Here is a 56378-nt window from a genome sequence, read left to right on the forward strand (position 1 = left end):
CGCATGCCGTCGATCGATCCGATGTTGATGACCTTTGCCGGCTGTGCGGGCGTGCCCGCCGCCTTCAGCAGATTGTGCAGCGCCTGGGTCAGGAAGAAGGGCGATTTGACGTTGATGTCCATCACCTTGTCCCAGCCGGCTTCGGGGAAATTCTCGAAGGGTTCGCCCCAGGCGGCGCCCGCATTGTTGACGAGGATGTCGAGCTTTTCCTCGCGTGCTTCGAGTTCCTTGGCGAGCGCGCGGCAGCCTTCGACGGTCGAAAGATCGACGGGCAGGCCGATGACCTTGCCCGGATAGCGCGTTTCGAAATCGGCGACGGCTTCCTCGATCTGCGCGGTCTTGCGCGCCGAGATATAAACGCGCGCGCAGCCGGCGGCGAGATAGCCTTCGACGATCATCTTGCCGATGCCGCGCGAACCGCCGGTGACGAGCGCGATGCGGCCGTTGAGGCCGAACATATCATTGAGGTTCATGGTTTTTCTCCGATCATCCCCCTCCCGCAAGCGGGAGGGGCTAGGGGTGGGCCAGCGACGGTGCGGTTACCCACCCCGCTGCGACTAGCGAGCAGGCTCGCAAGTCTCGCTGCCCCTCCCGCGCGCGGGAGGGGGTTTGGGTCGTCTCAGTATCCGTTCATCCGGGCGACCTGGTCGATATGGTAATGCACATCGCCCATGAATTCGGCGAGCGCGCGGTCGCGTTTCATATAGAGGCCGATGTCATATTCGTCGGTCATGCCGATGCCGCCGTGCATCTGGACGCCTTCGCGCACCGCGAGGTTGGCGGCGCGGCCCGCCTTGGCCTTGGCGACCGAAACCATCAGCTTCGCGCCCTCGCTGCCTTCGTCCAAAAGCTGCTGCGCCTTCATCACCGTGGCGCGCGCGACTTCCATCTCGCCATAGAGGTGCGCGGCGCGGTGCTGGAGCGCCTGAAACTCGCCGATCAGCTTGCCGAACTGCTTGCGTTCCTTGAGGTAATTGACGGTCATATCCATTGCGCCCTGCCCGACGCCGACCATCTCGGCGGCTGCGCCGGTGCGGGTGGCGGCCAGCAGCGCGTCGAGGATGTCGCCGCCGGCATCGACTTCGCCGATCACTGCGTCGGCATCGACCTCGACGCCGTCGAGGGTGACATGGCTTGCAAGCGAGGAGTCGACGAGGCGGCGCGGATCAGCGGTCAGCCCCTTTGCATCCTTCGGCACCGCGAACAGGGTGATACCGCCGTCGGTTTTCGCCGCGACGATGCTCATGTCGGCGACATGGCCGTGGAGGACGAAGCTTTTCTTGCCGTCCAATCGAAAGCCGTTTCCGGCGCGTGTCGCGGTGGTGGCGATGCGGTCGGGGCGGTGCTTGGCACCCTCGTCGATCGCGAGTGCGACGATCGCCTCGCCGCTGGCGATGGCGGGGAGCCAGCGGCCCGCCTGCGTGCCGCCCGCCTTCGCCAGCGCGGCGACCGCGCCGACGCTGGTCGCGAGGAAGGGCGACGGGGTCAGGTTGCGGCCGATTTCCTCGAGCACGATGCCCGCTTCCATATGCCCCATGCCGAGCCCGCCATGCGCCTCCGGCACCAGCATGCCGGGCAGGCCCATTTCGGTGAACTGCGCCCACAGGTCGCGCGAGAAGCCGGTGGCGTCGGCCTCGTCGCGCAGCTTGCGGAGGTGCGAGACGGGGGCCTGTTCGGCCACGAAGGGCGCGACGCTGTCCTTGAGCATCGCCTGATCGTCATTGTGATAGAGCGGCATGTCTTTTCTCTCCAATTCCCCTCCCGCTTGCGGGAGGGGTTAGGGGTGGGCCAGCGACGTCGCATCTGCCCACCCCGCTGCGGCTAGCGAACAAGTTCGCAAGCCTCGCTGCCCCTCCCGCGAGCGGGAGGGGAGAGGTGTTACGCCCCCGGCAAATCGAGGATACGCTTGGCGATGACGTTGAGCATCACTTCGCTCGTGCCGCCTTCGATCGAATTGGCCTTGGTGCGCAGCCACGCGCGCGGGCGGGCGCCGCCCTTCGTTTCGGGGCTGTCCCATTCGAGCGCTTCGCTGCCACCGCCCGACATGACGAGTTCGTGGCGGCGCTTGTTGAGCTCGGTCCCGACATATTTCATCATATTCGACGAGGCGGGGTGCGCGCGGCCGGTCTTCCACATGTCCATGAAGCGTTCGCCCATCGCGCGATAGGCAAAGACATCGACGTCGAACGCCGCCATTTCGGCGCGCAGGATCGGATCGTCGAGTTCGCCATGGTCGTTCTTGCCGATCGCCTTGGCAAAGGCGCCGCCGATGCTGACCATGTCGCCGCCGGCACCGCCGCCCGAGATCATCTCGCGTTCGTGGCCGAGGAGATATTTGGCGACGTCCCAGCCGCGGTTGATCTCGCCGACGAACTGCGTCTTGGGCACTTCGACATCGTCGAAGAAGGTTTCGCAGAAGGGCGAATTGCCCGAAATCAGCAGGATCGGCTTGGTCGTGACGCCCTTGCTTTCCATGTCGAAGAGCATGAAGGTGATGCCCTGATATTTGTTCGCCTTGTCGGTGCGGACGAGGCAGAAGATCCAGTCGGCCTTGTCGGCATAGCTGGTCCAGATCTTCGATCCGTTGACGACCCAGTGATCGCCCTTGTCCTCGCCGAAGGTCTGCAAGGAGACGAGGTCGCTGCCCGAGCCGGGTTCCGAATAGCCCTGACACCAGCGGATTTCACCGCGCGCGATCTGGTTCAGATAATGGACCTTCTGCTCTTCGGTCCCGAATTTGAGCAGCGCGGGGCCGAGCATCCAGATACCGAAGCTGTCGAGCGGCGAGCGCGCGTTGATGCGCTTCATTTCCTGTTTCAGGATCTTGGTCTGTTCGGGGGTCAGCCCGGCGCCGCCATATTCCTTCGGCCAGTCGGGAACGGTGTAGCCCTTTGCGGCGCAGGCTTCGAGCCACTGTTTCTGGGCGTCATTCTTGAAGACCCATTTGCGCCCGCCCCAGCATACATCGCCTTCGTCGCGGACGGGTTCGCGCATTTCGGGGGGACAATTGGCTTCCAGCCAGGCGCGCACTTCGGCGCGAAAAGCGTCCTGATCGCTCATCTTTCGGGCTCCTCTTCTGGCGCGCAAACTAAGGGGAGTCGCCCGGTTTACGCAAGCGTCAACTTGGCTGCGCCGCGCTGCCGTTACGGCGCCGTAGCGTCCGATTGCGGGCCGTTGACGCGCCCTCCCACGCGCCTAAGCTAAGTGGCAAAAGAAAACGGGAGAGCAGGAAATGCGATTCGCAGGCAAGGTCGCCGTCGTCACCGGCGCAGCATCGGGCATCGGCAAGGCGGCCGTTCTGAAACTCGCGGGCGAAGGCGCCCATGTTTTCGCCGCCGACATCGACGAGGCGGGCGGTCAGGCGCTTGCCGCGGCGTCGAACGGCCGGATCGAATTCATCCGGTGCGACGTCACCGTCGCGTCGGACATCGAAGCGCTGATGGACGAAGCTGCGAAGCGCGGCGGCGGCATCGACATCGTGTTCAACAATGCCGCCGCAGGCGGCGACCGCGCCCCGATCGACGAAATCACGCCCGACGGATGGGACTGGACGATGAACCTCGTCCTCAAATCGGTCGCGATGGGCATCCGCTATGCCGCGCCTCATATGAAGGGCCGCAAAGGCGCAGCGATCGTCAACACTGCGAGCGTCGCGGCGCTCGGCGCCGGCTATTCGCCGACCGCCTATGCCGTCGCCAAGGCGGGCGTGCTGCATCTGACCAAGGTCGCGGCGACCGATCTTGCCCAATATGGCATCCGCGTGAACGCGATCTGCCCCGGCTTCATCAACACCAATATCTTCACCACCTCGCTCGAGGTGCCCGACGAAAGCAAGGATGCGGCCAAGGCGGTGATCGCCGAAATGAGCGCGCATGCGCAGCCGGTCGCGCGCGGCGGCCAGCCCGAAGATATCGCGAACGCCGTCGCCTATCTGGCGAGCGAGGAGGCGAGCTTCATGACCGGCACGCATATGCTGGTCGATGGCGGCCTGACGATCGGCCAGCGCCACGCCTGGGACCCCGAAGCGCCCGGCCTGTTCGACGCCCTGATAGCCATGGAGGATGCGGCCAAGGCCGGAGCCGCCGCGTGACCGCCGAGACCCCGGCGCAGGCGCGCCTGCCGCTCGGGCTCAAATTATTCCACGGCCTCGGCAGCGTTGCCTATGGGGTCAAGGACAACGGCTTTTCGACCTTCCTGCTGATCTTCTACAGCCAGGTGGTCGGGCTCGATGCGAGCCTTGTTTCGCTGGCGCTGATGTTCGCGCTGCTCGCCGATGCCTTCGTCGATCCGCTCATCGGCTATTTTTCGGACCGCACCTACACGCGCTGGGGCCGCCGCCATCCGTGGCTCTATCTCGCGCCGCTGCCGCTCGGGCTCGCATGGATGCTGCTGTGGTCGCCGCCCGACGATCATACGCATATCTTTGCCTATCTGGTGGTCGTCGCGGTACTGGTGCGCACGCTGGTATCGTGCTGCGAAGTGCCGTCGCAATCGCTCGTCGCCGAACTGACAAGCGATTATGACGAGCGCACCGCGCTGGTTCGCTTCCGCTTCCTCTTCGCCTGGGGCGGCGGGCTGCTCGTCTTCTTCCTCGCCAACACCGTCTTCCTGCGCCCCGACGCGACGCACAAGTTCGGGCAGCTCAATCCTGCGGGCTACTGGCTATACGGCCTGTGCGGGGCGATCATCATGGCGGTGACGGTTTTGATCTCCGCGCTCGGCCAGCATCGGCGCATAGCGCATCTGCCAGCGACGAAGCCCGAACCCGGAACGCCCCGGCGCGCCTTTGCCGAGATTTGGGAATCGCTGCGCCACCCGGCGGCGCTGATCCTGCTCGGCGCCTCGCTGATCGCGATTTCGAGCACGCAGATGACCTTCACCATCTCGAACTTCCTTTATCTCTATGTCTGGCGCTTTTCCGATGGCGCCTTCGCGGCGCTGCCGTGGTTGCTGATGGTCAGCGTCCTGCTGTCCTTCGTGTTTGTGCAGCCGCTCCACCACCGGTTCGGCAAGAAGCGCGTCGCGGTGGTCTGCGGGATCATCAGCACGATGTTCTGGGTGGCGCCGTTCGGCCTGTTCCTTTCGGGCCATTGGCCGGGAACCGGCTCCGCCTTCTCCAGCAATCTGCTGATGGGCTTCATCCTCGTTTCCAACGTCAATGCGGTGATGGTGATGATCTCAGCGCAGTCGATGCTCGCCGACGTCGTCGAGGCATCGCAGGTCGAAACCGGACGCCGCACCGAAGGCGTGTTCGCCGCCGGCTGGATGTTCGTCCAGAAATGCGCCACCGCCGTAGGGATCGGCCTCACCGGCCTGCTGATCAGCCTGTCGGGCCTGCCGGCGAAAGCCGTTCCCGGCGAGGTTGCGCCGCAAGTGGTCGACCGGCTGGTCGTCAGCTACAGCCTGATCGTGATCGTCGCGACGATCCTGTCGACGTGGATATTCGCGCGCTTCCCGATCAACCGCGCCGACCATGAAGCCCGCGTCGCCGCGCTCTCCGCATCCGAAACGATCGCGCTGCAATGAGCGCCAATATTCTCCCCGGCGCGCTGCCGACGCGGATCAAGGTGGCGCATGGCGTGGGTGCCGTAACACTCGGAATCAAGGAGTCGGGGCTCACCACCTTCTTCATGATCTATTACAATCAGGTGCTCGGTTTCGATCCGCGCGTCGTGTCGCTCGTGTTGATCGGCGCGATGCTTGTCGATGCGATCGTCGATCCGATGATCGGCCGGCTGTCGGATGCGACGCGAACCCGGCTTGGGCGGAGGCTGCCCTGGCTTTACGGCGCCGCTCTGCCGATGGCGATCGTGTGGACGCTGCTGTGGGTGTCGCCCGATATCGCAAAACATTCGACGTTGGGCCTGTTCCTCAATGTCGTGGCCGTGCGCATATTGGTGTCGGCGTGCGAAATTCCCTCGATCTCGCTCGTCGCCGAACTGACCCGCGATTATGACGAGCGCACCGCGCTGATGCGCTATCGCTTTCTGTTCGGCTGGCTGGGCGGCCTGCTTGCCGTCGCGCTTGCCTATAATGTCTTTCTGGTCTCCGACGATCCCGCGCGCAGCGGCTTGCTCGAGACATCCGGCTATACCGCCTACGGTCTGTTCGGCGCCGCCATGATCTTGCTGACGACGCTGGCGTCGGCATTCGGTCAGCAACGCCGCATCCTGTCGCTGCCGCCTCCGCCGCGCAGGCCGCACGGCCATTCGATGCTCGCCGACATCCTGCTTGCCTTTCGCAACCCGGCGTTTCTTGCGCTGGCGTCCGGCGCGCTGTTCGTCACGGGCGCCTATGCGACGACGATCGCGTCGACCAATTATATGATGCTCTATGTCTGGCAACTCAGCGACGCACAGCTGCGTTTCTATCCTGTCGGGCTCGCCATCGCGGTCTTCGGCGCTTTCGCGGCGGTCGGCCATGCGCACCGCCGCTTTGGCAAGCGCGACAGCGCGATCGGTGCCGCGCTCGCGAGTGGCGCAATCGCCTTCCTGCCCTATGCCGCGCGCAATCTGGGCTGGTGGCCCGATCTTGGCGGATGGTCTTCCATGATGCTTCTGCTGTCGTTGCAGACCCTGTCGCTGTTCGGGTTGGTGGTGGCAACCATTTCCACCTCGTCGATGGTTGCGGAAATCGTCGAAGCGCATGAGGTCGATCATGGCACGCGGATCGAGGGTGTCTTCTTCGCCGGCTATCTGATGGTCCAGAAATTCGGGCAGGCGCTCGGCATCTTTCTCGTCGGCCAGCTTGTCGCCTTTGCAGGGTTGAGTGATCAAGTGCGGCCCGAGGACTGGCCAGCCAGCACTGCCGCGGCAATGGCGTGGATTTTCGCCGGATTGATGATTTTGATTTCGGTCATGGCGACCATTGGCCTGCGGCGGTATCCGATCGACCGGGCCAGCCACGAGGCACGGCTCGCCGCCCTCGCCTCGACGGGCGGCGCAGCGGCCGATAGCCAAGGGCCGCGGCCGTAACGGAAGATTGCGCGGGCAGCGATGCCGGGGCAATTTTCTGCGCCGCGGGTCTTGGCAAAGGGGGGCGAATCGGTCCAAAGGCTTACGTGAACGTAAAGGGAAAGGATGCAGCGATGGATTTCGACTTCACCGACCGGCAGGTGCACTGGCGCGACCGGGTGCGCGAGTTCATCGACCGCAAGATCCGCCCCGCCGTTGCGACCTACAAACAGCAGGATGCGAGCGGCGACCGCTGGAAAGTCATCCAGGTGGTCGAGGATCTGAAGGCCGAGGCGAAGGCCGCTGGCATCTGGAACCTGTTCATGCCGCCGCGCAGCAGTGCGCACCACCATGTCGACGAGACGTTCGAATTCGAAGGCCCGGGGCTCACCAACCTCGAATATGCGCTGTGCGCCGAGGAAATGGGCCGCGTCGGCTTCGCGAGCGAGGTATTCAACTGCTCGGCGCCCGACACGGGCAATATGGAAGTCTTCCACCGCTATGGCACCCGCGCGCAGAAGGACAGATGGCTCGCCCCACTGATGAATGGCGAGATTCGGTCGGCCTTCCTGATGACCGAACCCGCGGTCGCCTCGTCCGATGCGACGAACATCGAAACGCGGATCGAACGCGACGGCGACGACTATGTCATCAACGGCGTCAAATGGTGGTCGTCGGGCGCGGGCGATCCGCGCTGCAAGGTCGCGATCGTCATGGGCAAGACCGACTTCGGCGCCAAGCGCCACGCGCAGCAGTCGATGCTGGCGGTCCCGATGGACGCGCCGGGCATCAACATCCTGCGCCACCTGCCCGTCTTCGGCTATGACGATGCGCCGCACGGTCATATGGAAATCGAGCTCAAGGACGTTCGCGTCAAGGCCGAGGATGCGATGCTGCTCGGCGAAGGCCGCGGCTTCGAGATTGCGCAGGGCCGCCTCGGGCCCGGGCGTATCCACCATTGCATGCGCACGATCGGCGTCGCCGAAGAAGCGCTCGAACGGATGTGCAAGCGGCTCCAGTCGCGCGTCGCCTTCGGCAAGACCGTGGCCGAGCACAGCATCTGGGAACAGCGCATCGCGCGGGCGCGCATCGACATCGAAATGACGCGCCTCCTGTGCCTGAAGGCCGCCGACATGATGGACAAGGTCGGCAACAAGTCGGCCGCGGCCGAGATCGCGATGATCAAGGTGCAGGCGCCGAACATGGCGCTGCAGATCATCGACGATGCGATCCAGGCGCATGGCGGCGGCGGCGTCAGCGAAGATTTCGGCCTCGCCAAAATGTACGCCGGCCAGCGCACGCTGCGCATCGCCGACGGTCCCGACGAAGTCCACGCCCGCGCCATCGCGCGCATCGAACTGGCGAAACATTCGCCCGCCGCGCAGGATGATCGTTTCTCGTCGGGCGACATCGGCGTTACGCGTTAAACCGTCCTACGTCCGTTCGTGTCGCGCGAAGTCGAGACACGAACGGCCACAACCGGTTCTCGAGGTCGCTCGAACCGAACGGAGAAGATACATTGACCAAAGCCGCCGTCCTGATCGAACCCGGCAAGCCCCTCGTCATCGAGGAGGTTGTCGTCGACAAGCCCGGCCCGCACGAGGTGCGCATCCGCACCGCCGCCTGCGGGCTTTGTCATTCGGACCTGCATTTCATCGACGGCGCCTATCCGCACCCCCTGCCCGCCATCCCCGGCCATGAAGCCGCCGGGATCGTCGAGGCGGTGGGCAGCGAAGTCCGCACGGTGAAGCCGGGCGACGCGGTCGTCACCTGCCTCAGCGCCTTTTGCGGCCATTGCGAGTTCTGCGTTACCGGCCGCATGTCGCTGTGCCTTGGCGGCGAGACGCGCCGGCCGGTCGGATCGGCGCCGCGCATCACGCGCCCCGACGGATCGCCGGTGAACCAGATGCTCAACCTCAGCGCCTTTTCGGAGGTGATGCTGGTCCACGAACATGCGTGCGTCGCGATCGATCCCGAAATGCCGCTCGACCGCGCGGCGGTGATCGGCTGCGCGGTCACGACCGGCGCCGGCACCATCTTCAACGCGTGCAAGGTGACGCCGGGCGAAACGGTCGCGGTCGTCGGTTGCGGCGGCGTCGGGCTCGCGACGATCAACGCCGCCAAGATCGCAGGCGCCGGACGCATCATCGCCGCCGACCCGGTTCCGGAAAAGCGCGAACTGGCGATGAAGCTGGGCGCGACCGATGTCGTCGATGCGCTCGCCGACGATGCCGCCAAACAGATCGTCGAAATGACCAAGGGCGGCGTCGACCATGCGGTCGAAGCGGTCGGGCGCCCCGCCTCCGCCAGCCTCGCGGTTGCGTCGCTGCGCCGCGGCGGCACCGCGACGATCCTGGGCATGATGCCGCTGTCCGAAAAGGTCGGGCTGGGCGCAATGGACCTGCTTTCGGGCAAGAAGCTGCAGGGCGCGATCATGGGCGGCAACCGCTTCCCGGTCGACATTCCGCGGCTGGTCGATTTCTACCTGCGCGGCCTGCTCGATCTCGACAGCATCGTTGCCGAGACGATCCCGCTCGACCGGGTCAACGAAGGCTTCGACAAGATGCGAAAGGGCGATGCCGCGCGGTCGGTGATCGTGTTCGACCAATGACGGAAACAATCGACGCGCAAAAGGCCTTCAGCGGCACCGTCGCGCCCGAGGGGGCCGACGTCCTCGACGAAGCGAAGCTGACCGCCTGGATGGAAGCCAATGTCGAAGGGTTCGAAGGCCCGCTGACGCAGAGCAAATTTGCCGGCGGCCAGTCGAACCCGACCTACAAGATTTCGGCGCCGTCGGGCAATTATGTGCTGCGGCGCAAACCCTTCGGTCCGCTGCTCCCGTCGGCGCACGCCGTCGACCGCGAATATAAAGTGCAGGCTGGCCTCCATAAGATGGGCTATCCGGTCGCGCGCCAATATGGGCTGTGTACCGATGACAGCGTGGTCGGCAGCTGGTTCTATGTGATGGGGATGGTCGACGGCCATACCATCTGGGATGGATCGATGCCGGGGTCGACCCCCGACAACCGCCGCGCGACCTATTTCGCGATGATCGACGCGCTCGCCGCACTGCACAGTGTCGATGTCGAAGCCGCCGGGCTTTCGGACTTCGGCAAGCCGGGCAATTATTTCGGCCGCCAGGTCGATCGCTGGACCAAGCAGTATCGCCTCTCCGAGACCGAGACGATGGACGAGATGGAACGGCTGATCGAATGGCTGCCCGCGACCTTGCCCGAACAGACGCGCACCAGCGTTGTCCACGGTGACTATCGGATCGACAATATGATCTGGGCCAAGGACCGGCCGCAGGTGCTGGCGGTGCTCGACTGGGAGTTGTCGACGCTTGGCGATCCGCTCGCCGATTTCACCTATGTCGCAATGGCGTGGGTGACCGAAAACGGCGGCCGTTCGGGGGTGATGGACCTCGACCGCGCGGCGCTCGGCATTCCGGAGCTAGACGAGGTGGTCGATCGCTATTGCGCCGCGACAGGGCGCGACAGCGTTCCCGACATGAACTGGTATTTCGCCTATAATTTCTTCCGCCTCGCCGGCATCATGCAGGGGATCAAGAAGCGCGTCATCGACGGCACCGCATCGTCCGCCCATGCCAAGGCGATGTCCGAACGCGTCCTGCCGCTGGCGCAAAAGGCGTGGCACTTCGCGCAGCAGGCCGGCGCATGAGCCTGTTCGACATGACCGGGCAGGTCGCGCTGATCACCGGATCGTCGCGCGGCATCGGCAAGGCGACCGCCGAAGCGATGGCCGAACAGGGCGCCAAGGTGGTCATCTCGAGCCGCAAGCAGGATGCGTGCGATCAGACCGCGGCGGCGATCAACGCGCGCTTTGGCGAAGGGACCGCGATTGCGGTTGCCGCGAACATCTCGTCGAAGGAGGATCTGCAGCATCTCGTCGACGCGACACGCGCCGCCTTCGGCAAGATCACCGCGCTCGTCTGCAACGCGGCGTCGAACCCCTATTATGGTCCCGGCCTTGGAATCAGCGACGACCAGTTCCGCAAGATCATGGACAATAATATCCTGTCCAATCACTGGCTGATTTCGATGGTCGCCCCCGAAATGCTGGAACGCGGCGAAGGATCGATCACGATCATCAGTTCGATCGGCGGGCTCAAGGGATCGCCGATCATCGGGGCCTACGGGATTTCCAAGGCGGCGGACATGCAGGTGGCGCGCAATTTCTCGGTCGAATTCGGCCCCAAGGGCGTCCGCGTCAATTGCATCGCGCCCGGCCTGATCCGCACCGACATGGCGCGCGCGCTGTGGGAAAATGAAGAAAATCTTCGGCGTTCCACCGCGGCGTCGACGCTGAAGCGCATCGGCGAACCGCACGAGATCGCCGGCGCGGCGGTCTTTCTTGCCAGCAAGGCGGGGGCATTCACAACCGGCCAGACCATCGTCTGCGATGGCGGAGCCACGATATCGGGAGGCGCATGATGGGCGCATTGGACGGCAAGATCGCGATCATTACCGGCGCAGGCAGCGGCATCGGCCGGGCAAGCGCGCTGCGCTTCGCCGCCGAAGGCGCGAAACTCGTCATCGGCGACAAGAGCGCGGCGGTGCAGGACACGGCGCAGGCGGTAAAGGACGCGGGCGGCACTGCCGTCGCGCTGGAAATCGATGCCGGGGTCGAGGCTGATGTTGCACGGCTGGTCGCGACCGCACAGGAAAATTACGGCGGGGTCGACATCGCCTTCGCCAACGCCGGGATCATCGGCGACATGGGCGGCATCTTCGACATCTCGCCCGAGGCCTGGGCCGAAACGCTGCGCGTCAATCTGATCGGCCCGGCGCTGATGGTGAAGCATGCGGGCAAGGCGATGGTCGATCAGGGCCGCGGCGGCGCGATCCTGCTGACCGCCAGTGTCGCGGGGATCAATTCGGGCGCCGGCCCGGCCGCCTATTCGGCGTCGAAGGCGGGGGTTATCAACCTCGCCAAGACCGCGGCGCAGCAGATGACGTCGGCCAATGTGCGCGTCAACGCGATCTGCCCCGGCCTCACCGAAACCGGGATGACCAAACCGACCTTCGACTATGCAAAGGAGAAGGGCGTCACCCACAAGATCGGCCAGCTCAACCCGCTGAAGCGCGCTGGCCAGCCCGAGGAGCTCGCCAATGTCGCGCTCTTCCTGCTCAGCGACCAGGCAAGCTACGTCAACGGACAGGCGATTGCGGTTGACGGGGGCCTCACCAGCTCGCACCCGGTGACGCGCCAACTTCTCGGCCAGACATCGCATTGAAGGTGGCTCGTAAATGACAGACTCCGGTATAGGCCGTGTGTCCCCGCGAAGGCGGGGACCCATCTCTGGTCGGTTCGAACTTGCACCATCCGGTGATGGGCACCCGCCTTCGCGGGCGCACACAGCTTGTTCAGTTTGGAATTAATCTCATGACCCACGGATTCGATACCGCGCGACTGGACCGCGTTCCCGCCTTTCTCGACGCCAAATATGTCGGCGCCGGCCGCCTGCCGCATGCGGCGACGCTGGTGTCCCGGCGCGGCGAGATCGCGCATCTGTCGTGCATCGGCGAAGCGCGTCCGGGCGAGGCGCTGAAAGAGGATGCGATCTTCCGCATCGCCAGCATGACCAAGCCGATCACCAGCACCGCCTTCATGATGCTGGTCGAGGAGGGCAAGGTCGCGCTGTCCGACCCGCTGGTCAAATTTTGCCCCGAGTTCAAGGACACCGGCGTCTTCGTTGCGGGCGGCGGCAATGTGCCCTTCCTGACCCGGCCGCCGGTGCGCCCGATCCTGATGGTCGACCTGCTGCGCCATACCGCCGGCCTCACCTACAGCTTTCAGGAGCGCACCCCCGTCGACGCCGCCTATCGCAAGACCAAGATCGATGATTTCGATGCCGATTATACGATGGACAGCTTCATCGCGGGGCTCGCGAAAATTCCGCTGCAGTTCGATCCCGGCGCGCACTGGAATTATTCGATGGCGACCGACGTCCTAGGCGCAGTGATCGAGCGAATCGAGGGCAAGCCCTTTGCCCAAGTGCTGCAAGAGCGCATCTTCGGCCCCCTCGGCATGGTCGATACCGGGTTCAAGGTGCCTGCGGACAAACAGCATCGGCTGACCGACTGCTACGCCTTCGACCCGAAGGACAAGATGAAGGGCTTCGACAGCGGCGACCGTAGCCGCTGGGCAAAGGACCGCAGCTTTCATTCGGGCGGCGGCGGGCTCGTCTCGACGCTCGCCGACTATCACCGTTTCTGCCTGATGCTGCTCGGCGGCGGCAAGCTGGACGGCACGCGGATCATCAGCCGCAAGACGCTCGCCCTGATGACCGCGAACCACCTCGTCGGCGGCGGAGACCTGACGCAGCATAGCGTCGGCATCTTTTCCGAGGACGAAAATGCCGGGGTCGGCTTCGGGCTCGGCTTCGCGGTCACGCTCGACCCGGCGGCGGCGGGCATTCCCGGTTCGGCGGGCGATTTCTATTGGGGCGGCATGTTTTCGACCGGCTTCTTCGTCGATCCGATCGAAGAAATCTGCATGGTGTTCATGACCCAGCTCATGCCCTCGTCCACCTATCCCGTGCGGCGCGAGGTCAAGACGCTCGTCCACGCCGCGATCGACGACTGAAATGATGTATATGTTCGAATGAAAATGCCTGTGTCCCCGCGAAGGCGGGGACACATCTCCTGACGGTGCCAGATCGTGCCGTCCGGTGATGGACCCCCGCCTTCGCAGGGGCACAAGGCTTTGCTGACAGGCTTTAGATTGAGAGGAGCTTTCCCATGTCCGAAGAAACCCCCGTTTCCGTCACGATGCAGAAGGATGGCGAGGTCGCCGTCGTCATCGTCAACAACCCCCCGGTCAACGCCCTGTCGTGGCATGTCCGCCAGGGGCTGAAGGATAATTTCGAAGCCGCGCTCGCCGATGACGGCGTCAAGGCGATCGTGCTGCGCTGCGATGGCGCAACCTTCATCGCCGGCGCCGACATCAGCGAATTCGGCAAGCCGCCGCGCGGTCCCGATTTCAACGCCGTACTCAACATGATCGAAGCCGCGACCAAGCCGGTCGTCGCCGCGATCCACGGCACGGCGCTCGGCGGCGGCCTCGAAACCGCGCTCGTCTGTCATTATCGCGTCGCGGTCCCGTCGGCGAAGCTCGGCGTGCCCGAGGTGAAGCTGGGCCTGCTGCCCGGCGCGGGCGGCACGCAGCGCCTGCCGCGCGTCGTCGGGGTCGAAGCCGCCGCGACGATGACCTCGCTCGGCGACCCCGTCCCCGCGCCACGCGCGAAGGAGATGGGCCTTGTCGACGAACTGGCGGGTGAGGACAGCCTTGCCGCCGACGCGATCGCCTTTGCCCGCGCCAAGATCGCCGACGGCCCGCGTCCGACGCGCGAGCGCGCCGTGTTCGGCGACGTCGGCGTCATCGAAAAGCTGAAGACCGCGAACGCGAAGCGCTGGCGCGGGTTCGAGGCGCCTTATGCAAACCTCGCCTGCGTCGAGGCGGCGACGCGCCTGCCCTTCGACGAAGGGCTCGCCTTCGAGCGCCAGGAATTCATGAAGCTGATGATGGGCAGCCAGTCGGCGGCGCAGCGCCACATCTTTTTCGCCGAACGCCAGGCGGCAAAGATCGACGGCCTGCCCAAGGACACGCAGCTGCGCGACATCAAGAAGGTCGGCATCATCGGTGCCGGCACGATGGGCGGCGGCATCATGATGAATTTCCTGCAAAAGGGCTTTCCCTGCACCATCGTCGAGATGCAGCAGGAAGCACTCGACCGCGGTCTGGGCGTGGTGCGCAAGAATTATGACGCCAGCGCCGCGAAGGGCCGCTTCAAGCCCGAACAGGTCGATCAGATGATGGGGCTCATCACCCCCGCGCTCGAACTGGACGCGCTCGCCGACTGCGACCTCATCATCGAGGCGGTCTACGAGAATATGGACGTCAAGAAAGACATCTTCGGCAAGCTCGACAAGATCGCAAAGCCCGGCGCCATTCTGGCGTCGAACACCAGCTACCTCGACGTCAACGAGATTGCGGCGTCGACGAGCCGACCCGGCGACGTGCTCGGCATGCACTTCTTTTCGCCCGCCAATGTGATGAAGCTGCTCGAAGTGGTGCGCGGCGACAAGACCGCGCCCGACGTGCTGGCCACCGCGATGGCGATCGGCAAGAAGATCGGCAAGGTCGCCGTCGTCGCCGGCGTCTGCCACGGCTTCATCGGCAACCGCATGCTCGCACCGCGCCAGATCGAGGCGCAGAAGCTGCTGCTCGAAGGCGCGACCCCGGCGCAGGTCGACAAGGTGCATGTCGATTTCGGCATGCCGATGGGGCCGTTCCAGATGAGCGACCTTGCCGGCGTCGACATCGGCTGGCACCGCGACCCGAACCGCATCGAAAGCATCCGCGACGCGCTGTGCGCCGAAGGCCGCTGGGGCCAGAAAAAGCAGGCGGGCTTCTATGACTATGACGACAAGCGCAATCCGTCGGAAAGCCCGCGCGTTGCCGAGATCATCGAGGAGTTCCGCCAGAAGGCGGGCATTCAGAAGCGCGAGATCAGCGATCAGGAAATCGTCGAACGCACGCTCTATCCGATGGTCAACGAAGGCGCCCTGATCCTCGCCGAAGGCAAGGCGCAGCGCGCGAGCGACATCGATGTGGTGTGGATCTATGGCTATGGCTGGCCGGTCTATCGCGGCGGTCCGATGTTCTGGGCCGGCCTCGAAGGCACCGACAAGATCGCCGCGGCGCTGGAAAAGCACGGCTTTACCGTGGCACCGCTGCTCGCCGAGAAGGCCGCGGCGAAAGCGGGCTTCTAAGCCAGAACGAAACGAAGAAAGGGCCGCCTGTCCCCGCTTGGGTCAGGCGGCCCTTCTTTTGTCAAAATCACGGCGACCGCCCGCAAAAACAGCAGCGATTCAGGGTTAAGATCATGGCGGCATCGGCCGTTAGGGCAGAGCATGAATGCCATGTCCTTCGCCCTCGCCCTGCTCGTCGCCGCGGGCGCACCGACGGCGGCGCAAGCCCCGCCGCCGCAGGCAAGCGCCGTGGGCATCGCCCGCGCGCGCATAGTGGCACCCGCCGAGGTGCGGGGGGTGAATGGCCGGCTGGAAGTGCGCGCCGGCGACAGCAAGGCGCCCACGCAGGTGCATCGCACCAAGCGGCTCGATGGCGGCGAGACGGCGGATTTTTATTGAAATGGTGCCGGGCCGCAGTGGGTCCGGTTATGACCGATTGCGGACGTTCGATCCTCATCATCATCCCGGACTTGATCCGGTATGACGAAGGTATGAAAGTCCCGCTTCGACGTGGTGTACCCCGGCGAAAGCCGGGGCCTAGGGCTTCACGGCACCGACGGCGGCTTTTTGACGCTCTGGGCCCCGGCTTTCGCCGGGGAACACGAGCGGTTAGCGGCAACGGCGACCAACTACCCCAAAACCGTCACGGGCGGCGTTGCGGCTCAATCCTGCAATGTCTTGATGATCGCGGAAAAATCATGTCCGCCTTCATCGGCGGCGACGAACGCTTCATAGAGTTCGCGGGCCTTCGACCCCATCGGGACCTCAGCCTCGACGCTCGCTGCCGCTTCCATCGCGAGGCGGAGATCCTTGAGCATCAGGGCCGCGGCGAACCCGCCCTTGTAATCATTGTCGGCGGGCGTCGTCGGCCCGACGCCCGGGAGCGGCGCGTAGCTGGTGAGCGACCAGCATTGCCCCGACGATATGCTCGCGATGTCGAAGAATTTCTGCGGATCGAGCCCGAGCTTCTGCGCGAGCGCGAGCGTTTCGCACGTCGCGATCATCGACGCGCCGAGCAGCATATTGTTGCAGATCTTCGCGCCCTGCCCCGCACCCGCGTCGCCGGCGTGGATCACCGCCTTGCCCATCTTTGCGAGGATTGGCTCGGCGCGCGCGAAACCTTCGTCGGTACCGCCGACCATGAAGGTCAGCGTGCCCGCATTGGCGGCGGCGATACCGCCCGAAACCGGCGCATCGACCGCGACGAGGCCTTTTTCCGTCGCCGCCTCGATATTCGCGCGCGCGGTCGCGACGTCGATGGTCGAGCAATCGAGCAGCAGAGTGCCGGGCGCGGCGTTGGGGAAGACGTCGGCTTCATAAACGCTCGCGACATGCTTGCCCGCGGGGAGCATGGTGACGACGGCCTCGGCGCCGGTCACCGCCTCGGCCGCCGATGCGGCGCGGGTGCAACCCGCTTCCACCGCCCGCGTCAGCGCCTCTTCGCTGAGGTCGAAGGCGCGGACGTCGTGGCCCGCCTTCGCAAGGTTCGCGGCCATCCCGCCGCCCATATTGCCGAGTCCGATAAAGGCGATTTTCATAACTCTCTCCACAAACCTCAAAGGCTTGTGTGTCCCCGCGAAGGCGGGGATCCATCATCCGGCAGTTTGAAATTGCGCCGTCCGATGATGGGCCCCCGCCTTCGCGGGGGCACACAGCTTTTCACTCAAAAGATGGACCATGTTCGAGACGATCACCGCCCCTTCCACACGCCTTCGCGCTTTTCGATGAAGGCGGCCATGCCTTCGGCCTTGTCCTCGGTCGCGGCGAGGATCTGGAACAGGCGGCGTTCGTAGAGAAGGCCCTGGTCGAGCGTCGTTTCGAACGCCGCGTTGACCATGTCCTTGTTCACCATCGCGGCCATCGGCGGCATGCCTGCGATCAGGCTCGCGGTCTTCACCGCTTCGTCGACCAGCATTTCATGCGCGACTACCCGCGCGACGAGGCCCGAACGCTCGGCTTCGGCGGCATCCATCATCCGGCCGGTGAGGCACATTTCCATCGCCTTCGCCTTGCCGACCGCGCGGGTCAGCCGCTGCGACCCGCCCATGCCGGGGGCGACGCCGAGCTTGATTTCGGGCTGGCCGAATTTCGCCTTTTCGCTGGCGATGATGAAGTCGGCCATCATCGCCAGTTCGCAGCCGCCGCCCAAGGCAAAGCCGTTGACCGCAGCAATCCACGGCTTCCTGACCTTCTTCACGAAGTCGCTCGTCCATTTCGAGAAGAAATCCTCGAGATAGAAATCGGCGGCGGGCTTGTCGGCCATTTCCTTGATGTCGGCACCCGCGGCAAACGCCTTGTCGCCCGATCCGGTGAGGACGGCGCAGCGCTGGCTGTCATCGGCCTCGAACGCCGCGAAGGCAGCGATCAGGTCGTCAAGCACATCGGAGTTCAGGGCATTGAGCGCCTGCGGGCGGTTGAGCGTGACGAGCGTGACGGCGCCGCGCTGTTCGACGAGGAGGGATTCGTAGGTCATTCGGTATCTCCGGATTTTCGTCATGCCGGACTTGATCCGGCATCCATTCCTCCCACCAAGGCAGAATGGACCCCGGATCAAGTCCGGGGTGACGAGTTTATGGTAGCGGGGTCCATTTCTCATTCTCGGGCAGCGGCGCGAAGATCGCGTCGATCCAGTCGTCGGTGACTGCCTCGGGCGTCGGCGGGTCCCATTTCGGGCTGTTGTCCTTGTCGACAATCAGCGCGCGGACGCCCTCGATGAAATCGTGCATCTGCACCACCCGGCTGCCGATCGCATATTCCTGCGTCATCTGCGCGGCAAAGTCGTGCATCTCGCCGCCCTCCTTGAGCTGGCGGAGCGCGACCTTGCAGGTCTGCGGCGATTTGCCGTGGAGCGTCGCCAGTTCCTTTTCGGCCCATTCGCCGCCATCGGCTTCGAGCGCGGCAAGAATCTCCTCATAGCTGTCGCTGGCGAACAGGCGGTTGATCCGGTCGATATGCTGCATGATCGCGGCGGGCGGCGCGGTGACCGACAGCTCGCCCAATATGCCGCCGATGCGGTCGGGGTGCTGCGCGATGCGCGCCTTTGCCTCGGCGAGCTTTTCGGAGGGCAGATAGTGGGTGGCGAGGCCCAGCGCGAGGCATTCGGCCCCGTCGAGCCGCGCGCCGGTCAGCGCGAGATAGACGCCGACGCGCCCTTCCAGCCGTGGCAGATACCAGCCGCCGCCGACGTCGGGGAACAGGCCGATTCCGGTTTCGGGCATCGCGAAGCGCGTATGTTCGGTCGCGACGCGATATTTCGCCGGCTGCGAAATGCCGACGCCGCCGCCCATGGTGATGCCGTCCATGAAGGCGACGACGGGCTTCGCATAGGTGAAGAGCAGATGGTTCAGGCGATATTCGGTGTGGAAGAACTGCCGCGCCTCCGTTCCGTCCTGCGCGCCGCTTTCCGCGAGCATGCGAATGTCGCCGCCGGCGCAAAAGCCGCGGCCCTCGCTATGGTCGATGATCACTGCCTCGACGGCCTCGTCATCGCGCCATTCGAGCAGCGCGTCGATCATCGCCCGGCACATCGGCAGGTTGAGCGCGTGGATCGCCTTCGGACGATTGAGCGACAGGCGGCCGGCATGGCCGTCGATCGAGATGAGGATGTCGTCGGTCATACAAGAGGTCCTTCGAGACGGGCCTTCGCCAGGCTCAGTCCCTCCTCAGGACGAACGGCGGCAAAGGAAACCCGTTTGTGCTGAGGAGCCGCTGAGCCTGTCGAAGCGGCGTCTCGAAGCATCGTATTCATCATTGGCGTAGCAAATCCCTTCCCACGATCATTCGCATCACCTGGTTCGTCCCTTCGAGGATCGAATGGACGCGCAGGTCGCGCCAGAAACGCTCTATCGGATAATCCTTCAGATAGCCGTAACCGCCGAACAATTGCAGCGCGTCGTTGACGATCTTGCTGCCATTGTCGGTCGCGAGCCGCTTCGCCATCGCCGAGAAGCGCGACTTGTCGGGGGCGTTTGCAGTCACCTTCGCCGCCGCCATATAAAGCAGCGCACGCGCGGCTTCGAGGTCGGTCGCCATGTCGGCGAGCATGAACTGGGTGTTCTGGAAATCCGAAATCGGCTGGCCGAACTGCTGGCGGTCCTTGGTATAGGCGATCGCCTCGTCGAGGCAGCGCTGCGCGCCGCCGAGCGAGCAGGCGCCGATGTTGAGGCGGCCGCCGTCGAGCCCCGCCATCGCAAAACGGAAGCCGTCGCCCTCGGCCCCGACGCGGTTTTCGACCGGCACCTTCACATTGTCGAAGATCACCTGTGCAGTCGGCGAGGCGTTCCAGCCGAGCTTGCGTTCCTTCGCGCCGAAGCTGACGCCGGGCATGTCCTTTTCGATGACGAGGCAACTGATCCCCTTCGGTCCCGGCTGGCCGGTGCGCACCATCGTCACATAAAGGTCGTTGACGCCGGCGCCCGAAATGAACTGCTTGGTGCCGTTGACGACATAATGGTCGCCGTCGAGCGTCGCGGTGGTCTTGAGCGCCGCGGCGTCGGACCCCGAACCAGGTTCGGTGAGGCAATAGCTGGCCATGCGGTCCATCGTGACGAGGTCGGGAAGATATTTCGCCTTCACCGCAGCGCCGCCGAAGCTGTCGATCATCCAGCTCGCCATATTGTGGATCGAGATGAAGGCGCTCGTCGCCGGGCAGCCGTAGGACATCGCCTCCATGATCAATGCCGCCTCGAGCCGACCGAGGCCGATACCGCCCGATTCCTCGCTGACATAGATCGCCGCGAAGCCAAGTTCGGCCGCCTGCTTGATCACGTCGCGGGGGAAATGCGCCTTTTCATCCCATTCGGCCGCAAAGGGCGTGATGGCGTCGGCGGTGAACTTGCGCGCCATGTCCTGGATCGCGCGCTGGTCTTCGGTAAGCTGGAACTGGTCGGTCATATCTCTTCTCTGTCGTCATGCTGACGAAAGTCAGCATCCATTCCGAACTATGGTAAAGGTCGGAAGCCGAGCCTCACGGCCCAATCCTCCCAAAAGGGGCTTTCCTTTTCGATCAAGGCAATCTTCCATTCACGCTTCCACGCCTTGAGTTGCTTTTCGCGCGTGATGGCCGCATCCATGCTCGCGTGCGTTTCGTGGAAAACGAGCCGCTTCACGCCATAGCGTCTGGTGAAACCGCCCGTGAGACCTTCGCGATGCTGATGGACACGCGCCATCAGATCGGACGTCACGCCGATGTAGATCGTGCCGTGACGACCACTCGCCATGATATATACGCAGGGATGCCGCTCGCGCATTTTGCACCTCCCGACGAAGCGCCGAATGGATGCTGACCTTCGTCAGCATGACGATTCTGAGAGGATCGCCTCGGCCTCGATTTCGACTTTCCATTCGGGGCGGATCAGCGCCGGAATGACGAGCATCGTCGCGGCGGGGCGGATCGCGCCGAATATGGCGCCATGCGCCTGTCCGACGCGATCGGCATCGGCGGCGTCGGTGATATACATGCGGGTGCGCACAACGTCGGCGAAGCTGCCGCCCAGGGCTTCGAGCGCTTCGCCGATGATCGTCAGGCAGCGCGCCGCTTGCACTCCGGCGTCGCCAACGGTCGACGAACCGTCGGGCTCGATCGGCGCGCAGCCGGCAACGTCGATGCGATTGCCGACCCGGACCGCGCGGCTGTAACCGTACACGGGCTCAAAGGGCGACGCCGAGCCGTGATTGCGCCGCCAGCCGTCAGCCACACGTAACCTGCGTGATCTTGTAGGCGTCGTCGTACATGACGTTCACCCGGTCCTGCCGATAATCCATCGTCATCGCGCTGCGCGGCGGCCCCCAGCGCAGCGTGCGCGCGCCGGTCGCTTTCAGGATGGCGCCGCCCAGATCGGGGCTCGCGGTCTGGCCGACATAGCTTTGCGCCGCATCGGCGCTGCACGTCATCACGGCCGGCGGCGGCGGCCCGGCATCGGAGGGAGAACCGTCCCCGGTGCCGGCGCAGGCGGCGAGCGGCAGGACGGCAGCGAGGGTCAGAAAACGGATGTCCATCATATATCTCCCTTTCTTCGCAAGTCAGGCACAGCGGGTATAGCGCATCGCGTCGGGCGCGGCACCATCGCCATAATCGCGGCGGACGAGCGTCTTGCCACCGTCGGCGAGGCCGAGCAGCATCAGCCGGTCCCACTGCTGTCCCTCGCCGCTGAATTTATAATCGGCGACGATGCGGTTCGCGTCGCGATCGCGAACCCGCGCCAGATCGCCCGCCGATTCGAAGAAGCGCAGCGTCTTTGCGTCGATCACCAGCGCGGTCAGGTCGGTGCCGGGACGCGCGCCGCAATCCTCCGCCTTCAGCGCCCAGCGACCGCGGATGGCAACCGGAATCGCCTGCCCGCCGATACCGACTCCCGCTTCGGGTGCCTTGGGCGGGGCCACCGACGGATCGGCAACATAGGTGAGGTCGGCATCGCTGGCGCCGCCCGGGGCGGGCGCCGGTTGGGCGGGCGCGTTTTGCGAAGGCCCGGCCGGCGTATCGGCCGCCTGTTCCTGGGCGGTGGGCGCCTTGTTATCAGTGTCATCGCTGCCGCCGCTGCACCCGGCAAGCAGCAACAAGGGAGCGGAAAACAGCCAGCGCGTCATCATTCGATCTCCTGCACGGCGCCAGCGACCGGCTGGCGCCCCCACAGGAAATGCCCGATGACGGGGACCGGTTTCATCGCCCGCGCGCCGTCAGCCCATGGTCGGGATGACGAAGGCGTTGCCGCCGTCAGGCGACCCATCGGGCCAGCGCGCGGTCACGGTCTTGACCTTGGTCCAGAATTTGACCCCCTCCATGCCGTGCTGGTTGGTATCGCCGAACGCCGAGCGCTTCCAGCCGCCGAAGGTGTGATAGGCGACGGGCACCGGAATCGGCACGTTGATGCCGACCATGCCGACATTGACGCGCGCGGCAAATTCGCGCGCGGCGTGGCCGTTGCGCGTGAAGATGGCGACGCCGTTGCCGTACTGATGCTTCGACGGCAGTTCGAGCGCGGTTTCGAAATCGGGCGCGCGGACGATCTGCAGCACCGGGCCGAAGATTTCTTCCTTGTAGCTTTCCATGTCGGGGGTGACATGGTCGAACAGCGTCGGGCCGACGAAGAAGCCCTTTTCATGCCCCTGCAGGCTGAAGCCGCGCCCGTCGACGACGAGCTCGGCGCCCTCTTCGGCGCATTTCGCGATCCAGCCTTCGACCTTTTCCTTGTGCGCCTGTGTCACCACGGGGCCGTAATGCGCATCGGGATCGGTCGATACGCCGACGCGCAGCGCCTCGATCGCGGGGACCAGCTTGTCGCGCAGCCGCTGCGCCGTATCCTCGCCCACCGGCACGACGACGGGCAGCGCCATACAGCGTTCGCCCGCCGAGCCGAAGGCGGCGCCGGTCAGGTCGCTCACCACCTGGTCGAGATCGGCGTCGGGCATGACGATACCGTGATTCTTCGCGCCGCCCATCGCCTGCACCCGCTTGCCCGCGCGCACGCCGCGTTCATAGACATAATGGGCGATGTCCGACGAGCCGACGAAGCTGACCGCGGCGATGTCGGGGTGATCGAGGATGGCATCGACCATTTCCTTGTCACCGTGGACGACCTGGAAAATCCCCTCGGGCATCCCGGCTTCGAGGAACAGCTCGGCCAAGCGGACGGGAACCGACGGGTCGCGTTCGCTGGGCTTCAGGATGAAGGCGTTGCCGACCGCGGTGGCGACCGCGCCCATCCACAGCGGAATCATCGCGGGAAAGTTGAACGGCGTGATGCCGACGCCGATGCCGAGCGGCTGGCGCATCGAATAGACGTCGATGCCGGGGCCGGCGCCCTGCGTATATTCGCCCTTCAGCACATGCGGGATGCCGCAACAGAATTCGACGACCTCCAGCCCGCGCTGGATGTCGCCCTTGGCATCGGCGATCACCTTGCCATGTTCGGCCGAGAGCATCTGGGCAAGCTCGTCCATATTGGCCTCGACCAGCCGCTTATATTCGAACATCACCCGCGCGCGGCGCTGGGGATTCACCGCGGCCCAGGCCGGCTGCGCCGCCTTGGCCGCCGCGACCGCGCGATCGAGGAGCGCCTTGTCGCCAAGCGCCACCTGCGCCTGAACGCCGCCATTGTTCGGATCGAGCACGTCGCCGAGCCGTCCTGCATTGCCGCCGGCACCGCCGACGATGTGATGATCGATCTGTCGCATGAGGGTCGAGTCTCCCGTTTCTGACGTGTCGCAGCCACAAACCAAAACAAGCGCGATTGCAAGGGATAGACTTGCAGCCTTGTCCTGCATATTTGCAGCATATGGATTGGGACAGCCTGCAATATTTCCTGATGGTCGCGCGTCATGGCACGCTGGCGCGGGCCGGCCAGGCGCTCCACGTCGACGCCACGACGGTCAGCCGCCGCATCAGCGCACTGGAAAGCGCCTTGCAGCAGACACTGTTCGAACGTGCGCCGACGGGTTTCGTTCTGACCGCGGCCGGCCGGGCGCTCGTCCCGCACGCCGAAGCGATGGCGGCAGCGGCCGCGCGCATCCATTCGGCAGGCGAGGGCGGCGCGGCGCTGTCGGGGCAATTGCGGATCAGCGTCTCGGAAGGTTTTGGGGGCAGCTTCATCGCGCCGCGCCTCGCCGCCTTCGTCGCGGCGCACCCCGAGCTCGAGATCGACCTTGTCGCTTCGTCGGGTTTCCTCAACCCCTCGCGCCGCGAGGCCGATATGGCGGTGCTGCTCGCGCGGCCCCGCAAGGGCCCGCTGATCACGCGCAAGCTCGCGGACTATAGCCTCGGCCTCTACGTTGCCGCCGACCGCCGCGACTGGCATCGGGCGGTCGAAGCGGCGCCGCTGTCGCGTACCGGTATTCCCGTCGTCGGCTATGTCCCCGACATCCTTTATGCCCCCGAACTCGACTATCTGGGCGAGATCGAACCGGGGCTGCGCGCCGGCATCCGATCCTCTTCGATCCTCGCGCAGCGGCGGATGATCGCGGGCGGTGCCGGGGTCGGCGTCCTGCCCTGCTTCCTTGCCGCGGGCGACCCCGCGCTCGTCCGCGTCCGCCGCGACCAGACGATCGCGCGCGCCTTCTGGCTGGCGCTGCACCGCGACATCGCACCGCAGCCGCGGATCCGCGCCTTCATCGACTGGCTCGACGCCGAAGTGCAGGCCGCACGCACGCTGTTCGTCCCCGAACCAGGAAAATTGTCGTAATTTGTCGCAAAGCCGCCACGGGGCTTGCATGGTGCGGCGCAATAGGTTGAATAGGCGCCCTTCCCCCCGCCTACCCCGGCGGTTTCGACACGAGACAACAGACTATGCTGCACAAGAAGCCGCTGCTCCTTGCCGGAGCGCTGTGCGCGATGACGCTTTCGCTCGGCGCCTGTTCGGGCAAGGACGACAAGGCCGGCAACCGCGCCGCGCAGGTCGGCTTTGTCGTGGTGCGCGAGCAGGCTGTGCCGATCACCACCGCGCTCGGCGGCCGCACCGTTGCCTTCGAAACGAGCGAAGTCCGGCCGCAGGTAAACGGCATCGTCCGCCAGCGCCTGTTTACCGAGGGGGGGACGGTTCGCGCCGGCCAGCCGCTGTTCCAGATCGACGCGAGCCTTTACAAGGCGGCGGTCGATCAGGCGGCGGCCAATCTGGCGAGCGCGCGCGCGAGTGCGCAGGCGGCGGAAGAAAAGGCCAAGCGCTTCGAACCGCTCGCCAAGATGCAGGCGGTGGCCGAACAGGATTACACCGACGCACTGGCGCAGGCGCGCGTCGCGCGCGCCGCCGTCGCGCAGAGCGCCGCATCGCTCGAAACCGCCCGGATCAACCTGCGCTATTCGACGATCACCGCGCCGATCGGCGGCCATATCGGCCGCTCGCTCGTCACTCCCGGCGCGCTCGTCAGCGCCAGCCAGGCGACGCCGCTCGCGGTGATCCAGCGCACCGATCCCATGTATGTCGACATCCAGCAATCGGCCGCCGACATGACGCGCCTGCGCCAGTCGCTCGCCAGCGGCGGCGTGACCGCAGGCAGCACGAGCGTCCGGCTGAAGCTGGAGGACGGCAGCGATTACGGCTTGCCCGGCACCGTCCAGTTTTCCGAAGTGACGGTGAACGAAGCGACGGGAACGGTGACGCTGCGCGCGCGCTTCCCCAACCCTTCGGGCCTGCTGATGCCCGGCATGTTCGTGACCGCGCTGTTCGATCAGGCGGTAAACCCCGCGGCGATGCTGGTGCCGCAGGCCGCGGTGCAGCGCGATTTCGACGGATCGGCCTTCGTCTATCTGGTCGGCAAGGACAATAAGGCCGAACGGCGCAAGGTCGAGGCAGACCGCACGGTCGGCGCGAACTGGGTCGTCACCGGCGGGCTGAAGCCGGGCGACCGGGTCATCACGCAGGGGGTCGGCAATCTGAAGCAGGGATCGGCGATCAAGCCGGTGCCCGCGACCAGTCCGCAGCGGGTGGGGGCGCCCGCGGGGAAGAGCGCCGACAAGAGCGCCGCGACGAAAGGACAATAACGCCCCATGTCGCGCATTTTCATCGATCGGCCGATCTTCGCCTGGGTGCTGGCGATCGTCGTCATGCTCGGCGGGCTCGGCGCGCTGTTTTCGCTGCCGATCGAACAATATCCCGATATCGCGCCGACGCAGGTCAATATCCGCGCCAGCTATCCCGGCGCCTCCGCCGAGACGATCGAGAACAGCGTCACGCAGGTGCTCGAGCAACAGCTCACTGGCATCGACGGCCTGCTCTATTTCGGCTCGCAGTCAAGTTCGCGCGGGCAGGCGACGATTACCGCCATCTTCGCCAAGGGCACCGATCCCGACATCGCGCAGGTGCAGGTGCAGAACAAGATCGCCTCCGCCATCTCGCGCCTGCCGCAACAGGTGCAGAGCCAGGGCGTGCGCGTCACCAAGTCCAATTCGGATTCGCTGCTGCTTGTCGGCGTCTATGACACCACCGACACGCGATCGAACCAGGATGTGTCCGACTATCTGTCGTCGAACGTGCAGGATCCGCTGTCGCGCGTCGAAGGCGTCGGCGACGTCAATGTCTATGGCTCGCCGCATGCGATGCGCATCTGGCTGAACCCGCAGCGGCTCGCCGCGGTGTCGCTGATGCCCGGGGACGTCGTCACCGCGATCACCGCGCAGAACAGCGAGGTCGCGGCGGGCGAAGTCGGCGGCACCCCGGCGCCCGAGGGGCAGATGCTGAATGCGACCGTAACCGCGCAGTCGCGGTTGCAGACGCCCGAAGAGTTCGAGAATATCGTGCTCAAGACGCTGCCCGACGGGTCGACTGTAAGGATCAGAGACGTCGCGCGGGTCGAGGTCGGCGCCGAAAATTACGGCACCATCGTGCGCATCAACGGCCATCCGGGTGCGGGCATCTCGATCTCGCTGTCGCCCGGCTCCGACGCGCTGGAAACCGCCGACCGGGTCAAGACGCGCGTTGCCGAACTGGCGCAGGATTTTCCCGACGGCCTGACCTATGCCTATGCCAACGACGCCACCGCCTTCATCAAGCTGTCGGTGAGCGAAGTGCAGAAATCGCTGTTCGAGGCGATCCTGCTTGTCGTGCTGGTGATGTTCGTCTTCCTGCAAAGCTGGCGCGCGGTGCTGATCCCGGCGATCGCGGTGCCGGTCGTGCTGCTTGGCACCTTCGGCGTCTTCTATATCGCCGGTTTCACGATCAACACGCTGACCCTGTTCGGCCTGACGCTCGCGATCGGCCTGCTCGTCGACGACGCGATCGTGGTGGTCGAGAATGTCGAGCGGCTGATGGAAGAGAATCCCGGCATGTCGGCGCGCGAGGCGACGATCCAGTCGATGAAGGAATTGCAGGTCGCACTGATCGCGATCGCGATGGTGCTGTCGGCGGTGTTTCTGCCGATGGCCTTTTTCGGCGGATCGACGGGCGTCATCTATCGCCAGTTCTCGATCACCATCGTGTCGGCGATGGCGCTGTCGGTGCTCGTCGCGCTGATCCTCAGCCCGGCGCTGACCTCGACCCTGCTCAAACCGCGCAGCCATGGCGGGGACGAGGATCGGCCGCACCGTTTCCCGCGCCTGCACGCCGCGATGATCCGCGCCCGCGACGGCTTCAACACGCGGTTCGAACGCACGGTCCGCGGCTATGTCGGCAGCGTGACCCGCGTCGTCGACCGCAAATGGCTGTTCCTTGGTATCTACGCCATCATTCTGGTGCTGCTGGTGCTGATGTTCGTGCGCCTGCCGACCGGCTTTCTGCCCAATGAGGATCAGGGCCGCGTTTCGGTGCAGTTCCGCTTGCCCGCCGGCGCGACGCAGGAACGCACGCTCGCCGTGCGCGACAGCGTCGAAAAATATCTGCTGAGCCAGGAAAAGGCCAATGTCGGCGCGCTCTTCCTCGTCGCGGGCGGCGGCGGGGGCGGTGCGACCGGCCAGAATACCGGCCAGGGCTTTTTGAACCTCGTCCACTGGGACGACCGGCCCGGCAAGGAGAACACTGCCGACGCGATCGCCGACCGGACGCGCAAGGCGCTGTCGGGCCTGCGCGACGCGCAGGTTTTCGCCCTCGTTCCCGGCGCGGTGCGCGGTCTTGGCGATTCGTCGGGCTTTACGATGGAGTTCCAGAACCGCAGCGGGATGAGCCGCGCCCAATTCGTCGCGGCGCGCGACCGGCTGCTCGACATGGCCAATGCCAATCCCAAGCTTACCTCGGTGCGGCTCAGCGACCTTCCCGATGTTGCGACGTTGAAGGTCGATATCGATACGCAGCGGCTGACCGCCTATGGCCTCAGCAACGGCGACGTGAACAACACGCTGGCGACCGCCTGGGGCGGCCGCTACGTCAACGACTTCATCGACAAGGGCCGCGTCAAGCGCGTCTATGTCCAGGGCGACGCCGCCTATCGCGCCAAGCCCGACGACATCGGGCAATGGTATGTCCGCTCGTCCGATGGCGAGATGTCGCCCTTTTCCGCCTTTTCCAGCATCGGCTGGTCGACCACCCCGGCAAGCACGTCGCGCTTTCAGGGCGTCCCGGCGTTCGAAATTTCGGGGCAGGCCGCCGCCGGCGTCAGTTCGGGCGAGGCGATGGACGAGATGGAGCGGATGGCGGCCGAAATTCCCGGCACCAGCGTCGCCTGGGCGGGCGCTTCCTATCAGGAACGCCTGTCGTCGGGGCAGGCGCCCCTGCTCTATGGCCTGTCGCTGCTCGTCGTCTTCCTCTGCCTTGCCGCGCTTTACGAAAGCTGGTCGATCCCGCTTGCGGTGCTGCTCATCATTCCGCTGGGGCTGGTCGGCGCGGTTTTCGCGGTGACGCTGCGCGGGCTGGAAAACGACGTCTATCTGCAGATCGGGTTGCTGACGACGATGGGACTGGCGGCGAAGAATGCGATCCTGATGATCGAGTTCGCCGAACAGGAGGAACGCAAGGGCCGCCGCGTTATCGAGGCAGCGGTCGAGGCGGCGCGCATCCGTTTGCGTCCGATCCTGATGACCAGCTTTGCCTTCATCTTCGGCGTCCTGCCCCTCGCCATCGCAACCGGTGCGGGGGCCAACAGCCGCGTTGCGATCGGTACGTCGGTGATCGGCGGCATGCTGACTGCCGCGCTGCTCGCCATTTTCTTCATCCCGCTCTTCTTCGTGCTCGTGCGCCGCGGCGTGCGCGACGGGCTCGCCGCGCTGCGCCGGCGCTTCGGCAAAAAGGACGGCGGCGCGGAGGTGACGGCATGAAACGCGCGCCCTTCCTGATGATCGCAGCGCCGCTGATGCTCGCGGGCTGTTCGCTTGCGCCGAAGACGGCGTTACCGCCGCCCCCGGTGCCGCAAGGCTGGCCGGTCGGCGACGCCTATCTGATCGAGAGCGAGGCAGCGCTGCCGATCCTGTCCTACAAACAGCTGTTCACCGACGCGCGGCTCCAGTCGCTCGTCGAACAGGCGCTCGCGAACAATCGCGACCTGCGCACCGCCTATGCCAATCTGGCGGCGGCGCGCGCGCAGGTGCGGGTCAGCCGGGCGGCGCAATTCCCGGCGATCGGCGTCAGCGCGAGCGGCGACTATGCCGACCGTGGCGGCACCGGCGGCACGGGCGGCGCGGGCAGCAGTTTCGCGCTGCAAGGCGGGGTCACCGCCTTCGAACTCGACCTGTTCGGGCGCCTCGCCAACGCGAATGCCGCCGACCGCGACCGCGCGCTGGCGACCGAGGCCGCGTCGCGCACCGTGCGGCTGAGCCTGATTGCCGATCTTGCCAATGCCTGGGCCGCCTATGGCGCCGACCGCGACCTGCTCGCCATTGCGCAGGAAACCGCGACCAATGCGCGCGAAAATGTCCGGCTGACGAAGGCGCGGCTCGACGGCGGCGTCGCGCCCCGCACCGACCTCAGGCAAGCCGAACAGATATTGGCGACCGCCGAGGACGCGATCGCGCAGCAGCAGACTGCGATCGCGCAGGACGAAAATCTGATCCGCCTGCTCGTCGGCGGCGATGTCGATCCGGCGCTGTTCCCCGCCAGCCTGGCCGAGGTGACGCCTGCGGTTGCGGCGCCCCCGGCCGGGATGCGGTCGGAAATCCTGTTGCGGCGGCCCGACGTGATCCAGGCCGAATATCTGCTGCGCGCCGCCAACGCCGATATCGGCGTCGCGCGCGCGCGGCTGTTCCCGACGATTTCGCTGACCGGCCTGCTGGGCTTTGCCAGCGACGCGCTGTCGAGCCTGTTCGACAAGGGCTCCTTCGCCTGGTCGGCGGGCGGCGATGCCAGCGCCTCGATCTTCGATTTCGGTGGCCGCCGCGCCGGGGTGGCGGTGAGCGAGGCGCAGCGCGATGCCGCGCTTGCCAGCTATGAAGGCGCGATCCAGACCGCCTTTCGCGAAGTCGCCGACGCCCTCGCGGTGCAGGGCACAATCGCCGAGCGCGTCCGCGCCGCCGCCGCCAACACCGAAGCCGCGGCCGATACGGCGAGACTCAGCGATGCGCGCTACAAGGGCGGGGTCGACAGTTTCCTCGCCAGCCTCGACGCGCAGCGCAGCCTCTATGCCGCGCGGCGCAGCGAAATCGCGACGGGCCTGCTGCTCGTCCAGACCCGCATCGCCCTGTTCCGCGCGCTCGGCGGCGACAGCAGCGTGGGGTCCGCGGCGCCTTAGAGCGCAATCCAGAAGCGAATCCCGACTCCGCTTGACAACCCCATCCGCTCGCGCGCTAATAGAACAAATCAGGAACATTATGCGCGAGTCGTCTTCCTCTCTCGCCGCGCTGCGCCAACGCGTCGCCCGGCTCGCCGATAGCGGCGCCCCGTCCGGCGGGGGCGATGGCGGCTGGCTGGCGAGCGGCCATGCGGATTTCGATGCGGCGATCGGCGGTGGGCTGGCGATCGGCAAGACGCATGAATTTTTCGCAGCCGACGCGCTCGATGCGACGAGCGCCGCCGCCTTTGCCGCGTTGCTCGCGCTGCGTACGCCCGGCGCGGCGCCGCTGCTGTGGCTGCGCACCGCCGATGCCGCACGGCGCGCAGGGCATATCTATGCGCCCGGCATCGCCGAGCTTGGCGGCGACCCCGACCGGCTGCTGCTCGTCGAAACCGCCGACCCCAAAATGCTCCTCGCCTGCGCCAATGACGCGGTGCGGTGCGGCGGATCGGCGGCGGTTATCGTCGAAAGCTGGGGAGCGTGGCCCGCGCTCGACCTGACCGCGGGGCGGCGGCTGGCACTCGGTGCGCGCGATGCGGGGACCGTGCTGCTGATGCTGCGCCTCAACACCCTTCCCGCGCCCAGCGTGGCGGAAACGCGCTGGACGATCGCCGCCGCGCCCTCGACCGCGCTCGAGGCCGATGTGCCGGGCGCCCCGGGCTTCACCCTCGACCTGATACGCTGGCGCGGCGGCCCCGCGGGCGCCCGCTGGCAGATGGAATGGAATCGCGATGAGCAAGTCTTCCGGGGGGCGGCGCTATCTGGCGCTCTTCTTCCCGTGGCTCCCGGCCGAACGGCTGTGCCGCGCCGCGCCGCCGCCTGACGCCCCGATCGTCTTTGCCGAAAAGCAGCGCGGGGCGCTCCGTCTTGCGAGCGTCGATCCGCACGCCGCGGCGCTGGGGCTCGGCCCCGGCATGCCGCTCGCCGATGCTCGCGCGCAGGTCGGCGACCTTGCCGTCGTGCCGCACGATCCCGTCGCCGATGCCGCCTGGCTCGACCGGCTCGCGCAAGGCTGCGCGCGCTACACGCCGCTCGTCGCGCTCGATGCCCCCGACGGGCTGATCCTCGACATCGCGGGCGCGGCGCATCTGTTCGGCGGCGAAGCAGGACTTGTCGCCGATGTCGAAGGGCGCATGGACCGGCTGGGAATGACCCTGCGCAGCGCGCTTGCCGGGACCGCCGATGCGGCGCGCGCGCTCGCGCGCTACCAGGCGCTCCCCGCCCCCGACGAGGCCGCGGCGGTGCGCCGCCTGCCCGTCGCGGCGCTGGGGTTGGAGGCGGAGGCGACGACCGCGCTCGTCCGCGCGGGGCTCAAAACGATCGGCGATCTTTCGGGCCGTCCGGTCGCCGCAATCGCCGCGCGCTTCGGGGCCGAGGCGGCGAACGCGCTGCGCCGGTTGCTCGGCGATGCGCCGAGCCCGCTCGACCCGCGCATCCGGCCCCCGCCGATCGTCGTCGAGCGCCGTTTCGCCGAACCGCTGGGCAGCAGCGCCCATGCCGCTGCGGTGCTCGCCGAGCTTGCCGCCGAGGCTGCCGTCGCGCTTGGCGAACGCGGCAAGGGCGGACGCCATTTTCGCGCGACCTTCTTTCGCAGCGACGGGCTCGCGCGCAGCATCGCGATCGAAACCGGCCAGCCGACGCGCGACGCCGATCTGGTCATGCGTCTGTTCGCCGAACGGATCGACAGCCTGCGCGACCCGATCGACCCCGGTTTCGGTTTCGACATGATCCGCCTCGCCGTCCCGCGGATCGAGGCGCTGGGTGCCGGCCAGCTCAGGCTCGAGGGCGGGGCGGCGAACACCGCGCGGGGCGCCGCCGCCGTCGACGAACTCGCCGACCGGCTGGCGACCCGGCTGGGGCGCGGGCGCGTCCGGCGGCTGCGCAGCGCCGATACCCATATCCCCGAACAGGCGCAGCTTGCCTTTCCCGCGGTCGAGGCGCCGCCGCCGACGCCTTGGCCCGCGACCGAGCCGGGCGAACCGCCACTGCGCCCCTTTCACCTGTTCGATCCGCCGCAGCCGATCGAGGTGATCGCCGAAGTCCCCGACGGCCCGCCGCAGCGCTTCCGCTGGCGCCGCACGCTCCATGCGGTGCGCCGCTTCGAAGGCCCCGAACGCATCGCCGCCGAATGGTGGCGCCGCCGCGACAATGCCGGGCTGACGCGCGACTATTACCGCGTCGAGGATGCGCAGGGCCGCCGTTACTGGCTGTTCCGCCACGGCCTCTACGATGAAAAGCCCGACCCGCGCTGGTATATTCACGGGGTCTTTGCATGAGCGCGCCTTGTCCCGACGCCGATCCCGGTTTCGCCGAGCTGGTCGCTGCGACCAACTACAGCTTCCTGCGCGGCGCCTCGCACCCCGCCGAAATGGTCGCGCGCGCGCTCGAACTCGGCATGACAGGCATCGGCATCGCCGACCGCAACAGCGTCGCAGGCGTGGTGCGGGCCTGGGCCTTCCTGAAAGAACTGCAGGTCAAGCAGCCGGAGGCGGTGGCGGGATTCCGGCTGGTCGTCGGCGCCCGGCTCGCGTTCGCCGACGAGACTCCCGACATTATCGCTTATCCGGTGAGCCGCCATGGCTGGGGCCGACTGACGCGCCTGTTATCGACCGGCAATCTGCGCGCGCAGAAGGGCGACTGCATCCTTCACCTCGAAGATCTGCTCGCGCATTGCGACGATCTGTTGCTGATCGCAACGGGTGGCGACGAGGCCCTGCTGCGCCAGCTCAAGCATGCACGTCCGAAATCGGTCTGGCTCGCCGCGACCATGCCCCGGGGCGGCGCCGACGCGCGGCGGCTGGCGCGACTGCACCGTCTGGCGGCGGCGGTGAACATCCCGCTGCTTGCCACCAGCGATGCGCTCTACGCGACCTCCGCGCAGCGCCCGCTCCACGACATCGTCACCTGTATCCGCGAGGGCACGACACTTCACAAGGCGGGCCGGCGTCTCCACGCCAATGGCGAACGCCATCTGAAAGCGCCGGCCGAGATGCGCCGGCTGTTCGCGGCCTGTCCGGAAGCGGTCGAGCAAAGCGCGCGACTGCTCGACCGTATCGGCTTCGCGCTCGACGAACTGCGCTACGAATATCCGCACGAGCCGGTACCGCCGGGATGGAAGCCCTTCAACTATCTGCACCATCTGGTGAAGACAGCGGCCGAGGCGCGCTATGGCACGCCCTTGCCGGCGAAAGTCCGCAAGCTGATCGGCAACGAACTGCGGCTGATCCGGCGGCGGAATTACGTCTATTATTTCCTCACCGTCCACGATCTCGTCCGTTTCGCGCGCGCGCAAGAACCCCCGATCCTCTGTCAGGGGCGCGGATCGGCGGCCAATTCGATTGTCTGCTTCCTGCTCGGCGTCACCTCGGTCGATCCGATGCAGCACGACCTGCTCTTCTCCCGCTTCGTCTCGGCCGAGCGCGATGAGCCGCCCGACATCGACGTCGATTTCGAGCATGAGCGGCGCGAGGAAGTGATCCAATATATCTACCGCCGCTACACGCGCGACCGCGCCGCGATCGCCGCAACCGTCATCCACTATCGCCCGCGCAGCACGATCCGCGAGGTCGGCAAGGCGCTGGGCCTCAGTGAGGATGTGACCGCGCGGCTCGCCGATACGAGCTGGGGGAGCTGGGGCGACGAGGTGCCGGTCGAACGGCTGGCCGAAGCCGGGCTCGACCCCCATAATGGCGAGATCGAGCGCTTGCACCGCTTCGTCGGCGAATTGCTGAAGGCGCCGCGCCACTTGTCGCAGCATGTCGGCGGCTTCGTGCTGACCCAGGGGCGGCTCGACGAACTGGTGCCGATCCACAATGCCGCGATGGAGGACCGCACCTTCATCGAATGGGACAAGGACGACATCGATGCGCTCGGCCTGATGAAGGTCGATGTTCTCGCGCTCGGGATGCTGACCTGCATTCGCAAATGCTTCGACCTGATGCGTGCGCACGGGCTGGGCGACCATACGCTGGAGGTCGACATCGATTGCGGCGACGAGGCCGTCTATGAGATGCTCCAGCGCGGCGACAGCATCGGGGTGTTTCAGGTCGAGAGCCGCGCCCAGATCAACATGTTGCCGCGCCTGAAACCCAGGATATTCTATGACCTTGTCGTGCAGGTCGCGATCGTCCGGCCGGGCCCGATCGAGGGCGACATGGTCCACCCCTATCTGCGCCGGCGATGCGGCGAGGAGCCGGTTGAATTCCCCGAGCCTGCCCCGCCGCACCCACCCGACGAACTGCACGACGTGCTCGGCAAGACCTTCGGCGTGCCGCTATTCCAGGAACAGGCGATGAAGCTGGCGATGGTGGCCGCCGATTTCACGCCCGAGGAGGCCAATGGTCTGCGCCGCGCGATGGCGACCTTTCGCAACGTCGGGACGATCGAGAATTTCCGGGACAAGATGATCGGCGGCATGGTGCGGCGGGGCTACACGCAGGATTTCGCCGAACGCTGTTTCAAGCAGATCGAGGGCTTTGGCAGCTATGGCTTCCCCGAAAGCCATGCGCAGTCCTTTGCGCGGCTTGTCTATGTCTCGTCATGGATCAAGCATTACCACCCCGCCGTTTTCACCTGCGGCCTGCTCAATTCGCAGCCGATGGGCTTTTATGCGCCGGCGCAGCTTGTCCGCGATGCGCGCGAGCATGGCGTCGAGGTGCGCGCGGTCGACGTCAATTCCAGCGATTGGGACAGCAGCCTCGAACCCCGCGCCGACGGCAGCCTCGCCCTGCGGCTCGGCTTTCGGCAGGTGGAGGGGTTTCGCGCCGAATGGGCGAAGCAGATTGCCGACGCGCGCAACACGCCCTTCGCATCGGTCGAGGAACTCGCACGCCGCGCGAACCTGCCGCCGCGCGCGCTGCGCCTGCTCGCCGATGCCGACGCATGCCGGTCGATGGGGCTCGAACGGCGCCCCGCGCTATGGGATGCGCGGCGCGTCCGTCAGGGGGTGCTGCCGCTGTTCGGTGCGGCGGGCGCCGACGAACTGGGCACTGAAGACGATGCACGCCTGCCGCCGACCCCCCCGGTCGAACAGGTGCTGACCGATTATCAGACGACGCGCCTGTCGCTGAAGGGCCATCCGATGGCCTTTCTGCGTCCCGCCTTCGCGCGCGAAGGCGTACTGAGCGCGGGCGAGGTTGCGGCGGCGAAGAACGGGTCGATCGTCCGCACCGCGGGGGTCGTGCTGATCCGCCAGCGGCCGGGCAAGGGAAATGCGATCTTCATCACCATCGAGGATGAGGGCGGGATCGTGAATATCCTGCTGTGGGCGCGTCATTTCGAACGCTATCGCCGCGCCGTCATGGCGTCGCGGCTGATGCTGGCCGAAGGCGAGGTGCAGCGCAGCAAGGAAGGCGTCATCCACCTGATGGCGACCCGCATCGTCGATCGCACCGCGATGCTCGACGCCCTGGGCAGCGATCGCGGCTTCGATCCCGACTTGTGCCGGGCCGACGAGGTCAAGCACCCGCAAATGCCGCGCGGCCGCACGCCGGGCGCGCGGCACGGCCATCCTCGCAACGTCCGCATCCTGCCCAAGTCACGGGATTTTCATTGAAGCGGGGGGCCTCCGCCCCGCACGCAAAAAGATGCCCCGGCTGTGGGGAGCCGGGGCATCCGATCAGGCTATTAAAGGGACCAACCAAATATAGCCTGAGATGTTTGCGATGTTCCGCGCTTAGCGCAGCAGGTTCATCACACCCTGGGCGCTCTGGTTCGCCTGGGCGAGCATCGCCGTCGAAGCCTGCGACAGGATCTGCGCCGCCGCCAGCTTCGTCGATTCAGCCGAGAAGTCGGCATCTTCGATGCGCGAGCGCGATTCGTCCAGATTGGTGACACGCGACGTCAAATTATCGACAGCCGCTTCAAGACGGTTCTGCTGCGCACCGAGGTTGGCGCGTTCGCCGGCGACCGTGGTGATCGCGGTGTCGAGCGTCGCCAGTGCACCGGTCGCGCCGGAAGCCGTGGCAACCGAAAGCGCGTTGACGCCCAGCGTCGTCGCATCGAGCTTGCCGATCGTGATGTTCACGTTTTCACCGGTGTTGATGCCGGTCTGGATATCGAAGCCTGCGGTGACGCTGCCGTCGAGCAGTTTGTTGCCGTTGAACGTCGTCTGGCCGACGATGTCGCCGATCTGCGAGATCAGCGCGGTAACTTCCTTCTGCACCAGACCGCGGTCGGCATCGCTGAGAGTACCGGTCGAAGCCTGCATCGCCAGGTCGCGCATACGAACCAGGATGTCCGAAACGCTGCCAGCAGCGCTGTCGGCGGTCTGCGCCAGCGAAATGCCGTCGTTGGCATTGCGGATCGCCTGGGTGAAGCCGCGCGAGGCAGCCTGCATGCGAGTTGCGACGGCGAGGCCGGCGGCGTCGTCCTTGGCGCTGTTGATGCGCTTGCCGCTCGACAGACGTTCCATAGCCTGCGACTGCATGCGATTGGCAACACGCGAGCTGTTCTGGGCGCGAAGCGCGCTCACATTGGTGTTGATGACAGTCATAATGTTCCTTTCCGGCCCCTTGGCCATTCCCGTGGTGTGAGGGCTCAGCGAGCGGTCACGAAAGCTGTAACGGCGGCGGCGGCGGTGGATTAAGCCGGCGCGTCAAAAAAACGCCGCGGAGCGCGGGGCGCGACAGAAGCACTCTATCAAACATCTGTTTTTCAACGAAAATAATTTTTGGCACGGGCTTTGCATTACTCTTTGTGCGTGCGGCGAACCGCCGCGCACCAGGACGGATGAAAGCTTATGAGCACGATTGACCAGAGCCGACTGCTGCAAATGCGCAGTTCGATTCTCAATCAGAACCAGGCGCTGCAACGCGCCGCCGGCGGCGCGGCTGCGGGCGGCGCCGCGGGTGCCGGTGCGGCGCCCGATTTCGGATCGGCGATCGCCAGCGCACTGCAGCAGGTCAATACCCAGCAGGCGAAAGCGAGCGACCTCAGCGAAGCCTATGAACGCGGCGACACGCACGACATCGTCAGCGTGATGATCGAACGCCAGAAGGCCTCGCTCGGCTTCGAAACCACGTTGCAGGTCCGCAACAAGCTGCTGTCCGCCTATCGCGACATCATGAACATGCCGGTGTAATCCATGGCCGAAGCTCAACTCCTTGCCCCCGTTGCCGATACGAACCGGCTGCCCCTCCCCGCGATGGGTGGCCGCTTTGCGCCGGTCCAGCAGTTCGTCCGCCAGCCCGCCGTCCAGCGCGCCCTGCCCGCGATCGCCACGACGACCGCGATCGGCCTTGCCGCGCTCGCCTATTTCATGACCCAGTCGGCGCCGCAGGCGCAGCTCTTCGCCGGGCTCGACGACAGCGACAAGGCCGCCGTCGCCGACGCGCTCCAGTCGCAGGGGATCGGCCACACCATCGATCCGACGACCGGCGCGCTGACCGTCGATGCCGACAAACTGTATCAGGCGCGCATCGCGCTCGCCGGGCAGGGATTGCCCAAGGCGCAGCCGAGCGGAGACAGCCTGATCGCCTCGCTCCCGATGGGGTCGAGCCGCGCGATCGAAGGCGAAACGCTGCGCTCGGCGCGCGAAGCCGATCTTTCCCGCACGATCGAGACGATCGACGCGGTCAAGACCGCGCGCGTCCACATCGCCGCCGCCGAACCCAGCCTGTTCGTCCGCGACGACAAGCCCGCCACCGCGTCGGTGATGCTGACGCTGCAGAACGGCCGCAGCCTCAGCGACGCGCAGGTTCAGGGCATCCGCTTCCTCGTCGCCTCTTCGGTTCCCGGCATGAACGCCGACGAGGTCCAGGTGATCGACCAGCGCGGCGCCCTGCTTTCCGACGGCGCCAGCAGCGGCGACATGAAGAGCTTCCAGCTTCAGATGCAGATGGAGGACCGTTTCCGCCGCGCGCTCGAAACGCTGCTCGGCCCGATGCTCGGTTCGGGCAATTATTCGGTCGAGGTCCACGCCGACGTCGACATGTCGGAAAGCCAGGCGACGCGCGAAAGCTTCCCCGAGAACGACCGCGCGCTGCGCACCGAACAGGTGAGCCGGGTCGTCAGCGGCCAGAGCACACCGCCCGCCGTCGGCATCCCCGGCGCGCTGTCGAACCAGCCGCCGCAGGCAACTACGGTTACGAACAATGCCCCCGCGCCGACGCCCGCCGGCGCGCCGACCACCGACACGCAGAGCAACGAAAATTCGGCCCGCGCCTATGAGGTCGGCCGCGAAATCTCTGTCACGCACCAGCCACAGGGCCGCCTGAAGCGCCTGTCGATCGCGGTCGCGCTCAACCAGGGCCAGAAGGCGCTGACCCAGGCCGACCTCGCCAAGATCGAGGGGCTGGTGAAAGGCGCGGTCGGATATGACCAGACGCGCGGCGACGTCGTCGCGATCAGCCAGCGTCCCTTTGCAAAGGTCGACGATGTCCCTCCAGCCTTCTACGACCAGCCGTGGTTCATGCCGCTCGCCAAGCAGATCGGCGCCGTGCTCGCTGCGCTGCTCGCCTTTCTGTTCATCGGCCGTCCGATGATCAAGTCGGCCAAGCAGCGCGCCGCCGCGCGCGCCGAACGCGATGCCGAAATCGAACAGTCGCTGCTCACCGCCACCGAAAACCGCGCCGCGCTCGACGCGCCGCGCGGCGGCAGCGCAATCACGCTCGAGATGATCGAGGCTGCACCGAGCTATGAAGCGCGCGCCAATCTGGTCCGCGCCTTCGTCCGCCAGGATTCGGCGCGCGCCGCGCTCGTCGTCCGCCAGCTGATGCAGGAGGGCGCCCATGGCTGACGACACCGACGTCGCCGGCGAGATCGCACCCGCGGTCGGCCTGCGCCCCGCCATCGAAGGATCGGCCGCCGCCGCGATCCTGCTGATGCTGCTCGAGGAAGGCGACGCCGCCACGATCCTCAAGCATCTCGATCCCGATGAAGTGCGCCAGCTTGCCAAGGGCATGTTCGACGCCGCCAACGCCAGCGAAACGCAGATCGAACAGGCACTCGACCAGTTTGTCGTGCGCAGCCGCGACGTCAGTGCGCTCGCCATCGGCGCCGAAACGCGTATCCGCACCGTCATCAATCAGGCGGTGGGCAATGTCCGCGCCGACAATATCCTGGCCGCGGTCGCGCCGCAGTCGAGCGCCGCGTCGCTTGAAATGCTGCGCTGGATGGATGTCGAGGCGATCAGCGCGTTGCTGGCGAGCGAACATCCGCAGGTCGGCGCGCTGATCCTGTCGGTGCTGATCCCCGACGTCGCGGCGCGCGCGATCGAAACGCTGGACGAAGTCCTGCAGGCCGATCTGGTGCTGCGCGCGGCGCAGCTTACCACCGTCCCCGCCGCCGCGATCGAGGATCTGGAATCGGTTCTCGCCTCCGCCAATGTCGGCGGCCAGCGCGTCGCCAAGCAGCCGATCGGCGGCCCGAGCGACGTCGCGAAGATCATGAAGAAAATGCCCAAGTCGCTGTCCGAACGCACGATCCGCGCGCTCAAGAAGCAGGACAAGCTGCTCGCACAGGCGATCGAGGAAGAGATGTTCATCTTCGAAAATCTGCGCGAACTCGACAAGAAGAGCATCGGCACGGTGCTGCGCTCGGTCGATGCCGCGATCCTCGCGGTCGCGCTCAAGGGCACCGACGCCGACATGGTCGATCTGTGCCTGTCGACGATGTCGCAGCGCGCATCGGAAACGATCCGCGACGAAATGGCCGAAATGACGATGGTCAAGCGCACCGACGTCGACGAGGCGCAGAAGTCGATCATGCAGATCGTCCGCCAGATGGCGGCATCGGGCGAAATCATGCTCGCGGGCGGGGGCGACGATTATGTCTGATCTCGCGGCCGAATCGACCGTTGCCGCACTGGCGCATGCGATGGCGCGCGACGGCGGCTTTCGCCCGCTGCAATTCGGCCAGCCGCGCAGCGCTCCGCTGACGCCGGTCGCCGAAGCGGCGGCCGAGCCCGCCGACGATCCCTTTTCGCGCGGGCTTGCCGAAGGCCAGCGCCTCGCCGAAGCCGCCTTTGCGGTCGAACGCCAGCAATTGCTCGCGATGGTCGCCGCCGCCGAAGCGCTGCAGGACGAACCGAGCGAGGAACTCGCGCAGCTGATCGCCGAAACGGTCGAGCGGCTCGTCCGCCAGATCGTCGAGGCGGCGCCGATCGAGGCCGACTGGCTGCGCACTCAGGCCGAAACCGCCGCCGCGCTGGTCGCCGAAGCCGACAAGGCGCGCACCCTGTGGGTCAATCCCGCCGACGCCGTGCTGCTCATCGACGCGCCGATCGCGCTGCCGATCGAAAGCGATCCGTCGATGGCGCGCGGCACCGTCCGCGTCGAAACTTCGGCCGGCTGGATCGAACATGGCCGCGCGGTCTACCTGGACGAGCTGCGTGCCGCGCTCGGCAGCCAGGGCGCCGCCGCATGACGCGCCGCCTCGCCATGTCCGCGCGCCAGTTGCTCGACCCCGTCGACCTCAGCGACGCATCGCCGCGCCGCATCGGCACGCTCGTCGCGCACGAAGGCATCATGCTGGAAGTATCGGGCTTTCCCCAGCCGCTCGGCAGCAATGTCCGCATCAAGTCGGCGAACAACGAATATGTGAACGGCGAGGTCGTGGGCTTTCGCGGACACCGCAGCCTCGTGCTGCCCTTCGACACCAACATGCCGCTCGTCACCGGCGCGCCGGTCGAACCGCATGGCGCGTCGAGCATGGTGACCGTCGGCAAGGCGCTGCTCGGCCGCATCATCGACGCGCAGGGCAATCCGCTCGACGGTCGCCCGCCGGTCAAGTCGCAGTTCCAGTGGCCGCTCGCGGGCCGCAAGGTCAATCCGCTGCGCCGCGGCCGCGTGACCAAACCGCTCAACATGGGCGTGCGCGCGATCAACGGCCTGCTCACCGTCGGCGAAGGCCAGCGCGTCGCGATCATCGCGGGGTCGGGCGTCGGCAAGTCGGTGCTGATGGGCCAGATGATCGCAGGCACCGAGTGCGACGTGATCGTCGTCGGCCTGATCGGCGAGCGCAGCCGCGAGGTCAGCGACTTCGTCGAGACCAAGCTGCCGCCCGCCGTCCGCAAGAAATCGGTGGTCGTCGCGGTTCCCGCCGACCATCCGCCGCTGCTCCGCCTGCGCGCCGCGATGCGCGCGACCGCGATCGCCGAAGCCTTTCGTCAGGACGGCAAGAAGGTGCTGCTGCTGATCGACAGCTTGACCCGCGTAGCGCACGCGCAGCGCGAGATCGGGCTGACACTGGGCGAACCGCCGACGATGAAGGGCTATCCGCCCTCAACCTTCGCGCTCATCCCCTCGCTCGTCGAACGCGCGGGCAACGACCGCCTCACCGGCGGGTCCATCACCGCGCTCTACACCGTACTCGCCGATGGCGGCGACATCGAGGATCCGGTCGTCGATTCGGCGCGCGCGATCGTCGACGGTCATATCATCCTGTCGCGCCAGCTTGCCGAACAGGGCGTCTATCCCGCGATCGACATCGCCCGGTCGCTGTCGCGCACCATGGCCGATTCGGTCGATGCCGATCACGCCGCCGCCGCCGCGCGCTTCCGCCAGCTCTGGTCCGCCTATGAAGAGAATCGCGACCTTATGCTGATGGGCGCCTATGTCGCCGGCACCGATCCGGTGCTCGACACCGCCATCGCGCGGCGCGCCGACCAGCTTGCATTCGTTACCCAGCCCGCCGGCGCCCAGGTCGATTTCCAGACCGCACGCCAGTCACTCATCGAAGGATATTCTGCATGACCGCTCGCACCGCACGCCGCAAACGTATCATTCGCGTGCGCACCGTCGAACATCAGATGGCGGAGGCCAATCTGGCGCGCGCCAATGGCGAGCTTGCGAGCCTCGTCGAGCTGTCGCGCCGCCTCGAGGCGCTGCGCGCCGACCTCGCGGTCGCCCGGGGCGTCGTCGCGGGCCGCGCGCTCAATACGGTCGGCGAGCTCGGCGTGCGGCTCGACATGGCGAAGGAAAATCTTGCAACCCCGCTGGTCAACGCCAGCGCGCGCCGCGACGAAATGGGCGTGCTCGCGCAGAGCGCGCTGATGAAGGAAGAATCGGCGGTGCGCCTCTATGAACGCAGCCGCAAGTCGGCCGAAGTCGAGATGGAACGCCGCGCCGACGCGAACCGCCCGCACCGCCGCCGCACGATGAGCCTGCGCCTGGTCGAAGGCGGCCCGGAATGATGCCCGGTCTGCCCCAGAGCGCGAGCCAGCCCGGCTTCGCGGCCTTTCTGGCCAATATCGGCCAGGCGCCGGCCAGCGGCACGGGCGAGGACGGCGGCTTCAGCCAGCTCCTCGCCGCGCTTCCCGGAGCCGCGACGATTGGCAAGACCGGCACGCCCGGCGCTGCGCCGATCGGCGATACTCAGGCGACGGCGACGGCCGCGAGCGTGATCGCGCTCGCAGGGGCCGGAGCGGCAGGCGCAGCGGCGCCGACAGCGGATGCCGTGCCGGCTACGGCCGCCAACCCCGACGGCACCCCCGCCGCCGAGACGCCGCACGTCGTGACACCCGATTTCGCCGCCATCGTCGGCGGCAAAAAACTCGCCACCGATACCAAGGCGGCACCCGCCGCCGATACCGAAGCGGCGCCCGCGATCCCGGCCGACGACACGTCGCCCAAGGCCGCACCCAAGCGTGCCGGCCCGGACGTTTCGCAACCCGATGCGCAGGATGCCGCGGCCCACGCCGCCACCCTGCTCGCCGCCCTCACCGGCAACCCCGCCAAGCCAGCCGCCACCGATCCGGCGAAGGCCGGCACCGGCGATGCCGATGCCGAAGCGACCGATGGCGCGCCCGCGACCGACACCGTCACGACGGCAGAGACGACGCTTCCTGCCGCGCCGCTGCCCGTCAATCCGGCGCCTGCCGCCGCGAATGGCGTGGCGCCCGAAGCCTCCGCGCCGGTTGCTAACAAGCCCGCGAAGGCTGCCAAGCCTGCACTTGCCCCGGCCGCGCCGCAAGGCCGCGACGCCCCCGCCGCACCCGCGGTAACGCCTGCGAAGGCCGAGAGCGCCACCGCTACGCCGGCGCCCGCCGCCGAACCCGCGGCCAAGCCGATCCGTGCCGAAGGCGGGGCTTCCATGACCGTGCTGTTCAATCAGCCCGCCGCGTCCGGCGCCACAAGCATCGGCGCCCCGGCGCAGGCGGCGCCGCTCGCCGAACGCACGCTCGACTTGACGAGCGACGATCGCTGGATCGCGCAGCTCGCCGCCGATATCGCCGCGACCAAATCGGACAAGGGCGACCTCAGCTTCCGCCTGATGCCGCGCCACCTCGGCCGGCTCGACGTCGCGATGAAACTCGACGGCGACGGCGTGTCGATGAAGCTCGACACCCAGCATGAAAGCACCGCCGCGATCGTCGCCGCCGCACAGCCGCGACTGGTCGAAGATCTCCGCCAGCAGGGCGTCCGCGTTGCCGGTGCCGAAGTGACCTGCACCCCCGATCAGGCCGGGCGCCCGTCGCTCGCCCAGGGTCAGGGACAGGGCCAGAACCAGGGACGCGGCGCTGCGCCCGACGCGAGCCATTTGATCGAAACCGCCAATGATCGCGCCGACGCGCGCGATGACGACAGCGCCGCGAACCGCCGCGGCCGCTTTGCCTGATATCGAAAGGAACCGACGAGATGAGCAAGGACAAGGCCCCCGAAGCAGCGCCCAAGAAGGGCGGCAAGATGAAGAAGCTGCTGGTGGTCGGCGTCGGCGGAACCGCGCTGATCGGCGCCGGTGCTGGCGCGGGCATCTATCTGGGTGGCGGCCTCGGCGAGCATAAGGCGACGCCGCAGGACAATTACCCCAAGCTGGTCGTACGCAGCGAAAAGGAAGAAGCGGCCTCGGGCGAGGGCGGCGAAGGCGGCGGTGCGCCGGCGCTGAAGGTCGGTACCGTCTCCGTTCCCAACGATCATTACAAGGTCGATCCCCGCAAATATGAGATCACCTATTATCCGATCGAACAGCCCTTCACGACCAATCTGGCCGACGGATCGGGCTTTCTTCAGGTCGGGATCAGCCTGTCGACCTATTATGACGGCAAGCTGATCACCAACATCAAGCGGCAGGAGGTGCCGATCCGGTCGGCCGTCCTGATGACGCTTGCCGAACAGGATCCGGCGCTGCTTTCGACGTCGCAGGGCAAACAGCGGCTTCAACGCCAGTTGACCAATGCGATTAACCAAGTACTGCGCGACAAGGAGGGGTTCGGGGGCATCGACAATGTCTATTTCACAAGCTTGGTGATTCAGTGACGCTAAACGCCAAACCCGTAGCGGCCGCAGACGCCGCGGCGCGGCAGGAGGCCGACGCGCAGGCGTCGCTGCTGCTCCGCCGGTCGGAGGGCAGCTATGCCTTTCCGCTGCTCGACGCCGTGAGCAACCAGTTCGCGCGCAGCCTGCGCGATCTGGTGCGCGCGCTCGGCGCGCCGCTCGTGCAGATTGAGCGCGCGCCCGCGGAAACGATGCGCTTTGCCGACTGGTGCGCCGTCGTCGAACCGGCGATTTTCTGGCGCTATCACGCGCCGCCGCTCAAGGGGCCGGTGCTGATCACCGGCGGCCGCGCGCTTGTCCTCCAGCTCGTCGACATCTTTTACGGCGGCAAGGGCCAGCCCGCCGGCGAGCGCGAGGATCTGACCGACGCCGAAGAACGCTTTGCCGCGCGCCTCGGCCGCGACATGGGGTTGCAGCTCGCCGCCGCGTGGCGCGACAAGCACCCGATCGATCCCGAACTCGATTTCGTCACCACCGAAAGCGCGAAGCTCGCCGCGGTGCGCGCCGACGACGAACTGCTCGTCCAGCGCTTCACGCTGCGCGGCGCGCCCTTCGATGGCAAGACCGTAATGTGCGCTTATCCGCAGGCGGCGCTGCGCGGAATCGCGGGCGCTGAACCGGTGCCCGAAATGCGCGACCTGCCGCAGACCGATCCTGTCTGGTCGAACGCGCTCAACAAGGCACTCAAGGACGTCCGCCTGCCCGTGCGTTCGGTCCTCGCGCGTCCCGAGATCAGCCTTGTCAAACTTCTGTCGCTCGAAGTTGGCGACATCATTCCCATCACCATGCCGCGCCAGGTGCCGGTGACCGTCGCTGGGCGCAAATTCGCGCTCGGCAGCATCGGCGAAGCCAATGGCAACGCCGCCATCATGATCGATCAAATCGAAAAAGGACCGGACAATGACTGACCTCAGCGACGCGCCCGCGGCGCCGCAGCGCGACCGCCGCGAAGGCAAGACGATTGCCGCCGCCCCTAATTTCGACCTGCTCGCCGGCGTTTCGCTGCGTGTCTCGGTCGAGGTCGGATCGACGTCGATGACGCTCGCCGAGCTGCTCACGATGACCGAAGGCAGCGTGATCGAACTCGACCGCGCGGCGACCGACCTGCTCGACATCTATGCCAATGGCACGCTGATCGCGAAGGGCGAGATCGTCAGCGTCGAGGGCCGCTACGGTATCCAGGTCGCCGAAGTCGTCGCGCCCGACCGCGGCATCGCCGGCTTCGACCGGAGGGCCTGATGCTCGAATATATCCTGCGCCTGCTGATCCTGCTGCCGATCGTCGGCGGCATGGCCTGGGGCAGCCTGTGGCTGTGGAAGCGCGTCCAGATGGGCGTGCCGCTGGGCGGCGGCGCGAAACAGGATCGGCCGGTCGACCTTGTCGGCGTGCTCCCCCTCGGTCCGGGGTCGAAGCTCGCGGTCGTCGAATTTGCCGGGCAACAGATTTTGATCGCGGTGTCGCGCAACGGCATCACGCGCCTTGCCGACAACAGCCAAGGCGATTTTCATGTCGACTGACGCCGCCCCGGCGCGCAGCCGCTGGCTGCGCCGCGCGGCGATTGCCGGCGGCATCGCGCTGTTCGTCGCCGCGGCGCCCGCGGCGCATGCGCAAGCAGCCGACGGCCTGACCCGCGCGGTCGGCGAAATCGGCGGCGACGGCCGCCCGCTCAGCCTGTCACTGCAGATCCTGCTGCTGATGAGCTTGCTGACGGTGCTGCCGTCGCTGCTCCTGATGATGACCAGCTTCACGCGCATCATCATCGTGCTGTCGATCCTGCGCCACGCACTCGGCCTGCAACAGACGCCGCCAAACCAGGTACTCGTCGGGCTCAGCCTCTTCCTGTCGCTGTTCGTGATGCAGCCGGTGCTCAGCGAGGTGAACCGCGTCGCGATCACCCCCTATGGCCAGGAACAGATCGACATCGGCGAGGCGGTCGTGCGGTCGGGCGACGCGCTCCACGGCTTCATGATGAAGCAGACGCGCAAGACCGACCTGATGATGTTCGCCAAGATCGCCAAGGCGCCCGAATATGCGAGCCCGAAGGACGTCCCCTTTTCGATCCTGCTGCCCGCCTTCGTCACCAGCGAACTCAAGACCGCCTTCCAGATCGGCTTCCTGATCTTTCTGCCCTTCCTCGTCATCGACCTGATCGTCGCATCGGCGCTGATGTCGCTCGGCATGATGATGCTGTCGCCGACAGTCATATCGATGCCGTTCAAACTGCTGCTCTTCGTCCTCGTCGACGGCTGGGCGCTGACGATGGGGTCGCTCGCCTCGTCGTTCGGGACATAGGGCGATGGAGGCCGATTATTTCATCGGTGTCGCACAGCACGCGCTGTGGATTCTCGCGCTCGCCTCGGCGCCGATCCTGATTCCGGTGCTCGTCATCGGCGTGCTGCTCGGCATGGTCCAGGCGGCGACCTCGATCAACGAACAGACGCTCAGCTTCGTACCAAAGCTCATCATCACCGCCATCTGTCTGGCGATCTTCGGCAGCAGTATCCTGGTCCTGCTTACCGATTTCACCCGCGACCTGTTCGCCCAGATACCCAATCTGGTCCGATAGGGCCGCGATGAACCCGGCCGATATCCCGAATATCGAGGCGATGCTCCAGCTTTGGATGCTGGGGATGATCCGCCCCGGCGCCGCCTTTCTGGCCGCGCCGGTGTTCGGGGCGACGAACGTGCCGGTGCAGCTCCGCCTCGTCATCGCGCTCGCCGTCGGCGTTCCGGCGGTCGCGGCATCGGGGCTCCATCTGCCGCCCGAAGGGCTCGTGTCCTTCACCGGCCTGCTCCTCGTCGCGGGCGAGGTCGTGATCGGGCTCGCGATCGGCTTCGTGCTCCAAATGGGGCTCGCCGCGGCGCTGCTCGCGGGCGAGGCGATCAGCAACGCCATGGGCCTCGGCTTCGCGGCAATGGTCGATCCGATGAGCGGGCAGATGAGCTCGGCGGTCGGCCAGTTCCTCTCGATGCTCGCCACCGCGCTGTTCCTGGCGGCGAACGGCCATCTGCTGCTCATCGAGATCATCGTGCAGAGCTATAATGCGCTGCCGCCGGGCAACGCCTTTCCCTCCTATGGCGCGATCGAAGGCATCTTGCGCTTCGGCAGCCTGATGTTCGCGGCGGGGCTGACCATCGCCCTGCCCGTCGGCTTCGTGCTGATCATGGTCCAGATGGTGATGGGCGTCATCGGGCGCTCGGCTCCGGCGATGAACCTGTTCGCGGTCGGCCTGCCGGCGACGCTGCTTGCCGGGGTCATCCTGCTCGGCATCGCGACCCCCGCGATGGCCGAGGCGATCGCCCGCTTCCTGTCCGATGCGCTCGACATGGCGCGCCTGCTCGCGGGGGGCTGACGATGGCCGAACAGTCGGACAAGGACCAGAAAACCGAACAACCAACCCCGAAAAAGCGCGCCGACGCCGCGCGCGAGGGCGATGTGCTGATGTCGCGCGAACTCGCGACCGCGCTGATGATGCTCGCGGGTGCGGGCTGGCTTTTTGCCGCGGGCGGCTGGCTCGTCCAGTCGGCGGGCGACCTCATGAAACGCGGCCTGACGCTCAGCGCCGACGACGTCGCGCATTTTGCGCCGGGCGAAGCGGTGATGCGCAACGGATTCGAAATTCTGCTGCCGCTCGGCAGCCTGTTCGCGCTCGCCTTCGTCGCTGCGATCGCGGCGCCCGCGATGCTCGGTTCGCTCGGCTGGCGCGGCAAGGCGCTCAATTTCAAGGGCAACCGCATCAATCCGCTGAATGGCCTCAAGCGCATCTTCGGGCCGCAGGGGCTGATCGAACTGGTCAAGTCGATCGCCAAGGTGCTGCTGCTCGGAACGATCGGCTATTGGCTGATCGCGGTCAATCTGCCCGCGATCATGACCATGGCGTCGACCGATCTCAATGCCGCGATCGGGCTCGCCGGCAGCGCCATCGGCCATTCGATGCTCGCGATGGCGGGCGGGCTGGTGGTGATCGCGCTGATCGACGTTCCCGCCCAATGGTATCAGCGCAACCGGCGTCTGATGATGACCAAGCAGGAAGTCAAAGAGGAGATGCGCCAGTCTGACGGCGCCCCCGAACTCAAGCAGGCGCAGCGCCAGCGGGCGCACGAAATATTGAGCGGGTCGGCGCGCAAGGCGGTGACCGACGCGACGGTCGTGCTCACCAACCCGACGCATTTCTCGGTCGCGCTGCGCTATCGCCCCGGCGTCGATGCAGCGCCGGTGGTCGTCGCCCGCGGGCGCGGCGATGTCGCGCTGGCGATCCGCGAGCTTGCCCGCGGCGCCGACATTCCGATCCTGGAATATCCGCAACTCGCCCGTGCGATCTATTTCACCGTGCGCGCCGGGCGGACGATCCCAGAAGAATTGTTCGTCGCGGTCGCCACGATCCTCGCCTTCGTGTTCCAACTCGAACGCGCGGTCGCCGAGGGACGCAGCCAGCCCGATGTCGAGATTCCGGTGTCGCACCAATTCGATCCCGACGGGCGCCGACAAGGCTGATTTCGCGCTTAATGTCGCGCGCGCGCGGCCGTTAAGAGGAGCGAAGGATATTTGCCATGGCTCTCACTTCCATTGCCAGTTCGCTCGGCGCCGGGTCGGGGATCGACATTCCCAAGCTTGTCGATGATCTTGCGGCTGCCTCGCGCGAGCCCAAGGTTACGCGGCTCTCGACGCTGGCGCAGCAGAATCAGGCGCGGATCAGCGCCGTTTCGCAGGCGCGATCGAACCTTGAAGGCTTTGCCGATTCGCTGGCGCAGATGGTGTCCGACGGCACCTTGCGCAGTACGCCGACGGTTTCGGACGAAAGCGTGATTTCGGCAACGACGCGCGCCGGTATCAACGCCGACAGCTTCTCGGCAACGGTGGTCGTCGACCAGCTTGCCCGGGCGCAGACCGCCTATTCGGCGGTGGTCGCCGACAGGACGGCGGCGATCGGGACGGGCACGATGACGCTCAGCGTCGGCGGCACCGACCATGTGATCACGATCGACAGCACGAACAACAGCCTCGAAGGGCTGGCAAAGGCGATCAACGCCAGCGGCAGCGGCGTATCGGCCTCGATCGTGTCCGACACTGGCGGCAGCCGGATCGTGCTCAAGGGCGCGACGGGAGCGGCGAACAGCTTCACGCTGACTGCCGACGCGGGCGCCGATCCGGCGCTCGCGGCGTTCGGCTATGGTGCAGACGGCGGCATGACGCTCGGCCAATCGGCGACCGATGCCCAATTCACGATCGACGGCGTGGCCTATAGCCGCAGTTCCAATATCGTCGACGACGTGATTCCCGGCATGTCGCTCACGCTTAAAAAGGCATCGCCAGGCCAGGAGGTGGATGTGGGGGCAAGTCGCCCGCTCGACATGATCCGGCAGACGGTGAAGGATTTCGTCGACGTCTATAACCAGCTCAAGAAGAGCATCACCGACGCCGCCGCGATGTCGGGTGACACGCGGGGCCTGCGCGAGCTCGAGGGCCAGTTGCGCGGCATGATGTCGCAAACGCTGACCAGCAGCGGCACCTACACGACGCTCGCCGACATTGGCATCTACACGAACAAGGACGGCCTGCTTGCCGTCGATCAAACCCGGCTGGAAACCGCCCTGACGACCGACGCCGGCGCGGTCGAAGCATTGTTTAATCCGCCGCGCGACGGCGCGCATACCGACGTCAGCGATCCGGGCATCGCCGGTGTGCTTGACGCTCTGCGCGACAAGGCCGTGGGGACAGGCGGCGTGATCGATCGCGTCACCAGGACGCTCGATGCCAAGAGCAAGGATCTTGCCGACCAGCTCGACAAGGTCAACGAGCGCGAAGATGCCTATCGCGCGCGGCTGGAGAAAAAATACAGCACGCTCGACGCCAAGCTGGCAGCCTTCAAGGCGACCCAGGCCTATCTGGAACAGCAGATCCAGATGTGGAACAACCAGAACAGCAATAACTAAGGGTTTTCGCCGTGCCTGCCACCGCCTCGATCGTCCGCGCCACCGGCACCTACCGCCGGCTGCAGCAGGAAAGCCGCGCCGAGGGCGCCGACCCGGTCGAGCTCGTCGCCATGCTCTATGACGAGCTGGAGACGGCGGTCGGCGTGCTCGGATCGATGGCGCGACAGGGACAGCGCGTCTCCGCCACCGACCCCGCGCACCGCGCGCGCGCGATCCTGATCGGACTCGACGCCAATATCGATCATAGCGCGGGCGGCGATGTCGCCGCGGCGCTGTCGCGCGTCTATCGCAGCATGCGCCGCAAGCTCGATGAGGCGATCGCCGCCAATCACGAAGACGGCTTTGCCGAGGTGCTCGACGGCATCCGCACGATCGCCGAGGCTTGGCGCCAGCTTCGCTGACGCGCCCGCGTCGTCTCTTCATTATCGATCGGTAAAAAAGGGTTCGGCACCGGCCGCGGCCCGCGCCGTCGCTATAAGTGGGGACAAGCGACGACGGGGGTGGGGTGCGACCGGTGCCGAATTCAGCGGCGCCGAAACTGGTGGGGTAGTTTTCAGGCGGCCTGCTGCTGAACTCCATATTTGCGCATCTTTTCGATCAGCGTCGTGCGCTTGAGCGACAGGAGGCGGGCAGCCTCCGAAATGATGCCGTCGGCAAGGTCGAGCGCGACGTGGATCTGTTCGAGTTCGATCGTCTCGATCTCGCGCTTGAGGTCGATCGGCTGACCCGGCGCGGGCTTTTTCGCCTGCGCGCCGGCGGCCGCCGGGATGTCCAGCCCGCCGGCTGGTACCGCGACCGTACCCGTGGGGAGGATCGGCCGCGGTGCCAGCGCTGCGGTGGGGTTCAAAAGCATCGCGACATCGTCGCAGCCGAGCGTTTCGCCGCCGAACAGGACGCTGGCGCGCTCGACGAAATTACGCAGTTCGCGGACATTGCCCGGCCAGCGGTGCTGCATCAGCATCGCGATCGCGGCGTCGTCATAGCGGCACTTGGCGTCGGCCGGCATCTTGCGCTGGAAATGGCGGATCAGCGCGGGAATATCCTCGACGCGGCTCGCCAGGCTCGGCACCTGCAGGACGACGACGCCCAGGCGGAAGAAAAGATCTTCGCGGAATTTGCCTTCGGCGATCGCCGCGCCCAGATCCTGGTGCGTGGCCGAAATGACGCGGACATCGACCGGGCGGACCTCGCTGCTGCCGACGCGGACGATGGTGCGTTCCTCGAGCACGCGGAGCAGCTTGACCTGCATGTCGAAGCGCATGTCGCCGATTTCGTCGAGGAAGAGCGTGCCGCCGCTGGCGACTTCGAAATGGCCGATACGGCGCGCCGTGGCGCCAGTGAACGAGCCCTTTTCGTGGCCGAAGAGTTCGGATTCGATAAGTTCGCTGGGGATGGCGCCGCAGTTGATCGCGGCGAAGGCCTTGCCGGCGCGCACGCCTTCATCGTGGATGGCCCGGGCGACCAGTTCCTTGCCCGATCCCGACGGACCGCACAGCATGACCGAGGCATTCGACCGCGCCACCCGGCGGATCATCTCGCGCAGCTGGCTGACCGCCGGGCTGTTGCCGATGATCAGCGCTTCGAGCGCTGCGTTATTGCCCTTGTTCTGCCCCACCTCAGTCATTTTCGTCTCCATGGCGCCCCCCATGGCGCCTTTCCGATGAGCCGAGAGATTGAGGAAAATGGTAAACGAAAGATTATCCAGACTATTACAACCCATTGAAAACAAATTGTTATTGCCAATCTGGCAGCAATGATCGCGCAATTGCGCTGTTAAGGATTTATCTTACTGCCAATCTGGCACTAATATTTGGCCGCGCTGCCCCAGCCGAGCGTGATCGAGATGCGCCGGTTGCGCGGGTCGAAGCGATTCGACGGGACATAGGGTTCGCGGTCGGCGACCCCTTCGATGCGCGAGAAGCGGTTTGAATCGATCCCGCGGAACTGGAGATAGTTGCGCACCACCTCCGCCCGGTCGACCGACAGCCGCCAGTTGTTGGTGCCCGCGCCTGCCGACCAGGGTGCCGCATCGGTGTGACCGCGGATCATCAGCTGGTTCGGAACGCCCCCGATCGCCTCGGCCACTTCCTGGAACAGCCGCACGCCTTCGGGCGTGAGCTGGCTCGTTCCCATCGTGAACATCGAGAAATCGGCATCGTCGACTACGTCGATGCGCATGCCGTCGACGGTCTGGGTAAAGCGCAGGTTGCGCGCGAGGCGGCGCAGATCGCCCTTGCGCTGGACACGCTCGGCGAGCGATTTCGCGACCTGCTGGAACTTCTTGGTTTCCTGTTCGCGGCCCGAAGCCTCTTTGGGTCCGCCGACAACGTCGCGCGGGATCGTGATCGACCGCGTCCCCGTCTGCCCGGCGCGATGCGGATAATTGTCGGCCGAAACGATCGAATCGCCGCCGAACATGCCGTTGGACCCGGCGCTTTCCTGCTTGGTCTGGACGATCGTCGGCGCGAAATAGTCGGCAAGCGCCTTGCGCTGCTTTTCGGTGGTGGCGCCCAGCAGCCACATGAGCAGGAAGAAGGCCATCATCGCGGTCACGAAGTCGGCATAGGCGACCTTCCACGCACCGCCATGATGGCCGCCATGGCCCCCCTCGATCACCTTTTTGACGATGATCGGCCGCGGCGGCGTGTTGGGACGCGCGGCCATCAGCGGCCCCGCATTCCGTCAAAGACCTCGGCGAAGCTCGGCTGGTTCGAATGTTCGACCCCCGAACGCGCCGCTTCGATGACGAGTGGCTGCGGGTGGCCGTGGAGCGATGCGATGATGAGCTGCTTCACCGTGTGATAGATGGCGCCGTCGCTTTCGATCACGCTTTTCGCGCGCGTCGCGAACGGGCCGACGAGCCCGTAGGCGAGCAACACGCCGAGGAAGGTGCCGACGAGCGCCGAACCGATCATCCCGCCCAGAATTTCCGGCGGCTTGTCGATCGAGCCCATCGTCTTCACCACGCCAAGCACCGCCGCGACGATGCCGAGCGCGGGGAGCGCGTCGGCGAGATTCTGCAAGCCGTCAGCCGGCTTCATCGCGTGGTGGTGGTGGTTCTTTACCGCATTGTCCATCACGTCCTCGACCGCGTGCGGATCGAGCGTTCCCGACGACACAACGACCAGGCGCAACGTATCGCAGATCAGGTGGACGAGCGTGCTGTCCTTGAGCAGCCTGGGATATTGCTGGAAGATGGGCGAGCTTTTGGGGTCTTCGATATGCGGTTCGACCGCGACCGGTCCTTCGGTGCGCATCATCTTCATCAGCGAGGACACGAGCAGGATGACGTCGAGATAATCCTGCTTCTTGTACTGCGGCCCCTTGAACACCTTGCCAAGCCCGCCGGCGAGCGCCTTCAGGTCGGCGCCCGAATTGCCGATGATCAGCGATCCGACCGCGGCGCCGCCGATGATGAGCATTTCGTGCGGCAGGGCGTGCATGACGGGGCCAAGATTGCCGCCCGTCAGCGCAAAACCCCCGAACACCAGCAGGATCAGTACGACGATGCCGATTACGGGAAACATGCGCGCTCAACTCCATCCGGACCCGCCCGGGGTCCGCCTAAACAGGGACGTCTCTTACGCTTAACGGCAGCGGCGCCGGAAACTTGAGGCCGCTCAGCTCAAAAGATCGAACAAACTCTGCCGGTTGATCTTGGCAAAGGCCGCCTGCGCAGCGCCGAGCGTCAGATCGGCAGCGTTGAGCTGCGCGATCGCAACCGAAAGATCGGTATCCTCGACCGACGAGCGTTCGTCGGCCAGCGTCACGCCGCGCGCGGCAAGGCTGTCACCGATCCGCTCGAGGCGGCCGGCAGCGAGGCCTATGGCGGCGTTCTGGTCAGCAGTGTGGTTGATTGCGGTGTCGAGAGCGGTCATCGACCCACCCATCGCCGTCTTGTCGCCTGCCGCCACCGCGGCCGCGGCATCGCGGACGAAAGTCGACAAGCTCGTCCCGCTGACGGCCAGGGCATCGGCTGCAGATGGCACCGGGGCGAATACCGTGTCCGAATCGAACCGCATTGCGCGCGCATTGCCGGTTGCGAAAAGCGGTTCGCCGTTCGCATCGCGGGTCGCGGCCAGCCCGTCGATCTGGTCGGCAATCGCGCTCAATTCCGCGGCGATCGTCGCGCGATCGGCCGGACTCGCGGTGTCGCTCGCCGCATTGAGCGTGAGTTCCCGAGCACGGGTGAGCAGATCGCTCGTCGATTCCAGAACACCGTCGGCCTGCGCGGCGAGCGCCTTGCCGGTGTTGATGTTGGTCGCCCAGGTGTCCATCGCCGCTTGGGTCTTGCCGATCGTCGCGATCCGCTTCGACGCCACGACATCGTCGGACATGCGCTGGAGCCGTTTGCCGGTCGAGACCTGGATCTGCAGCTTTTCGATCTGTTCGGCGAGCTTTGACTGGCGCGCGATCTCGCGCGTCATGCGGTTGCCGGTGGCGTTAATCATCGTTCTGCCCCTTGTGGCTCATGGCCCCAAATCCTTCGCCTACACCGCGTTCAGCAGCGCCTGCATCGTGTCGCGCGCGACCTGGATCGTGCGCGCCGCCGCCGAATAGGCTTGCTGGAAACGCAGCAGATCGGCCGCCTCGCGGTCGAGATCGATTTCGCTGACCGCGCTGCGTGCCGCCGAGGCGGCGTCGCGGCGGGTCGTCGCGGCGGCGTCCTGCGCGCGCGCCGATGCGGTCGCCTGCGCCTGCGTCGCCATATGCGCCGCCCAGGCGCTTTCGGGATCGTTCGACCCGCGCATCCCGCCGATCGCAAGCATATTGCCGTTGCTGCTCGTCGCATCGGCCGCCGCGACCTGTGCGGTCGTCAACGGCGCCGCGGCCAGTGTCGCAGCGCTGCCGGCGCCAGCGAACAGCGGCTGGCCCGGATTGCCATTGGCATCGATGCCCGCCTGGTGTGCAGCGTTGACCTGGTTCGCGAACTGCGCCGACATGGTGTCGAGCCCCGCGCGCTGGTCGGCGACATGGTTCGCCGCCTCGGCCAGTCCGGCGAGCGATCCCGTCGCGGTCGTGAACGGCGATCCGCCGATACTGTAGGACAGCCGGCCGTCGGCCGCAGCGCTGACCGAAATCGGCGTCACGACGCCGCCGCCGACCAGCGTATCGCCGGTCGCCGTTGCGGTCAGCGTCACCGCGCCATGGCTGTCGAAACTCGCGGTGACGCCGGCCTGCGTCGAAAGCTCGTCGAGCAAACGGTCGCGCTCGTCGAGCAGCGATGCCTCGTTGGTCGATCCCGGGCGTGCCTTGCGCAGCCCGATGTTGATCTGTTCGAGGGCGTTCAAATTGGTGTTGAAGCTGTCGACTTCGCCCGCCGCGGCGCTCGAAATCCCGTCGGCCATGCTCGAAAGCTGGCCCGCCGCGGTGCGGAATCC

General features: G+C 66.3%; 53 protein-coding genes (2 of these 53 only partly in view). 35 read left to right on the forward strand and 18 right to left on the reverse strand.

Annotated features, from left to right (window positions below):
• From EBMC1_RS04585 to EBMC1_RS04595, 3 genes are all read right to left on the reverse strand, one after another.
• On the reverse strand, positions 1–473 hold the 5' portion of the coding sequence (locus tag EBMC1_RS04585) for an SDR family oxidoreductase (RefSeq protein ID WP_003041324.1). Its footprint begins 331 nt before the window's first position; only the first 473 of its 804 coding nucleotides appear in the window; it begins with the start codon at positions 471–473; the stop codon falls past the left edge of the window.
• 146 nt (positions 474–619) lie between these two features.
• Positions 620–1738, reverse strand: coding sequence for an acyl-CoA dehydrogenase family protein (locus EBMC1_RS04590; protein WP_003041327.1), 1119 nt, complete (start codon positions 1736–1738; stop codon positions 620–622).
• A gap of 140 nt (positions 1739–1878) precedes the next feature.
• A complete protein-coding gene (locus tag EBMC1_RS04595; RefSeq protein WP_003041330.1) occupies positions 1879–3060 on the reverse strand; it encodes an acyl-CoA dehydrogenase family protein in 1182 nt (393 codons plus the stop codon).
• A gap of 172 nt (positions 3061–3232) precedes the next feature.
• Here EBMC1_RS04595 and EBMC1_RS04600 point away from each other — a divergent pair, with 172 nt between their 5' ends.
• The 11 genes from EBMC1_RS04600 to EBMC1_RS04650 all read left to right on the forward strand — a co-directional run bounded on the left by EBMC1_RS04600 (position 3233) and on the right by EBMC1_RS04650 (position 16129).
• A complete protein-coding gene (locus EBMC1_RS04600; protein ID WP_003041335.1) occupies positions 3233–4090 on the forward strand; it encodes an SDR family NAD(P)-dependent oxidoreductase in 858 nt (285 codons plus the stop codon).
• Positions 4087–5526, forward strand: coding sequence for an MFS transporter (locus EBMC1_RS04605; RefSeq protein WP_003041337.1), 1440 nt, complete (start codon positions 4087–4089; stop codon positions 5524–5526). Before EBMC1_RS04600 ends, EBMC1_RS04605 begins: the two co-directional genes overlap by 4 nt.
• The gene (locus tag EBMC1_RS04610) at positions 5523–6974 is read left to right on the forward strand and encodes an MFS transporter (protein ID WP_003041341.1); all 1452 of its coding nucleotides are present in this window, start codon (positions 5523–5525) and stop codon (positions 6972–6974) included. Before EBMC1_RS04605 ends, EBMC1_RS04610 begins: the two co-directional genes overlap by 4 nt.
• 113 nt (positions 6975–7087) lie before the next feature.
• Positions 7088–8380, forward strand: coding sequence for an acyl-CoA dehydrogenase family protein (locus tag EBMC1_RS04615; RefSeq protein WP_003041345.1), 1293 nt, complete (start codon positions 7088–7090; stop codon positions 8378–8380).
• A 92-nt stretch (positions 8381–8472) separates the two neighbouring features.
• Entirely contained in the window at positions 8473–9564 is a 1092-nt protein-coding gene (locus EBMC1_RS04620) for a Zn-dependent alcohol dehydrogenase (protein WP_003041348.1), read from the forward strand.
• Complete coding sequence (locus EBMC1_RS04625; protein ID WP_003041350.1) at positions 9561–10634, forward strand: phosphotransferase family protein; 1074 nt, start codon at positions 9561–9563, stop codon at positions 10632–10634. Before EBMC1_RS04620 ends, EBMC1_RS04625 begins: the two co-directional genes overlap by 4 nt.
• A complete protein-coding gene (locus tag EBMC1_RS04630; protein WP_003041355.1) occupies positions 10631–11407 on the forward strand; it encodes an SDR family NAD(P)-dependent oxidoreductase in 777 nt (258 codons plus the stop codon). The genes EBMC1_RS04625 and EBMC1_RS04630 overlap by 4 nt, the downstream gene beginning before the upstream one ends.
• Positions 11407–12210, forward strand: coding sequence for an SDR family NAD(P)-dependent oxidoreductase (locus EBMC1_RS04635; protein ID WP_003041358.1), 804 nt, complete (start codon positions 11407–11409; stop codon positions 12208–12210). Before EBMC1_RS04630 ends, EBMC1_RS04635 begins: the two co-directional genes overlap by 1 nt.
• A gap of 149 nt (positions 12211–12359) precedes the next feature.
• Entirely contained in the window at positions 12360–13562 is a 1203-nt protein-coding gene (locus tag EBMC1_RS04640; protein WP_003041361.1) for a serine hydrolase domain-containing protein, read from the forward strand.
• Positions 13563–13717: 155 nt separating this feature from the next.
• Positions 13718–15751, forward strand: coding sequence for a 3-hydroxyacyl-CoA dehydrogenase NAD-binding domain-containing protein (locus tag EBMC1_RS04645; RefSeq protein WP_003041363.1), 2034 nt, complete (start codon positions 13718–13720; stop codon positions 15749–15751).
• 150 nt (positions 15752–15901) lie between these two features.
• Positions 15902–16129 carry a hypothetical protein gene (locus EBMC1_RS04650; protein WP_231292863.1) on the forward strand — a complete coding sequence of 76 codons (228 nt, stop codon included), beginning with the start codon at positions 15902–15904 and terminating at the stop codon, positions 16127–16129.
• Positions 16130–16392: 263 nt separating this feature from the next.
• Here EBMC1_RS04650 and mmsB read toward each other — a convergent pair whose 3' ends face one another.
• The 9 genes from mmsB to EBMC1_RS04695 all read right to left on the reverse strand — a co-directional run bounded on the left by mmsB (position 16393) and on the right by EBMC1_RS04695 (position 23902).
• Positions 16393–17268, reverse strand: a complete 876-nt coding sequence (mmsB, locus tag EBMC1_RS04655; RefSeq protein ID WP_003041371.1) for a 3-hydroxyisobutyrate dehydrogenase — start codon at positions 17266–17268, stop codon at positions 16393–16395.
• Between the two features lie 152 nt (positions 17269–17420).
• Complete coding sequence (locus tag EBMC1_RS04660) at positions 17421–18203, reverse strand: enoyl-CoA hydratase-related protein (protein ID WP_003041374.1); 783 nt, start codon at positions 18201–18203, stop codon at positions 17421–17423.
• Positions 18204–18300: 97 nt separating this feature from the next.
• Positions 18301–19347, reverse strand: a complete 1047-nt coding sequence (locus EBMC1_RS04665) for an enoyl-CoA hydratase/isomerase family protein (RefSeq protein WP_003041377.1) — start codon at positions 19345–19347, stop codon at positions 18301–18303.
• Positions 19348–19477: 130 nt separating this feature from the next.
• Positions 19478–20623 (reverse strand): acyl-CoA dehydrogenase family protein, encoded by a 1146-nt coding sequence (locus EBMC1_RS04670; protein ID WP_003041380.1) that lies wholly within the window; start codon positions 20621–20623, stop codon positions 19478–19480.
• A 47-nt stretch (positions 20624–20670) separates the two neighbouring features.
• On the reverse strand, positions 20671–20979 hold the full coding sequence (locus tag EBMC1_RS04675; RefSeq protein WP_003041383.1) for a GIY-YIG nuclease family protein: 309 nt from the start codon (positions 20977–20979) through the stop codon (positions 20671–20673).
• Between the two features lie 42 nt (positions 20980–21021).
• Complete coding sequence (locus EBMC1_RS04680) at positions 21022–21426, reverse strand: RidA family protein (RefSeq protein ID WP_003041387.1); 405 nt, start codon at positions 21424–21426, stop codon at positions 21022–21024.
• Entirely contained in the window at positions 21419–21730 is a 312-nt protein-coding gene (locus EBMC1_RS04685; protein ID WP_003041392.1) for an I78 family peptidase inhibitor, read from the reverse strand. The genes EBMC1_RS04680 and EBMC1_RS04685 overlap by 8 nt, the downstream gene beginning before the upstream one ends.
• A 21-nt stretch (positions 21731–21751) precedes the next feature.
• Complete coding sequence (locus tag EBMC1_RS04690; RefSeq protein WP_231292864.1) at positions 21752–22318, reverse strand: hypothetical protein; 567 nt, start codon at positions 22316–22318, stop codon at positions 21752–21754.
• An 87-nt stretch (positions 22319–22405) separates the two neighbouring features.
• Positions 22406–23902, reverse strand: coding sequence for a CoA-acylating methylmalonate-semialdehyde dehydrogenase (locus EBMC1_RS04695; RefSeq protein WP_003041397.1), 1497 nt, complete (start codon positions 23900–23902; stop codon positions 22406–22408).
• Between the two features lie 101 nt (positions 23903–24003).
• Here EBMC1_RS04695 and EBMC1_RS04700 point away from each other — a divergent pair, with 101 nt between their 5' ends.
• The 7 genes from EBMC1_RS04700 (at position 24004) to EBMC1_RS04730 (ending at position 36404) form a co-directional block, all read left to right on the forward strand.
• The gene (locus EBMC1_RS04700) at positions 24004–24906 is read left to right on the forward strand and encodes a LysR family transcriptional regulator (RefSeq protein ID WP_003041401.1); all 903 of its coding nucleotides are present in this window, start codon (positions 24004–24006) and stop codon (positions 24904–24906) included.
• Positions 24907–25010: 104 nt separating this feature from the next.
• Positions 25011–26201, forward strand: a complete 1191-nt coding sequence (locus tag EBMC1_RS04705) for an efflux RND transporter periplasmic adaptor subunit (protein WP_003041403.1) — start codon at positions 25011–25013, stop codon at positions 26199–26201.
• 6 nt (positions 26202–26207) lie between these two features.
• A complete protein-coding gene (locus EBMC1_RS04710) occupies positions 26208–29402 on the forward strand; it encodes an efflux RND transporter permease subunit (protein ID WP_003041405.1) in 3195 nt (1064 codons plus the stop codon).
• Positions 29399–30808, forward strand: coding sequence for an efflux transporter outer membrane subunit (locus EBMC1_RS04715; protein ID WP_003041409.1), 1410 nt, complete (start codon positions 29399–29401; stop codon positions 30806–30808). The genes EBMC1_RS04710 and EBMC1_RS04715 overlap by 4 nt, the downstream gene beginning before the upstream one ends.
• 79 nt (positions 30809–30887) lie before the next feature.
• Positions 30888–31673 (forward strand): ImuA family protein, encoded by a 786-nt coding sequence (locus EBMC1_RS04720; protein WP_003041412.1) that lies wholly within the window; start codon positions 30888–30890, stop codon positions 31671–31673.
• Positions 31582–33126: a Y-family DNA polymerase gene (locus EBMC1_RS04725; RefSeq protein WP_003041413.1), complete on the forward strand. Its 1545-nt coding sequence runs from the start codon at positions 31582–31584 to the stop codon at positions 33124–33126. Before EBMC1_RS04720 ends, EBMC1_RS04725 begins: the two co-directional genes overlap by 92 nt.
• A complete protein-coding gene (locus tag EBMC1_RS04730) occupies positions 33123–36404 on the forward strand; it encodes an error-prone DNA polymerase (RefSeq protein WP_003041416.1) in 3282 nt (1093 codons plus the stop codon). The genes EBMC1_RS04725 and EBMC1_RS04730 overlap by 4 nt, the downstream gene beginning before the upstream one ends.
• A gap of 120 nt (positions 36405–36524) precedes the next feature.
• Here EBMC1_RS04730 and EBMC1_RS04735 read toward each other — a convergent pair whose 3' ends face one another.
• Positions 36525–37343 carry a flagellin N-terminal helical domain-containing protein gene (locus EBMC1_RS04735; protein ID WP_003041418.1) on the reverse strand — a complete coding sequence of 273 codons (819 nt, stop codon included), beginning with the start codon at positions 37341–37343 and terminating at the stop codon, positions 36525–36527.
• 246 nt (positions 37344–37589) lie between these two features.
• On the opposite strand from EBMC1_RS04735, the gene fliE reads away from it, so the two are divergent.
• Genes fliE through EBMC1_RS04820 form a run of 17 tightly spaced genes read left to right on the forward strand, consistent with a single transcriptional unit; the run spans position 37590 to position 51398 of the window.
• A complete protein-coding gene (gene fliE, locus EBMC1_RS04740) occupies positions 37590–37931 on the forward strand; it encodes a flagellar hook-basal body complex protein FliE (RefSeq protein ID WP_003041419.1) in 342 nt (113 codons plus the stop codon).
• 3 nt (positions 37932–37934) lie between these two features.
• Positions 37935–39587, forward strand: coding sequence for a flagellar basal-body MS-ring/collar protein FliF (gene fliF / locus EBMC1_RS04745; RefSeq protein ID WP_003041421.1), 1653 nt, complete (start codon positions 37935–37937; stop codon positions 39585–39587).
• Complete coding sequence (locus EBMC1_RS04750; RefSeq protein WP_003041423.1) at positions 39580–40626, forward strand: flagellar motor switch protein FliG; 1047 nt, start codon at positions 39580–39582, stop codon at positions 40624–40626. The genes fliF and EBMC1_RS04750 overlap by 8 nt, the downstream gene beginning before the upstream one ends.
• Positions 40619–41215, forward strand: a complete 597-nt coding sequence (locus EBMC1_RS04755; protein WP_003041425.1) for a FliH/SctL family protein — start codon at positions 40619–40621, stop codon at positions 41213–41215. Before EBMC1_RS04750 ends, EBMC1_RS04755 begins: the two co-directional genes overlap by 8 nt.
• Positions 41212–42543, forward strand: coding sequence for a FliI/YscN family ATPase (locus tag EBMC1_RS04760; protein WP_003041427.1), 1332 nt, complete (start codon positions 41212–41214; stop codon positions 42541–42543). Before EBMC1_RS04755 ends, EBMC1_RS04760 begins: the two co-directional genes overlap by 4 nt.
• Positions 42540–42983 (forward strand): hypothetical protein, encoded by a 444-nt coding sequence (locus EBMC1_RS04765; RefSeq protein WP_003041429.1) that lies wholly within the window; start codon positions 42540–42542, stop codon positions 42981–42983. The genes EBMC1_RS04760 and EBMC1_RS04765 overlap by 4 nt, the downstream gene beginning before the upstream one ends.
• Complete coding sequence (locus EBMC1_RS17745; protein ID WP_003041431.1) at positions 42980–44407, forward strand: flagellar hook-length control protein FliK; 1428 nt, start codon at positions 42980–42982, stop codon at positions 44405–44407. Before EBMC1_RS04765 ends, EBMC1_RS17745 begins: the two co-directional genes overlap by 4 nt.
• Positions 44408–44427: 20 nt before the next feature.
• Positions 44428–45045, forward strand: coding sequence for a flagellar basal body-associated FliL family protein (locus EBMC1_RS04775; protein ID WP_003041433.1), 618 nt, complete (start codon positions 44428–44430; stop codon positions 45043–45045).
• The gene (locus tag EBMC1_RS04780; RefSeq protein WP_003041435.1) at positions 45042–45971 is read left to right on the forward strand and encodes a flagellar motor switch protein FliM; all 930 of its coding nucleotides are present in this window, start codon (positions 45042–45044) and stop codon (positions 45969–45971) included. The genes EBMC1_RS04775 and EBMC1_RS04780 overlap by 4 nt, the downstream gene beginning before the upstream one ends.
• Positions 45964–46302, forward strand: coding sequence for a flagellar motor switch protein FliN (fliN, locus tag EBMC1_RS04785; protein WP_003041437.1), 339 nt, complete (start codon positions 45964–45966; stop codon positions 46300–46302). The genes EBMC1_RS04780 and fliN overlap by 8 nt, the downstream gene beginning before the upstream one ends.
• Positions 46302–46580, forward strand: a complete 279-nt coding sequence (locus tag EBMC1_RS04790; RefSeq protein WP_003041439.1) for a flagellar biosynthetic protein FliO — start codon at positions 46302–46304, stop codon at positions 46578–46580. The genes fliN and EBMC1_RS04790 overlap by 1 nt, the downstream gene beginning before the upstream one ends.
• Entirely contained in the window at positions 46570–47355 is a 786-nt protein-coding gene (fliP, locus tag EBMC1_RS04795; RefSeq protein ID WP_003041441.1) for a flagellar type III secretion system pore protein FliP, read from the forward strand. Before EBMC1_RS04790 ends, fliP begins: the two co-directional genes overlap by 11 nt.
• Positions 47356–47359: 4 nt before the next feature.
• Positions 47360–47629 (forward strand): flagellar biosynthetic protein FliQ, encoded by a 270-nt coding sequence (locus EBMC1_RS04800; protein WP_003041444.1) that lies wholly within the window; start codon positions 47360–47362, stop codon positions 47627–47629.
• A gap of 7 nt (positions 47630–47636) precedes the next feature.
• Entirely contained in the window at positions 47637–48416 is a 780-nt protein-coding gene (gene fliR / locus EBMC1_RS04805; protein WP_003041447.1) for a flagellar biosynthetic protein FliR, read from the forward strand.
• 2 nt (positions 48417–48418) lie between these two features.
• Complete coding sequence (flhB, locus tag EBMC1_RS04810; protein WP_003041452.1) at positions 48419–49558, forward strand: flagellar type III secretion system protein FlhB; 1140 nt, start codon at positions 48419–48421, stop codon at positions 49556–49558.
• A 56-nt stretch (positions 49559–49614) separates the two neighbouring features.
• Positions 49615–50997, forward strand: coding sequence for a flagellar filament capping protein FliD (gene fliD, locus EBMC1_RS04815; RefSeq protein WP_003041454.1), 1383 nt, complete (start codon positions 49615–49617; stop codon positions 50995–50997).
• An 11-nt stretch (positions 50998–51008) separates the two neighbouring features.
• Positions 51009–51398: a flagellar export chaperone FliS gene (locus EBMC1_RS04820; protein WP_003041457.1), complete on the forward strand. Its 390-nt coding sequence runs from the start codon at positions 51009–51011 to the stop codon at positions 51396–51398.
• Positions 51399–51550: 152 nt separating this feature from the next.
• Here EBMC1_RS04820 and EBMC1_RS04825 read toward each other — a convergent pair whose 3' ends face one another.
• From EBMC1_RS04825 to flgK, 5 genes are all read right to left on the reverse strand, one after another.
• Entirely contained in the window at positions 51551–52621 is a 1071-nt protein-coding gene (locus EBMC1_RS04825) for a sigma-54 interaction domain-containing protein (RefSeq protein WP_120694154.1), read from the reverse strand.
• Positions 52622–52800: 179 nt separating this feature from the next.
• Entirely contained in the window at positions 52801–53661 is an 861-nt protein-coding gene (locus EBMC1_RS04830; RefSeq protein ID WP_003041462.1) for a flagellar motor protein MotB, read from the reverse strand.
• Positions 53661–54524: a flagellar motor stator protein MotA gene (motA, locus tag EBMC1_RS04835; protein WP_003041465.1), complete on the reverse strand. Its 864-nt coding sequence runs from the start codon at positions 54522–54524 to the stop codon at positions 53661–53663. The genes EBMC1_RS04830 and motA overlap by 1 nt, the downstream gene beginning before the upstream one ends.
• Before the next feature lie 93 nt (positions 54525–54617).
• Positions 54618–55448: a flagellin gene (locus EBMC1_RS04840; RefSeq protein ID WP_003041471.1), complete on the reverse strand. Its 831-nt coding sequence runs from the start codon at positions 55446–55448 to the stop codon at positions 54618–54620.
• Positions 55449–55487: 39 nt separating this feature from the next.
• A protein-coding gene (gene flgK / locus EBMC1_RS04845) for a flagellar hook-associated protein FlgK (RefSeq protein ID WP_003041473.1) crosses the window boundary here: on the reverse strand, positions 55488–56378 show its 3' portion. It continues 438 nt past the right edge of the window; only the last 891 of its 1329 coding nucleotides appear in the window; its start codon lies off the right edge, out of view — the gene reads right to left on this strand; its stop codon occupies positions 55488–55490.

The organism is Sphingopyxis sp. MC1 (genome assembly GCF_000371385.1).
Lineage (GTDB): Bacteria > Pseudomonadota > Alphaproteobacteria > Sphingomonadales > Sphingomonadaceae > Sphingopyxis > Sphingopyxis terrae.

What these genes read in the sequence shown, in the direction of transcription:
- EBMC1_RS04750 (WP_003041423.1), top strand. Translation starts at nt 39,580, where the DNA reads ATGGCTGACGACACCGACGTCGCCGGCGAGATCGCACCCGCGGTCGGC.
- EBMC1_RS04670 (WP_003041380.1), bottom strand. Translation starts at nt 20,623, where the DNA reads ATGACCGACCAGTTCCAGCTTACCGAAGACCAGCGCGCGATCCAGGAC.
- fliN (WP_003041437.1), top strand. Translation starts at nt 45,964, where the DNA reads ATGACTGACCTCAGCGACGCGCCCGCGGCGCCGCAGCGCGACCGCCGC.
- EBMC1_RS04730 (WP_003041416.1), top strand. Translation starts at nt 33,123, where the DNA reads ATGAGCGCGCCTTGTCCCGACGCCGATCCCGGTTTCGCCGAGCTGGTC.
- EBMC1_RS04765 (WP_003041429.1), top strand. Translation starts at nt 42,540, where the DNA reads ATGACCGCTCGCACCGCACGCCGCAAACGTATCATTCGCGTGCGCACC.
- EBMC1_RS04650 (WP_231292863.1), top strand. Translation starts at nt 15,902, where the DNA reads ATGTCCTTCGCCCTCGCCCTGCTCGTCGCCGCGGGCGCACCGACGGCG.
- mmsB (WP_003041371.1), bottom strand. Translation starts at nt 17,268, where the DNA reads ATGAAAATCGCCTTTATCGGACTCGGCAATATGGGCGGCGGGATGGCC.
- EBMC1_RS04595 (WP_003041330.1), bottom strand. Translation starts at nt 3,060, where the DNA reads ATGAGCGATCAGGACGCTTTTCGCGCCGAAGTGCGCGCCTGGCTGGAA.
- EBMC1_RS04690 (WP_231292864.1), bottom strand. Translation starts at nt 22,318, where the DNA reads ATGATGACGCGCTGGCTGTTTTCCGCTCCCTTGTTGCTGCTTGCCGGG.
- EBMC1_RS04710 (WP_003041405.1), top strand. Translation starts at nt 26,208, where the DNA reads ATGTCGCGCATTTTCATCGATCGGCCGATCTTCGCCTGGGTGCTGGCG.
- EBMC1_RS04675 (WP_003041383.1), bottom strand. Translation starts at nt 20,979, where the DNA reads ATGCGCGAGCGGCATCCCTGCGTATATATCATGGCGAGTGGTCGTCAC.
- EBMC1_RS04705 (WP_003041403.1), top strand. Translation starts at nt 25,011, where the DNA reads ATGCTGCACAAGAAGCCGCTGCTCCTTGCCGGAGCGCTGTGCGCGATG.
- EBMC1_RS04645 (WP_003041363.1), top strand. Translation starts at nt 13,718, where the DNA reads ATGTCCGAAGAAACCCCCGTTTCCGTCACGATGCAGAAGGATGGCGAG.
- fliE (WP_003041419.1), top strand. Translation starts at nt 37,590, where the DNA reads ATGAGCACGATTGACCAGAGCCGACTGCTGCAAATGCGCAGTTCGATT.
- EBMC1_RS04700 (WP_003041401.1), top strand. Translation starts at nt 24,004, where the DNA reads ATGGATTGGGACAGCCTGCAATATTTCCTGATGGTCGCGCGTCATGGC.
- EBMC1_RS04775 (WP_003041433.1), top strand. Translation starts at nt 44,428, where the DNA reads ATGAGCAAGGACAAGGCCCCCGAAGCAGCGCCCAAGAAGGGCGGCAAG.
- fliD (WP_003041454.1), top strand. Translation starts at nt 49,615, where the DNA reads ATGGCTCTCACTTCCATTGCCAGTTCGCTCGGCGCCGGGTCGGGGATC.
- EBMC1_RS04600 (WP_003041335.1), top strand. Translation starts at nt 3,233, where the DNA reads ATGCGATTCGCAGGCAAGGTCGCCGTCGTCACCGGCGCAGCATCGGGC.
- EBMC1_RS04695 (WP_003041397.1), bottom strand. Translation starts at nt 23,902, where the DNA reads ATGCGACAGATCGATCATCACATCGTCGGCGGTGCCGGCGGCAATGCA.
- EBMC1_RS04755 (WP_003041425.1), top strand. Translation starts at nt 40,619, where the DNA reads ATGTCTGATCTCGCGGCCGAATCGACCGTTGCCGCACTGGCGCATGCG.
- EBMC1_RS04640 (WP_003041361.1), top strand. Translation starts at nt 12,360, where the DNA reads ATGACCCACGGATTCGATACCGCGCGACTGGACCGCGTTCCCGCCTTT.
- motA (WP_003041465.1), bottom strand. Translation starts at nt 54,524, where the DNA reads ATGTTTCCCGTAATCGGCATCGTCGTACTGATCCTGCTGGTGTTCGGG.
- EBMC1_RS17745 (WP_003041431.1), top strand. Translation starts at nt 42,980, where the DNA reads ATGATGCCCGGTCTGCCCCAGAGCGCGAGCCAGCCCGGCTTCGCGGCC.
- flhB (WP_003041452.1), top strand. Translation starts at nt 48,419, where the DNA reads ATGGCCGAACAGTCGGACAAGGACCAGAAAACCGAACAACCAACCCCG.
- EBMC1_RS04610 (WP_003041341.1), top strand. Translation starts at nt 5,523, where the DNA reads ATGAGCGCCAATATTCTCCCCGGCGCGCTGCCGACGCGGATCAAGGTG.
- EBMC1_RS04685 (WP_003041392.1), bottom strand. Translation starts at nt 21,730, where the DNA reads ATGATGGACATCCGTTTTCTGACCCTCGCTGCCGTCCTGCCGCTCGCC.
- EBMC1_RS04715 (WP_003041409.1), top strand. Translation starts at nt 29,399, where the DNA reads ATGAAACGCGCGCCCTTCCTGATGATCGCAGCGCCGCTGATGCTCGCG.
- EBMC1_RS04825 (WP_120694154.1), bottom strand. Translation starts at nt 52,621, where the DNA reads ATGACTGAGGTGGGGCAGAACAAGGGCAATAACGCAGCGCTCGAAGCG.
- EBMC1_RS04635 (WP_003041358.1), top strand. Translation starts at nt 11,407, where the DNA reads ATGGGCGCATTGGACGGCAAGATCGCGATCATTACCGGCGCAGGCAGC.
- EBMC1_RS04625 (WP_003041350.1), top strand. Translation starts at nt 9,561, where the DNA reads ATGACGGAAACAATCGACGCGCAAAAGGCCTTCAGCGGCACCGTCGCG.
- EBMC1_RS04725 (WP_003041413.1), top strand. Translation starts at nt 31,582, where the DNA reads ATGAGCAAGTCTTCCGGGGGGCGGCGCTATCTGGCGCTCTTCTTCCCG.
- EBMC1_RS04830 (WP_003041462.1), bottom strand. Translation starts at nt 53,661, where the DNA reads ATGGCCGCGCGTCCCAACACGCCGCCGCGGCCGATCATCGTCAAAAAG.
- fliR (WP_003041447.1), top strand. Translation starts at nt 47,637, where the DNA reads ATGAACCCGGCCGATATCCCGAATATCGAGGCGATGCTCCAGCTTTGG.
- fliP (WP_003041441.1), top strand. Translation starts at nt 46,570, where the DNA reads ATGTCGACTGACGCCGCCCCGGCGCGCAGCCGCTGGCTGCGCCGCGCG.
- EBMC1_RS04800 (WP_003041444.1), top strand. Translation starts at nt 47,360, where the DNA reads ATGGAGGCCGATTATTTCATCGGTGTCGCACAGCACGCGCTGTGGATT.
- EBMC1_RS04615 (WP_003041345.1), top strand. Translation starts at nt 7,088, where the DNA reads ATGGATTTCGACTTCACCGACCGGCAGGTGCACTGGCGCGACCGGGTG.
- EBMC1_RS04760 (WP_003041427.1), top strand. Translation starts at nt 41,212, where the DNA reads ATGACGCGCCGCCTCGCCATGTCCGCGCGCCAGTTGCTCGACCCCGTC.
- EBMC1_RS04735 (WP_003041418.1), bottom strand. Translation starts at nt 37,343, where the DNA reads ATGACTGTCATCAACACCAATGTGAGCGCGCTTCGCGCCCAGAACAGC.
- EBMC1_RS04660 (WP_003041374.1), bottom strand. Translation starts at nt 18,203, where the DNA reads ATGACCTACGAATCCCTCCTCGTCGAACAGCGCGGCGCCGTCACGCTC.
- EBMC1_RS04590 (WP_003041327.1), bottom strand. Translation starts at nt 1,738, where the DNA reads ATGCCGCTCTATCACAATGACGATCAGGCGATGCTCAAGGACAGCGTC.
- EBMC1_RS04665 (WP_003041377.1), bottom strand. Translation starts at nt 19,347, where the DNA reads ATGACCGACGACATCCTCATCTCGATCGACGGCCATGCCGGCCGCCTG.
- EBMC1_RS04840 (WP_003041471.1), bottom strand. Translation starts at nt 55,448, where the DNA reads ATGATTAACGCCACCGGCAACCGCATGACGCGCGAGATCGCGCGCCAG.
- EBMC1_RS04720 (WP_003041412.1), top strand. Translation starts at nt 30,888, where the DNA reads ATGCGCGAGTCGTCTTCCTCTCTCGCCGCGCTGCGCCAACGCGTCGCC.
- EBMC1_RS04630 (WP_003041355.1), top strand. Translation starts at nt 10,631, where the DNA reads ATGAGCCTGTTCGACATGACCGGGCAGGTCGCGCTGATCACCGGATCG.
- fliF (WP_003041421.1), top strand. Translation starts at nt 37,935, where the DNA reads ATGGCCGAAGCTCAACTCCTTGCCCCCGTTGCCGATACGAACCGGCTG.
- EBMC1_RS04790 (WP_003041439.1), top strand. Translation starts at nt 46,302, where the DNA reads ATGCTCGAATATATCCTGCGCCTGCTGATCCTGCTGCCGATCGTCGGC.